Below are 57,671 nucleotides of genomic sequence, written 5' to 3' on the forward strand. Positions count from 1 at the left end.
CGGTCCACCAGTCCGATGCTGTGGGACTACCCGTGCCCGAAAGGTCTGGGAGTCCGGTGATTGGACTCCAAACCTGAAACTCCCACCGCTCGGGATTCCTCCGCGTTCACGCGGAGGAGGATGTCAAATCATAGCAAATATTTTGTGGAAACGGTGGGGAACCCAGCCCTGCAATAGAACGGTGGACTGTCACACTATGCTGTCCGCTCGACCCCCGCCTGTTCGCTCCTCGGTTCCGACAGAGCGTCGGAACACTCGTCACTCACGGGAAGGCGGGGGTATGCGCTCGTATCTCTATCACCGAACCGCTAACACGTATGCGACACCAGTCAGGAGACTCCACACGAGGCCGGCAGCGAGCCCGACACTGACAAGCGTCCCAGGGCCCAGCAGGCCGCTGACGAGCCAGACGAGAACGCCGGTGGCGGCGAGACCCTGGACCTGCAGTCCACCGACCGGCGGCGACCGATTCCGGAACGTATACGCCATCCCGACGCCGCCGAGGAGCAGCGCAGACAGGTACAGCAGCGATCCGAGCAGTCCCCAGAGCGACCCGAGACTGTCGAGGAGCGTCACGTCGGACGGCGTCGGGGACGGCGTCCCGCCGACTGCTGTCGACGTTGCTGTCGGTGTCGTCTCCGACTGCGGTTCGACCGTGACGGCTGTCGCGTTGGCGCTGTCGATGCCGAGAGCGTCTTCGACAGCCAGTTCGATGCGGAGCCGCTCTGTGGGCATCACGAGACTCCAATTCGGTGCCGACTGGGCAGCTCGTTCAGTCCCGTTGACGACGAAGTGATAGCGGTCCACAGCGAGGCGGTCGGTGCCGCTCGTCGATCCCGCACCAGAGACCCGGACCCGCTGGTCGGGGATGGCACCTGCGGGGGCGTCGATCCGGGGCGTCGGCCGCGCATATCGTGTCCCAGTGGGCTCGGTTCGGAACGGCACGAAGTCGGCCCAGCCCCGTTCCGTCACGACGGCGTTTCCCTCGCCTTCGGGGAGAATCGAGGAGTGATACGGCCCGCGGTCGGAACCCCAGTAGTTAGATTCCGCGTGCACGGTTTGGACCGGTTCGGTGACGATGCGTGCCGTCGTGTTCGCGGCGATTAGCGGCGCGATATCGACGGTCAGCCCGCGCCGCTGCCCGTACACGTCGTTTCCGACGACCCGAAACGTTTCGTTCGCCGTCCCCGTCTTCGGGACCGCGATGCCGGTGGGGAGCGAGTCACCGACCCGCCGAATTGTCACCGCGCTCGCTTCCGCAGCGCGCGCTTCGCTCTCGCCGTCGCTCCGCAGGACGACGACAGTGTCGTCCCAGAGCCGAGCGATCGTGAGTTCCTGATTCAACGTCGGGTTCGCGACGAGGTCCGAGAGCGATATCTCCGCGTTCGCCTGGTTCACGACGACGCCGCTGGCGCCTTCGGCGACGTACACTCCCGTCCCCGGGGTGACTCCTCGGAGAGGGACGGCGTCGGTGAACGCATTCGTGTTGAAGACGACATCGTTGTCTCGGATGGTCGTCCGGACCAGTCCCCGGACCACGATGCCGTACGTGTTGGCCCCCACGACGTTGTCCGTGAGCGTGAGAGCGCCCCGGTGGGTGATCGGACTCGATACGAGGAGACCGGCGCCGCCGTTGTTCGCGAGCCGATTTCCGTCGACGTCGACGTCGTGTACGAGAAGGTTACTTTGGACCGCGAGCCCGTGGCCGTCACCGTCGACGAGTGTGTTGTTGCGGACCGTGAGGTCGCGGACGGCGGCCTGGGTTCGAAGCGTGACACCGTCGCCGCCGCTCGATCTGACGTCGTTGCGGGCGATTCGCAGATCTGCGGCGAGCGTGCCATCGAGCGCCAGTCCGTCGTCGCCGTTGGCCGCGATCCGATTGTCTAAGATGTTCCCCCGTCGGACGATCCAATTCGAGAGGTGGATCCCGTCACGACCGTTCGCGCGGACGGTGTTGTTCGCGAGGTGAAGCCGCACTTCGAGCGTTCGCGTCGTGACGTCGATGCCGTGGCGGTCGTTGTCCGTGAGGTGGTTGCGTCGAAGCGTGACGTTCGCCTCCCTGCGGATTCGCGTGCCCGACTGCCGGATTTTGATGCCGGTTTCGCTGCCGCTGATGTGGTTCTCGTAGCCCGTAACCTTCGCTCGCGATAACGTTTCGACGTAGATCCCGTCGGCGGACGCCGCAATGTCGTTGTACCAGAAGGCGCTCTCGCTGTCTTTCGCCCGGACGGCGATCCCGTCGCCGTCTACCTGTGCGACGTCGTTGTCGACGGCCCGCAGTCTCGTGACGCGATCGGCGGCGACGAACAGACCCGTGCCCGCGATATCGCGGAACTGCGACTGTCGGACGGTGAGGCGACGAACGTGCGTCGTCGCCGATCCCGAAGACCGGACGGGCGACGTCACCCCGCCAACGACGTATGCGGCCTGCACGCCGTCCGAGAGCTGAGAGACGCCATCGTGAAAGAGCCGGACGTCGACGGGATAGATACCACGCGTCTGCGGATTCATGGCGCCGCCGTATTCGACCGTGAGACGTCCATCACTCGGGACTCGGAACGTGCGGTTGAGCGCGATCCGAACGTCGCCGCCGGTCGTCGAGACGTTCTGCACGTAGTCGATGTACGATCGATCGATCGTCCCGTTGCGGTTACGGTCGAGGCCGATTCGGTCGAGCGTCTCTCGCTCGACTCCCGCAACGGTGTCGGCGGACGAATACTCGAGTCGGATGGTATCGAACGCGACGCCGACTCCCGGGTGGAGCGACAGCGTGTGATCCGACTGTTCCGTCCGCTCGTCCGGGACGGCAGTGAGCGAGGCGCGGTCGGTCGCGCCGAACGACGGACTGGCACTGATCGCGTGGCCCTCTACGTCCGCGAAGGTCGAACGGTGGATCGTGACCTCCGGTGTTGCCCCTATCTCACCGACCGAAACGGCCGCCGTCTCGAAGTCCCGCATCGTCGAATCCACGATTTTGATCGATCCCGCACTGCTCGCGACGGTGACGCCCTGCACTCCGCCAGTGAGCGTCACGTTGCGGACCACGAATCGGGAGTCGTCGCTGCCGTTGTACCGGATGCTCCCCCACCGGCGGTCGGGAGACGCCCCTTCACTTCTGGAGATGGTCACGGGACGCGCTTCCGTTCCGGTCGCGTCGAGCGACCCGCTCACGGTGAGTGTAATCTGTTCAGCGAGCTGTACCCTCGTCCCCGGTTCCAGCGTCAACGTCGCGCCGGGTTCGACGCGAATATCCTGGATGATTCGGTAGGGGCCCCCCTCGGGAGTCCACGTCGTGTCCGTCGTGATCGCCGATTCGACGAACGTCACGTCTTCCTCGGGTGTTATAGCACCTACGGGTCCGACTATAAGAGAAGCGACCAGTGCCGCAGCGAGGAGAGCAGTCAGCGTCTTGTGGAGTCCGGAAGCCTTCGAGGAGTTCATTTCACAAATAAGAGATACCTAACCTCAGTAGCCTCTGGATAAAAAACGTATGGTGGTCGACCGACGCGAGCTTGTTGTTGTGCTGTGACGACGTCCGATCGAAAAGTCGGCAGACCGCGCCGACGTGAAACTCCATCGAATAATCACTAAAAATCAATTACGGTCTTTTCGAAATTTATATCTCAATCTTAGACTCGTGTGTAGGTATGGGAATCTCAGACTTACTCGATCCGTCCGGCATCGCGGTCATCGGCGCGTCTGCGACGCCAGGCAAACTGGGTAACGACGCGATGGCGAACGCGAAGGAGTTCGACGGCCCGGTCTACCCCGTCAATCCGAAAGGTGAGGGTGAGGTCTACGGGTACGAGTTCGTCGACTCGGTCGCAGATACTGATGCAGATCTGGCGCTCTGCTGTGTCCCCGCGCCCGCCACACCCGGCGTCATCGAGGACTGTGGAAAGGCGGGCGTCGGTGCCGCGGTCGTCTTCGCCGGTGGGTTCGCCGAAGCCGACGAGGACGGCAAGCAGCGACAAGAGGAGATCCGCCAGATCGCCGAGGAGTACGACATCGCGGTTCTCGGCCCCAACACGGCCGGCCACATCATTCCGCACAAGAACATCTTCAGTTCGTTCGTCCCCGGCTTCGACGAGATCGAAACGGGCGAGGTCGCCATCGTCGCCCAGAGTGGCGGCGTGGGCGTGACCTCGACGTTCCAGCTCGAGCGGGAGGGCTACGGCATCTCCGGGATGTACGGTCTCGGGAACCGCGTGAACACCGACTTCGACGACATCATCCCGATGCTCGACGAAGATCCCCAGACGAAGGCGATCGGCCTCCACATCGAGGGGACCTCCGAGATCGATCAGTTCGAGACCGTCGTGGAAGACGCCGATACGCCGATCGTCGCGCTCAAGTCGGGCAACCGGATGCACGAGTTCGTCCAGTCGCACACGGCGGCCCCGAACCAGGACTACGAGCGTTACGAGGAGATCCTCACCAACAACGGCGGCGTGATGGCCGACTCCGTGACCGAACTCCTCGACGCGAGCCGCGTCCTCGGAAAGTCGCCCGTTCCGGACGGCCCGAACGTCGGGATCGTCACGGCGCAGGCCGGCCCCGGGATTATGATGGCCGACTACCTCGCCGACCAGGGCGTCAACTTCCCCGAACTGACCGACGAGACCCACGAGAAACTCGACGATCTGCTCCTCGGATTCACCTACGATCAGAACCCCGTCGACACGGGGCGTCCGATGCCGCAGTTCGGCGAGGTCATCGACGCGGTCGCCCGCGACGACAACGTCGACATCGTCCTCGTATACGAGATCTTCGAGCACTCGCTCGGCTATCCGGTCGAAGAACTCGAACAGCTCAGAGAAGACCTCGACAAGCCGATCGTCTTCACGGTCGCTGGACCGTACGACGCGCTCGAACCTGACCGCAAGCGGATGGAAGACCTCGGCATCCCGACGTTCGACGCCCCCGAACGCGGTGCGTACGCCACGTCGGTCCTCGTCGACTCGATCCGCTAGGCTCTTGGGCCCCGCGGCCACGGCCTTCTCGACGTGGTCGGTCCCCTCACCGGGGTCGGTCGACAGGGACGCACTCGTCACGTCGGTGGCGTCGGCTCACCGACTGCGGGGCGATCGACCCACGTGTCGACGTCCCGCTGAGGGACTACCTTCGCGACTGTAACGACGCTTTCCGTGTCTCCGCTTTCTCTGTTGCCGAGGCGGCTCTCCTCGTACGGCTGTCAGCCGATCTATTTATACTTCAAGCGAGTGCTTCAGAATCATATAATTAACCAGACCATTCTAGACTAGCATCAGTAGATCGTAAGTTCGATGGACTCAAATCCGTCGCGCCGCGTTCGTTCCCTATGGTCCCTACCCGACGGACGCTCCTCCAGACCGCCGGTGCAGTTTCAGTGGGCGCCCTCGCAGGCTGTTCGACGGCAGACTCGATCGGCGCCGACGACCCGGCACGAACGTACACGCTCGATGTCGACCGTGTCGAAGCCACCCCTACGGAATATGCGCTCTACGAGCCCGACGACGGGGCGTTGTTCGGCGATCCGGCACGGGCCGCACTAGATCGTATCCTCCCGGACGGCCGCTATACGACCTACGGGTACGAACCGCTCCCGGACGACGCCTACGTGGAGTACGACGGATCGTACTATCAGACGGAACAGGTCGTGACCGGGCGCAAAGAACTGTCCCGCCCGCTCGTGCGCGTCGAGTCCGTACCGTCCGAAGACGTCCCCGAAAGCGCAATCCTGATCGACTCACTCGAACAGCCCAGCGCGCGGGTGCTCAAGATCCTCCACAGTTACACACAGACCGGCGGCGAGACCAGCGCGGCGGAGTTACTGCGCGACGACGCCTACGTGCTTCGCCGACCAGCCGAACTGGAGAGCCGGCTCGCGACGGGAGCGTTGGACGGCCAGGTCGTCACGATGACCGAGAGCGGGACGTGGGCCTACCGCGTGCACGTGAGCCGTGAGCGCATTATGGAGACCGCATACACGGCGCTGGCAATCGACGTAGCCGATTCACGGGCGGCGTTTCGTGACGTCGTGTTCGGCTCCCGAATCGACGCCGAGTTGACGGAAGACGCGCTCGCTGAAGGCGTCCGAGACCTGCTCGATCAGGCAATTGAACGGGGGAGACACGAAGAGACAACTCCGCTCTCGGCGGACTTCGAGACGCTGTTGGATGCCCTCGGACTCGGGGCCGTAGACCGCGCCGCGAACGGACAGTTGTTGTGGTACGACGAGGCGCTGTTCCGATACGGACTCTACGTCAACGAGGCAGACGAGTAGACTTAGATAATACATTTGTTATATAATAGAATGCAATAGTATCTGTCCAAATGGGCGAAACAGCACATAAATCAGCGTCGAGACGGAGCGGCGTTTGTAACTGATAACGCTCCTCGCACGACGGTGTTGAGATGGGGGCGTGAAGTCGTGCAGACGCTACTGTATGACTCCCAGGTGGGACGTATTTCGAGAGCCTCCGACAGTTGCCGGATACGTCCGGTTCGCCAAGCGTCCGATTGATCGAAGAGGATGTCGGAGTGGCGTAACGGACGACTACCGAGAGAACTGGAATTATAACAAGACGAGGGGTGTGCGAAGGTTCACCTATCAGTATGGTCGTCTGTACGAGAGTGCGGGTCCCGCCCGACGAGTTCCTCCTCGCCGACGCACTGAGCGAACGGCCCGGCGTCCGAATCGAACTCGAACGGGTGGTGCCGTTTCGCGAACGGACGACGCCCACGCTTTGGATCGCTAGCCAGGACGCGCCGTGGGTAACGCAGGCCGTTGGCGGCGACGAAACCGTTGACGAAGTCGAAGTCCTCGATACAGTCGACGAGGGGTTAGTACTTCAAGTGGACTGGGCCGCGACTTCGACGCCGTTTCTCGATGTGATCGCCGAGGCGGACGCGACGTGCCTCAAGGGGATCGGCACCGCAGACGGCTGGTCGCTGACGCTCCGTTACCCGACTCACGAGGCGTTCACCGCCTCGTATCACCGCTGTAGCGACGAGGACATCGAGTTCTCCGTCGAGAGCGTCCGGAGTTCCGCCGGCATCGCCGACTACGGCGTCGAATCGATGCTCACCGAACCACAGCGCGAGGCCCTGAACGAGGCGCTCGCCTGCGGGTACTTCGACGTCCCGCGGGGCGCGACGCTTCAGACGCTCGCGGACCGACTGGGCATCTCAGATACGGCCGCCTCCCAGCGCCTGCGGCGAGGGATACAAAAAGTGCTCTCGGAACAGCTCAGGTGAGTCGCCGTCTCATCTCCGCGGTCGGAGCTTCGGGCGGCGCGCTCACCGCGTGGTCGCCAACGCGACGTAGGACCCTTCCTCGGCCGTGATCCAGGCCGTGGTCTGGCCACCTTCCGGGGGGTCGACCGGGTGGATTGTGCACTCGCTCGGCTTGTGTTCGTATTCGACCACCGTCGCACGGAGAGGAGTGAGCCCCTCGTCGAGGTCCCCTTTCGATGACATCTCGTCGGTTCATCCGTGATGACAGGACCTTGTAATATGTCGCATACCATCATACGGGAACGGTTACCCGTCGGACGTGGTGCCAGCGTGCTCAGTTTTAGTTTCCTTTACAGTAGTATACTTGTAATACTGTCCGCCTATCGAAGGAGGGACTACATCAGGTCCGTTCTCAGCTGCCTACAATCCGAATATTCTGGGTTTTCAACGCCTGATGATATCGTTTCCGGATCGCATTGGACCCGGACGCGCCTGCGGTTGGTAAGGTCATATTACTGAATTTACGTCGTTTCGTTCGTCGGCTCTTCAGCAGTTAAGCTCGTATTACTGCAGGGGACGCTTCGGTTCAGAGACACGCGCACGCCGCTCCCGGAGGCGTCGATCGCGACGGCGTCGCCGCAGGAGACGTTCGCGAACGTGTGTGAGCTGGTTTCGCCCGGGGCGAGCGAGCCGTCGCTGGCGAGGTCAACCGCGGTGCCATCGACGGTGGTCTCGACTTCCGTGAGATCAGTCCCCGCAGCGAACTGATTCGAGACTGTCACTTCGAGATCGGCGGTGCCGTTGCTCGCGTTCGTGGTCGTGCGCTGGAGGCCGAGGTAGGCGTCCTCGTCGCCGACGACCTGGACCTGAACACCCCGGTCTGCGTGTACCGAGCTGTACGCCGCGGTGTTGGAAACGAGCGCGAGCGAGGCGAGCAGCGCGGCCACGAGCACTACCTGGCGACGGTCGATCATTCCTCGTCCACCTCCGGCGGCTTCTCGCGCGCGCCCAGTCGCATCCGGTAGTAGTTGTCGTAGAAGTGGCCGACCGACGAGATAGTCAGCGCGGTCAGGACGAACACGCTCCAGGTGAACGGTTCGACTAGCGTGAACGGGAACAGTCCGGCCCAGTAGCCGAGCAGACAGAGCCCACAGAAAGCCGAGAGGCCCAGATAGTAGATCCCCCAGGGGATGTCGCCGCCGGTGAGCGAGTCGACGTAGAAATTCGCGTCGGCGGCCTCGTCTGTGAGCGTGACCGTCCCGCGTCGCGCATCGTACTCGATGAACCCGTAGTCGTCCATCTTCGGCAGGTGGAACTGCCGCAGCGCGTTGCGGACGCGCTTTCGTTCCTGATGTGTGAGCGCCTCGATCTCCGTGTCGTTCTCCCAGCTCGCGACCCAGTCGGTGAGTTCGGAAACTGAGACGTGTTCTCCCTCCCGTTGTTTGAGATAGTGAATCGTGAATCGACGGCGTTGATTACTGAGCATTTCGAGCAGTTCGTCGTTCGAGAATTCCGGTCCTCCAACCGACGACAACTGCCCGTTGCTTCGTTGTGCTTTACTCATCCTTCCGTCCCGAGCCGCAACACGTATCCTCCCATTGCCGATCCACCCTTCGGGTCAACTGACTTTCACTTTAGTATAGACTCTACATACCAGAGCAAAGGCTCTATGCAGTGTCTACTAAACTAATCATACATTCGATAGTTAATAGCGGGACAAATCCCGGAGTCGTGGCTGCGTCCCCCGTACGTCCACCATAATCGGGGGAGTTATAATAGATACTAAATTGACATAATTAGGTGATTACACGCTCAATAGCGTTCAGCGTCGAAATCACGGCTGAACAGCCCACAAAGAGACCCCCAGAAAGTGTCAAACACTCTCCTCGAAATCCGCGGGGTCTCTTTCCCGGATCTACTGGTCGTATATTCCAAAGTGGGTAGCACCTGATGGATTGGATACGCGCCGCGGCGGACGACTGTGTGACGGGCGGTGCCGACGTCGTCGACGGAGTCGCTCGCGCCGGGTGAACGAATGCGCGTGCCGTTCGAGTTGGATATGAACGCGACCGCGAACCGGACCGAACAGATCACCGAACGACTCGGGAACCCGCCCGGCGAGACTCAAGTGCTCGTTCGCGCAGTCGTCGACCTCCAGGGATCGGTGAACGGCCAGCAGGTCGAGGACGTTCGGAATCACACGCTCGCAGTCGGACTCCAGGGCGGCACCTACAGACCCACCGAGATGGGGAGTATGACCAACCGGTACGAGTCGACGCAGACAGTGACGGTCGACCGAACCTACGGGCCACTGCGGAGCTTCGGCGGCCCCGCCCTTCTCCTCGGGTCACTGGTCGCGCTGGGCGGGCTAGCGTACGTGCGAAGCCAGGATCGGATCGAACTCACCCCGGCGGAGCGAGAGCGTCTCGCCTTCGAGGACGACCGAAACGACTTCGACGAGTGGATCTCCGAGATCCAACTCCCCGCGGACGCGTTCGACCTGCCGCGAGCGGAGGCACAATCGCTGAGCGCGCTCGTGGACTTCGCCATCGACACCGACAACGGCGTCGTCGAAGATCCCGACGAGGAGGCCTACTACGTGGTCCACGACGGCTACCTCTACACGTATCGGCCGCCGGCCGAACCCGACGGAGACCAGTCGGGCGACGGATCCGATGCAACCGAGGAACCCGAAGAGTAACCAACGGCCAGCGGAGGAGCAGGGACCTCTCCGATCACCCCGAGAGTCGGCAGTCGAGGACCGAGACGCGACGCCCAAATTCTAATCGAAGCGGGTCAGGTCAAGGCGATCTCGGCCAATAGCACAGTCACGTTTTCGCGGAGGAGACAGTCGAAACCCCCGGGGGGCCTGAGAGGAAAGCACTCGAAACTGGAAACTGGGTGTGGCTCTGTTCCTCGTAGCTCTCCGGAGGCATTCGACATCCTCACGAGCGGCTATTACGAGCGGCGCTGTGGGTGCGACGGCAGAGGCTCCTGATGGAGACCGATCAAAAAATGGCGTCCGAAGACCGACCGGATGGTCGGTGTCTCGGCGTTACGAGTCGCTGCTCTGCGTCGAGTCGCTACCGCTGGACTCACTGGAATCGTCGCCGTCCGAGCTTTCGGAGCTGCTGTCACCGGACTCACTGGAATCGTCGCCGTCCGAGCTTTCGGAGCTGCTGTCACCGGACTCACTGGAATCGTCGCCGTCCGAGCTTTCGGAGCTGCTGTCGCTGGACGTGTTGGTATCGCTGTCGTCGTCGTCCCCGGAGCTACTGTCGCTGGACGTACTGGCATCGTCGCCATCCGAGTCTTCGGAGTTGCTGTCACTGGAACTGTCGGCACCGTCGCCGTCAGATCCGGTGTTCTGCTGCTGGCTTCCGGAGGTGCTTTGCGATTGACTCTGCTCGTTGTCGTCGCCGACCTGCGTCTGACCCTGGTTCTGGACGGTGGATTGCTCTTGCTGCTGGGCGTCACCGCCGTCCGAAGAGTCACCGCTACTCTGACTCTGGTCTTGGTCTGCGCTTTGACTCTGGCTCTGCTCGTTGTTGTCGCCGACCTGGACCTGAACCTGATTCTGGATGACGACCTGGCTCTGGGACTGCCCGCCGTCGGTCATCACCTCACCGGTCTGTTGGGTCTGCGTCTGACTGGACACTTGTGTCTGGTCCTGGAACGACTGCCCGTTCACGGTCGTCTCGACCGTCACCTGCACACCGGTGGTGATCTGACCGTCCGAGGAGGTCGTCGTGCCCTGGGATTGACCCTGTCCTTGACCGGAGCCTTCAGACACCGACTGCTCTTGGTTCTGCGACTGATCGACGGACTGCTGCTGTTCGCCGTCGCCGTCGCTCTGATCCTGTGTCTGATCCTGGTCTGCGCTCTGGCTCTGGTCTTGGTCGTTGTCGTCACCCGACTGCGCCTGTGCCTGGTCCTGATCGACCGTCTGCTGTTGACCCTGATCAGCGCCGTCACCGGACTGCGATTGAGCCTGTGACTGATCGCTGTTCTGCGTCTGGTCCTGCTCGTTGTCTTCGCCAGTCTGCTCTTGATCCTGCGACTGATCGGTGTCTTGAGACTGGCCCTGCTGGCCGTCCGCACTCGACTGGCTCTGACTCTGGCTCTGCTCTGCGTTCTGATCCTGCGTCTCCTCGTTGTCTTCACCGGACTGCGTCTGACCCTGGGACTGACCGACGTCTTGACTCTGGTCCTGATCAGCGCCGTCACCAGACTGCGTCTGGTCTTGCGTCTGCTCGCTCGTTGCGTTCTGCGCTTGAGCGTTGTCGACTCCCGACTGCGTCTGACTCTGCGACTGTGCGTCGGACTGCCGCTGTTCCTGATCGCTGTCCGCGGCGGACTGCGTCTGGTCCTGCGACTGCCCGTCCGCTTGCGACTGCGCCTGGGTGTTGTCGGTCCCAGTTTGGGCCTGCTGCTGGTCCTGGTCCGAGTTCTGACCCTGGTTCTGCTGGCTATCCGTACCGGACTGGGCCTGTTCTGCAGCCTGCTCTGAGGTCTGGTTCTGTGCCTGGGCGTTCTCCGCACCGCCTTGGACCTGTCCCTGCCGATCGGAACTGCTCTGTTCTTCGTTCTGGCGGTTGTCTTCGCCGGCCTGATCCTGCTGCTGAGAGGCCGTCGATTCCTGGCCCTGCGCTTGGGTGTTGTTCTCGCCAGCCTGGTTCTGCGCCTGTCTCTGGCCAGCGTCTTGGCTCTGGTCTTGGTCGTTGTCCTGACCGGTCTGCTCTTGGGTCTGTCCGCGGGCGATGGCCTGATCCTGACCCTGATCACTGTCCGTGGCGGACTGCGATTGGTCCTGTGATTGGTCGGCGGATTGACTACTCGATTGGGTGTTGTCCTCGCTCACCGGGTCGTCACCGGCGTCGACGTTCCCATCGGCACCGTCCGCGTCGTCGACATCGTTGTCGGCGGAGTGGTGGTCGCTGGACGTGTCGTCGCCGTCGCTTTCACCGTCGTCGTCGCCGCTCTGGTTGGCGTCACTCTCGTCGTTAGCGCCGTCTTCACCATCGTTGCTGTCGCTATCGCTGTCGTCGCCGTCCGAGCTATCGTCGTTGTCGTCTGAGCTGTCGTCTGAGCTATCGTCGCCGTCCGAACTCTCCTCTTCGTCTTCGTCGTCGCCCGAGACGATCAGCGAACTGTTCTGCGTCTGCGTGCTTCCGTTCTCGCTTGCCGCGTCGGAAGCACCGTCGGACGAGTCACTGGAATCCTCGGTCGTCGACGGGCCCGACTCGCCATTTGAATTTGGCCCGGTATCACCGTCGTTCTCACCGACTGCTGCGGAGGAGCCTCCGCCGGCGTCGGCGCCCGATCCAACTATTTCTATGCTCGACTGTTGAGTGCTGCCATCCAGGAGGGCACTCCCTGAGCCCTGCAGCGAGACCGCCATTCCCGACGTTCCGAGAACGACAGCAATCGCTATGGCAACAATTACCAGCGAGCTACGGTTGAGCTGTGTATTCATTTGGAAGAAAAAACTGCCGCCGTCAGGCGGCAAGCGCTTCGTTCAGTTACTGGTCCTGCGATTGGGTCTGACTGATCGTTTGGCTCTGGCTCTGGTCGTTGTCTTCACCTGATTGTGACTGCGACTGATCCTGGTCGCTTTCTTGCGACTGCGTCTGGTCGTTGTCCTCGCCGGACTGCGACTGGGACTGACCCTGACCGGAGGCCTGAGTCTGGGACTGGGTGTTGTCCTCACCAGACTGCGTCGCGCTCTGGTCCTGATCGCTGTCCTGCGACTGGTCCTGAGTGTTGTCTTCGCCAGTCTGCGACTGCGATTCGGACTGCGTCGAACTCTGGTCCTGGGACTGACTGCTGTCGTCTGCAGACTGCGTCGCGTCCTGGGACTGGCTGCTGTCCTGGCTGCTGTCCTGGTCGCTGTCCTCAGCGTCTTGGGTCTGTGCCTGTTCCTGGCCGGAGGTCTGCGTGCCGGACTGGTCGCTGTCGTCGCCAGTCTGCGTCTGGCTGCTGTCCTGGCTGCTCTCTTGGTCTTGGTCCTGATCGTTGTCCTCGCCAGCCTGGTCTTCACCCTGACCCTGCGTCGAGGTCTGGTCCTGCGACTGCGTGCTTTCCTCGCCGGACTGCTGTGCGTTCGTACTCTGGTCGCTGTCCTGCGTCTGCTCCTGGGAGTTATCCTCGCCAGCCTGGTTCTGGTTCTCGGTCTGGTCGCTGGATTGGTCCTGGGTCTGGACGTTGTCCTCGCCGGACTGCTCTATGTCTCCACTCTGCTCGTTAGACTGGACCTGGTCCTGCGAGTTGTCCTCGCCGAGTTGAGTCTGTCCCTGGTCTTGCGCGGCGTCCTGCGTGCGAGTCTGTTCGTTGTCCTCGCCGTCCTGCATCTGTTGACCACGCTGGTCGCTGTCCTGCATCTGCGCCTGCTCGTTCATCTCACCGTCCTGCGACTGCGACTGATCTTGGCTGGAAGACCGGTCGCGCGACTGGACGTTGTCTTCGCCGCTCTGACGCTGGTTACCACGGTACTGACGAGCTTCCTGGGACTGCTCTTGGTCGTTTTCGTCACCGACCTGCGACTGCGACTGACCCTGGATGCTGGTCACGTAGTAATCTTGGTCGTTGTCCTCGCCGTACTGACGAACGTACAACCGCTGACGCGTCCACTGGTCTTGATCCTGCTCGCTGTCGTTCGCGAGTTGGGTCTGGGACTGACCTTGGGTCACCTCTTCGCCAAGGTCCTGATCGTTGTCCTCGCCGTACTGGCGCACGTCCGAGTGCTGACGCGCCCACTGTTCTTGGTACTGCTCGCTATCTTCGGCGTCCTGGAACTGATCCTGACCTTGGCTTATCGCTTCTTCGACGGTCTGGCTGTTGTCCTGGCCCTGCTGGTGGACGTCCGCCTGCTGGCTGGCCCACTGGTAGTAGTCCTGGACCACGTTAGTGCCGTACTGGTACTGTTCTTGATCCTGGTCGATCTCCTGGAGGACGTCCTGGGAGCTCTCGTCTGCGTTCTGATTGACGGTATCGTCCTGATCCGCTTCCTGGTCGCCCGTCTGATCGCTGTCGTCAGCCCACTGCTCTTGGTACTGATCCTGATCGAGGCTCTGGGTGACGTCCTGCGTGCTCTCATCTCCGTCCTGGTTGGCGGTCTGCGTCTGCTCGCCAGACTGGGAGATGTTCTGGAAGCCGTTCTCGATGGCCTGTTGCACCTGCACTTGGATCTGCGTCAGGTACTGGTAGACGGACTGTCGGCTGTCGGCTCCGTCTTGGGTCTGCATCTGGGACTGTCCCGCGTCCTGGTCGCCCTCTTGTTCGCTTTCTTCAGCGACCTGGCTGTGGTACTGGTCCTGTGCAACTTCTTGACCCTGGTTCTGTTCGTTGTCTTCACCAGCCTGAGTGGCAGACTCAGACTGTCCCGAATCTTGGTTCTGGGACTGGGCGTTCGCTTGGCCCTCCTGAATCTGCTCTTGGAGCTGTTCTAAGAACTGCTCTTGATCGGCTGTGTTGTCTTCACCACATTGATCGCCACCGGCGACCATCACCGCGACTTGGCTCTGGCTTTGGGAATTATTATCACCGGTCTGCGATTGTGATTGATCGCGCTCGAACGCTTGGTCTTGTGTGCGGTCATTGTTCTCGTTCACAGCACAGGCGTTCGACGACTGTGCTGCGCCGATCCCGCTCAATGTGAGCGAGAGAACGACGACAATGACCATCAACTGTGTTAACCTATGTCGTTTCATTGCGGGTCTGCACCCACTATTTCTTCCCTATTGTCAGTATATTGTTATCCACACCACAGAAATTTCGTAGTAATCTCGTATATCTCACAAAGACACCCGGTGATCTAGGTAAAAACTCTCTGTCGCTGAGTGCGAGATGCGCTCTGAGCCCCGGTTTGAGAGGTCTGAGTAGTAAAGGATGTTTGTGAGATATACAACCACAATAACGGCGCAGGTCCTCAGAGTCAACTGATCGGCGCTCGGTGGACGGTGGCTAGGGCTGTTCGCCACAACAGAGGGTAGCGCGTCGCGTTCGATCTGGTCAGGCCTGAGACGCAAGCGCGGGATTCACTCGGTGATTCAGTATCGATACAGATAGCACCGTCGTCGAAGAGAGAGAACGGAACGGCTTTCTCACCACTGCTCGAACGTTCACTCGATAAGCGCGGACGTACCTACCGCGTCGGTTCCAATCGTGACCATACCGACGGATAGCAAGCGTATACCAAAGGTCACACTGCAGTAATCACCTCGCAATGTCAGAGTGGGACGCCATCGGATTCGTAATCTCCTCCAAGTACCGCATCGCCGTCTTCACAGTCCTCACTGAGGGGCCGGCGACGACGACCGAGATCGCCGAGGCCGAGGAACTCTCTCCGTCGCACGTCTCGCGGGCACTCGGTCGTCTCCGGAGCCGGTCGCTCGTCGAGTTGATCGTGCCCGAAGAACAACGGAAGAATCGGCAGTACGACCTCACCGACAAAGGGGAACAGACCTGGAGCACTATCAACACGGCCGGCCTCACGAGCGATACATAAACGGCACACGCCCCAGCGGGGTCCTCACTGACGCTGGCGGTTCGGTTCCGGGTGCGGCTCGGACTGGTAGGTGAGCCGCGAGTTCTGCTGGATGTCCAGCACGATGGCCAGCAGGAACAGCAGGATCCCGAGCCCGCCGACTGCGGGGACAGTGGCCGGAGAAAAGACCGGAGTCTGCGTGAGTAACGCCGTGAGTCCACCGATCCCACCGAGTACGAGGCCGGTGATGCCGACCGTATAGCAGAGGACGACCGGGTGGAAGTCCCGGACTAGATACCGTTTCTGGATCCGATAGAGGAAGTTCCAGAGCAACAGAAGCGAGACGAAGGGCACGAACGTCGTATACCGGATGTTGCTCTCCTCGTCACCGTAGACGGCGGGGTGCGGGACCTCGGCGATCGTGAATCCGTGGACGTTGAGTTCGGTGAGGATGTCGTTGAGGAACCCGTATCTGTCGTAGAGCTTCTCGATCGGAAGCTCGCGGAGCACCTGCCGCGAGATCGCCGTATAGCCGTTCTGTGAGTCGACGAGACCCCAGTATCCGCTGGAGAGGTTCGTCAGGAAGGACAGCACCACGTTCCCGAACAGGCGCCAGCGAGACATTCCGTTCGTGTCGCCGCGGTTCTTCAGCCGGGTCCCTTTCGCGTAGTCGGCGCGGCCGTCGACGACGGGGTCGAGGATGCGATGGAGTTCGTCGGGATCCATCTGCCCGTCCCCGTCGACAACGGCAACGACGTCGAGACCGTCCGCCAGCGCGCGACGGTAGCCTTCCTTGACACACCTGCCGCGCCCCTGGTTCTCCTCGTGACGTTCGGCGATCACGAACTCCTCGCGGCCGTCGTCGATGTGGCTCGATCGCGACGCGTTCAGGCGAGCACGCGCCCGCTGGATCTCCGCCCACGTGCCGTCGCTCGAACAGTCGTCGAACACGTAGACCCGATCGACGATTGCCGGCATCGTCTCGAGGACGTCGCCGACGAGCCCTTCTTCGTTGTAGGCGGGCACGACGACGCCGACGGAGTGTTGCTTGTACATCGTCAGACGAGCCTCGAGTCAGGACTGGTATCCACAGCGGATTGCGCCCGCCGACCACTCGTGAGAGAGGAATAGTGTCCCATCGCAGACGGAGTCACACACCGTTCGGGTTTTGTTATGTTGAGCGTGTGCCGCTTGGGAACACGCGAGACACCCGCGGTAACGTATAGCTACTTCCTATCGACGCTGGGAACGTGAGTATAGAGCGTCAAACACGTCAAGTTGGTTCAGACTGCTCTCGTATCTGACTGATGGAAACGTCTGCGAGGATAGAATCGCAACGAGTCTTCACACACCCGACCGAAGGCTGTCTCGCGCTCAGAGGATGTCAGTTGCAAATACGACGATAGATCAGTCGGCCTCGTCGGCGACCCGAGCAGGTCGTGTCAGCGACAGCGCGTCGACGATGCGCCCGGCCGCCTGTCCGTCGCCGAAGGGGGGGTCCCAGGAGCCGACTTTCCCGTGCATCAGCGACGCGGCGTCGACGATATCGGCGGGGTCGTGACCCGCGATGACGTTGGCCCCCGCAAACGCCGTCTCGGGCCGCTCGGTGCCGTATCGGAGCGTTACGCACGGCGTCCCGAGGACGCACGTCTCCTCCTGGACACCCCCGGAGTCCGTGAATGCGAGGGCGGCGGTGCTCTCCAGACGGAGGAAATCGATGAAGCCGAGCGGATCGACCGTGCGAACGGCGTCCGGGACCGTGATACCGAACGTCTCGAGTCGGTCCCGGGCCCGTGGGTGAATCGGGTAGACGACGTCTAAGTCGAGTCGATCGGCCGCACGGGCGACACCGTCGAGGACGTTCGCGAAACTCTCGCGGTCGTCGACCGTCTCGGCGCGGTGCGCTGTCAGCAGCGCGAACCCACCCGGTTGGAGATCGAGTTCCGAGAGCACCTCGCTCGTCTCGGCTGCGACGCCGTCGTACGCCGTGATCGCGTCGACGACGGTGTTCCCGGTGACGGTGATGCGACTGTCGGGGAGCCCCTCCTTCCGCAGCAACGCGGCCATCTCCGTCGTTGGGGGGAAGAGGTGATCCGAGACGTGATCGACGACGATCCGATTCGTCTCCTCGGGCATCTCTCGATCGAAACTCCGGAGGCCGGCCTCGATGTGCCCGACCTTGAGATTCAGCTTCGCGGCGGCGAGTGCACCCGCCAGCGTCGAGTTCGTGTCCCCCTGCACCAGGACGACCGCAGGCTCGTGTTCGAGCAGTTCCGCTTCGACGGCTGCAAGCATCTCACCGGTCTGTTCGCCGTGCGTGCCGGAGCCGACAGCCAAATTCACGTCCGGGGGGTCAAGCTCCAATTGTTCGAAGAAGATCTCGTCTAGAGAGTCAGAGTAGTGCTGTCCGGTGTGGACGACGTGCGTCGACAGCCCGCGCCTGTCACACTCTTTCAGAACCGGAGCGAGTTTGATGATCTCAGGTCTGGTCCCGAGAACGAACGCGAGTTCCGTGTCGGTCATCGCGCCACCTCACGCCGCGTCATCGTTTGCGTCGCGCTCGTGGTCGTCCGTGCCATAGCCGACGATACCCGTGAACCGGTTTCGTTATTGAGTCCTTGTGGCCGGAAGGGGCTTGTATACGAACCCGTCGGGTGAGAAACCACCGTCCGGACGCTACGAGGAGTCGCGACTCGCGACCGAACACGTGCTCAGGGACGTTCCCTTGGGGGCGTGACAGGTCGCGTCCATCGTGATGATCTCGGAGCCCATCGTCTGGATCGTACTGTTCTCGAAGAGGATCTCCTCGGTGTTCAAGAGGAGAATGCCGTGCGGGTACGGCGACCAGTCGACGTAGAGCCCCACGAACTTCGATTGGGGGCGGCCCGTCAGTTGGATAGCCGGTTCGGCGTAGGAAGAACCGATCGCGGTGACGTTTCGAAGCGTCGCGCGCCACGGTTTTTCGGGGACTGCGCCGAGTCGGGGGTCCCGCGGATCGTCGATACGGATCGCCTGAACGCCGTCGGCCTGAATGTCGAACTCGCAATCGCGAATCTCGAACGCGCCGGCAGAGCCGTCGACCCACACGGCCGCCTTCGTCTGCTGTGGCGCGCTCCGGCAGGTGAACGAGCACTGTTCGATTCGACCGCCAGCCTGGCCGAGTTCACCGGTCTCCCAGACGATCGAGTGGGGATTGATGAAGTCGCTGCTGTCGGGGTGAGCGTTCTCGGTATCGATGACGAACTGACAGTTGCGAACGAGTGCCCCGCTACCGCCGATACGAAGCGATGTCTGGTTGTTGTTGCGGAATGTGCTGTCGAGTATCTTCACTGGTCCGGGGGTTCGGGAGGCGTAGATGGCGTTCGTGCCAGTGTTTTCGATGTGGGAGTTCCGGATGACGAGCTCGCCCTTATGTCGGTTCCCCAGCCAGATGCAGCTGTCGTTGGAGTTGCCGTCGAGGTGGCCGTGCGAGACGATGTCCGTCGGGCCCGTCCGGACCAGTCCGTCCACGACGGCTTTCCCATCCGGTTTGAGAGCCATCGGTACGAGGCTGATCTTCGATCCGTCGCCGTGTTGAGGGTTGTACCCAACGTATTCGACGTCTTGCACGCGGATCTTGTCGTCCGCACGGAGCACGAGGCCCGTGCTCCCCTTCCGTTCGGCACTGTAGTCGAGGGTGATGTTCTCGACCAGTTGGCCGAGTCCCCCGTCGGTCCGGACGAGATATCGCCCCTCGCCGGGCGTCGTGACGAATCGTACGTCCCCGGGCTCGTCCCCGAGGCCGCGGATGCCCCAGTTCGTCACCGAGTCGACGCGGTGTTCCTCGGCGAAGTAGTAGGTCCCCGGTGGGAATTCGACGAGCGTGTCACCCCGATCGAGCGTCGACGCGAGGGCGTCGTCGATCGGTTCGTTACCTTCGGGGTCCATCCCGAGGTCCGCGACCGCATCGACGACGTTCCCGAACGAGATTCCATAGCGTGACGGCTCCGCCCCGTCTGGGGTCGTGGTAGTCCCGCCAGGAGTCTCTGATCCGTCGTCCGCTGGCTTCCTGTCCGATTGGCCAGCCCCGAAGTTACAGCCGGCGAGCGATCCGATGCCCGCCAGGGCCGCGCTCCGTTTGATGAGGTTACGACGGTTCACCGTACTACTTCCTCCATATTGTGATCTTAACGTTATGAGTGTCCTATCGGTCTGTGATCGGGTCAATCGAGGTAGTACACGGTGACGTCACCGTTCGTCTGGATCCGGTGTGTGGTAGGGGCGGCTCCCACCTGCCGAAACTCCGTGCTGGAGTATCGGAGCCCGCGGTACACCTCCGTCTCGCTCTGTCGGTCGTACGCGCTGTACGCGAGATACCGGTCACCGTCGTAGTAGCCTCCCAACTGCCCGCCGAACACGGTGCCGTTGGGCGAATCACCGAGTGGGACGCCGCCCTCCTCATACTGGAGCGCTTCGACGAACCGGTACGGGCCGACGCGGACGCCAAGAATCGGGACGTCGTCGTCTTGGTGTTCGATCAGCGTCTGATACCCCTCCATCTCCGTTTCGGTGACCTGGCTGTTCGGGAGGAAGATGTACGGCGACGAGAAGACGACTAACAGCGAGAGGACCAGCGCGATGACGGTCGCCGTCCCGAGAACGGGACGAAGGTCGAACGGGACGACAGAGCCGAGGTCGTCGTTCGATAGCAAGAACAGCGCGAGTGCACCGAGGAGCGTGACGACCGCCATCGCGAACCCGACCTGTCGGAAGAGATACGCGTCGATGTCGCCGAGGAAGTGGACCGCGAGGTACGGCGAGAAGACGAGGCCGCTGTACGCGAAGTAGACGACGACGCCGTCGCCACGGCGGACTGGTTCGGTGAGGTTTCCCCAGAACCGGGTCAAGACGAGGCCGACGGTGAGAAGCGAGTACACCAGCGAAACGCCGAACAGTTTCACGAACAGCTCGAAGAGGCTCGCGCCGACTGCCGAAGACGACTGCCCCCGCTGTTGAACGATCTCTGCCGTCTCTCCCGTGCCGGCGATCGCATCTTGGATCCCGGTCACCATACTCTCGAAAACCCGGACAGTGTTCTCGAACTGACTGGCCCAGAAGGCGAACACGAGAGCGAGCACGAGCAGTTGTCCGTACACCCCACGGAACTCACTGATCGAGTGTTCGGGTTTCCACCGTCGGTAGACGAACCGAACGCCGACGATCGTAGCCAAGACCAAGAGCACGTCGAATGCGGCCTGAGGGTGTAACAGGACGAGCGTCGTCGAGACCAGCGGGAGGACGAGCGCCGTCGGAGAGAGTCGATCGGGCAGGACGCTGTCGGTGTGGTGTCCCGTGATGTGAGCGAAGACCAGGTAGTAGAAGAACGGTGTGAAGAACACCGTCATCGAGAACGGATGGAAGTGTTCGTGCACACTGACCTGATTGACTGGAAGGAGCAACAGCGCCGAGATGACGCCGAAGAACACGATCCGTCGGTCACGATAGAGAACGTAGAGACTCAGCGGGACGAACACGACGAACAGGAGCTTGAACACGAGCGTTACGAGCAGCATCGACTGCCGGATCTCGATCCCTGTCGCCGCACTCAACAGGACCGAAATCAGGTGCGACGCGGGGTACAACAGGTCGGTCGGGACTAAAAGCCCGTCGGCGATGTCTTTCGCCCACCCGAGATGGATCAGTGAGTCGCCGTGTCCGAAGAAGTAGTACCCACGGAGCGACGGCAACGCGAAGACGCTCACCATCGTGAGACTCACGAGAAACAGGGCGAATCCGCCGTACCGGTCGCGGTAGGAGACGAGCGAGACGGCGACGCCAACGACAGTTGCGACAGCGACACCGGCCCAGAACAGCGGCGTCGTCGCCGCGTAGATCGACACTTCGTACTGGGTGGCGCGGTCCAAAGAGACACCGACGAGTGCGCCCGTGAGCCCCAGGTAGCCGATCAGTAAGGCGATCTTACGACGTATTGCCGCGTCTGGCCCTCCGCTCGTACCCATATGCTTCCTCCGTTCCAGTTCGACGGGTTTAGTTATAACCAGGGTACTTCCGTCGTCGTCGGGGACAGAACGCTAGTAGAGGAGTGGTTACGCCTCGTCGTCCGCGACTGTCCGACGACCTGCAATCGCGTAAACGACCGCAGCAGCGACCGGACGTGAGCGGCGCGCCAGTTATCCAGTCGGTACTTAATACGGCGTGTCCGCAATCGTGGCGCGATGAAACTCGGCGGCGTAGACGACGGTCGAGTGTACGTCACTGCTGGACTCGACGTCGGCCAGTGGCGTCCACAGAGTGGGTTCGACCGTCGGGGACGTGTCCCCGGAAGTCAATCTCCCGCGGAGGTACTGCTGAATGCGCGGCCGACAAGGCGACTCCTGAGTCACGTCACTGGTCACGTGACACTCGCGAATCTGTGGCCGATCGGCGCTGGTCGGTTGCTCGCCACGAATAGCGACGGCGTCTATCTGTCGACCGACCGTGGACAGTCTTGGAGTCGGGTCCACTCGTTGCCGGCCTCTGCGGGGCCGATGGGAGTGCTACCGACGTCTGTGTGCCGACACGACGGCCGCGTATATCTCGCTGAGTATCCACTCGGTGGGGAGCCTGCTCGCGTGCTGGTCAGCGAAGATGGGGCTAAATGGTCGCCGTTCGTGAGCCGAACCGACGTGCGACACTTCCACGGCGTGTTTCGTGACCCCTATTCCGGCGACCTGTGGGGGACGACCGGCGACACGGACGGCGAAAGCGCGATCGGGAGATTCGAGAGCGGAGAGTTCCGGCCCGTCGGTCGTGGGAGTCAACGGTGGCGCGCCGTCGAGCTCGCGTTCACTCCGGACGCGGTATTCTGGGGGATGGACTGTCCCTACACTGATCGCGTCGAAATCCTGCGCTTGGATCGTGACGCAATACGGGCCACAGAATCGGACGGCACACCGGAGCCAGACGTCGTGGCGACCGTCGACGCGCCGGTGTTCTACGCTGAAACCGTCGAGCGGGGTAAAGAGACCTGGGTCGTGCTCTCGACAGCAGCCACGACTGGGCTCGATAGCACCGCACCGCCGGGCGCGCGACGGCAGAATCCGAAGACCGTCGAAGTACTCGCTGCGTCCGATCGCACGGGGTACGGACGTTGGCACCGGATCGCGCAGTTCGAGCGGTCGACGCCGATCGGTGAATACGTGTCGTCGATCCCGACGACGAACGCCTACGTGTTCATCAGCTGGGACCCCGATCTCGGACTGTTGCTCAATCCGTTCAATACGACACGAGACCACGGAGCGATTCTCAGCATCCCGCCGTCGTGGTTCGAAACGGAGGTGACAGAGTATGCGCTCTGATCCGCTACGAACGACAAGCTGGGCTGCGAACCTCATCAAGCATCAGGTGCTGAAACAACGGAATCAGCGCCGGTCAGTCTCGACGGTGTCAGAGAGCACGTTCGAGGAGATTCTGCGGACTCACGCCAGCGGTGAGAATCAGGTCTTTCTCCACGTCGGATTGAGCGACATCAAGAGTGCGTTCGACACGAATCCGTACGAGTTCCTTCTCTCGAAGGTCGAAGCGAATTTCGAGAGCGTCCTCGCTCCCGGGTTCACCGACTACTTCAAAATGTCCGGGGTCTATCACAAGAAACACTCGCGGCCCAAGCACGGGATGTTCAGCAAGCTATTCTTGAGGGACGCCGAGTACCGAACGGACGACGCCATCAAGTCGATCCTCGTCGACGGACCGTACCGGTTCGAGGAGTGCGTCCACGACGACTCGTATCATCCCGATGGGTGCTTCGCGAAGCTCGTCGACGACGACGTCCTCGTGATGGACGTCGGCGTGCCCTGGATCACGTGCTCGCATCTGCACTACTTCGAGCACGAGTTCGACGTCCCCTATATGACCGACAGAACGTACGAAGGAGTGCAGTGCGGCCCTGAGTCGGCGTGCGAGCCGATCAGCCAGACCTGTGGGCAGTACGTCTCGAAGTACTACTCGTGGAACAAACCGAAGATACAACGGGAACTGGCCGACGCCGGCGTACTGGAAGCCTACGATCTGAACGGGCTCCAGGTGCTGTTCTTCACTCTGGGGGACGTCGAAGACGTGATCGGAGACAAACTGCGGGACGATCCGTACTATCTCGTCACACTCTGATAGTGATTACTCTCACTGTGTACCGCCGAGCGCCACTCCCGGTGGCGATGGTCGGCGGTAAGAGACGAGAGTAATCATTATGAGACGGCCGATCGGGCGGCGGTTACGAGAGATACCCGAGGGCTCGAAGCCGATCTTCGGCTCCCTCGTCGTCTCCGTCAGTTTCAGGCGCATCCTTGGCAGTCCCGCTCGCGTCGCCGGCAACGATGTCTCGGCGCACGTCGGCTTCGACGACTAGCCACGGCACTGTGACGAGCGCGTCGGCGTACACCCCGGGCGGGTGGCCGTACATCCGGAATGGAATCGGGAAGGGTTCGGGGACTTCCCCCACGAGATTGCCGTGATCGGCGGTCACGACCGTCCGTCCCGAGACCGCCGCGAGGAGGCGCTCGACGTGAGGGAAGGTGAGTTCGAGGTTCTCCCGATACGCGTCCCAGATGGCTGTCTCGTCGACGACGCCGCGTTTCAGCAGATCCCAGACGTTGTAGTGGTCGCTCTCGGCGGCCTCGCCCGTCGCCTGCCGCTTCGAGAACTCGATGCCGGCTTGCTCGTCTAAGAGCGACTGACCCAGTTCGCCGACGAACGGATAATGTGGTTGAACGAAGTGGCTGATGATGCGCTTTTTCGGGTACGTCTGGTGGGCCTCGATCGTCGCCTCGACCATCGTCTCCGGTAACACGGTGTTCAGTTCGTCGTCCCACGCGCGTTGCCACACCGAAATCGTCTCGTAGAAGGGGTCGTCGAGGTTGACGTTCACCTGCGGGTTCGCGGTGACGTAGACTGTGTCCTCGAACGAGTGGCCCTCGAAGTTGCGTCGGAGGAATTCAGCCGTGTTCGAGCCTCGGGAACGGCGGGTCTGCAGATCGCCCTCCAGCGGGTTCGTCGCTGCGAACATATCGTACCGACAGGCATCGAGGATGACCAGCGTGTCCCAGTCCTCGGCCATCACGTCGGTTCCCCTGTCGTCGGCGACGTATCTGAAGTATGGCTGAACGAAGGCGGTTCGCACCGCAAAGGGGACAGCAACGTCGCGCCACCAGCCAGCGTCGTTCCAGTGCTTTCGGAGGTTCCGCAGGAGTACTGAGCGATCCATATTACGTCCCCCCTCCGCCGTATCGCTCCTCGAAGTACACAGACAGCGCGTACGCCATCCACGCTTGACACCACCGCATCAGCGTGAAGCGCTTGGTGTAGAAGCGCCGCTGCTGGTAGTAAAACTGCCCCTCACCGGCGTACAGGTTCGCGAGCACCCAGTCGACGATTCGGCGGACGAACTCGAAGTCGCCGGCCTTCGAGAAGACGATGATCCCCTGCGTCGCGGCGTGAATATCCCGCGGATAGGAGCTCCGCTCGTCCCAGTTCGGCGCGCCGTCGGCCTCGAACAGCTGGTCGCTGTAGAAAGACAGTGCGCGGTCGAGCGTCTCCTCGTACCGTTGGTCGCCAGCGACTTCGTGATACCGCTGGTAGGACTCGACGATGAAGCCGTTGTGGTGGTTGTCCATCGAGAGATGCGACGCGGACGGGGGGTCGCGATAGGCCCAGCCGCCGACAGCGGCCTGCTTTGTCGCGATGTAGTCCAGTAACTGGCGCGCCCGATCGAGGTGTCGGTCCGCCCCGAAGTGGTCGTACAGATCCACGAGCAAGCGAGCACCCACCGCCCCCCCGTTGAGCGTGTAGAAGTCGCCGTCGAACAGCGGTTGGTAGACGATCCGCGCCCCGCCGTCGAGTTCCGTGTAGTCCAGTTCGTCTACCACAAAGCGTTCGGCGGTGTGTGCGGTCTCACCGTAGTCGTCGTCGTAGGTCGCCATCCGGAGCAACGACTTCACGCCGTAGGAGGTAGGGACTACGTTCGGCGTGTTCGCCGGACGCAGTTCCCGGAGCTGTTGCATCTGGTGGCGGTGCCCGCCGCAGAACCCGGCGAAGTCCTCGCTTTGCTCGTCGACGAGCCAGTCGGCGAGGTGACGGGCCTGATCGAGATACGTCCGGTCTCCGGTGAGCTGGTAGGCGGTCTCGTTGGCCATCGTAAACAACGCAGACCCCTTGAAATTGCGACGCTGTTCGACGAGGAACAGCGGCCGAACGTTTACTGGGGCGCGTTTGATGCTCTCTTGGACGGCGATGTTGAGCCACTTGTTCTCGACAGGAAGCGCCCGGAGAAGGCGGCTGCTCATCCCGTCGAAGTAGTCGTAGCCGGTGTAGTTGCGCTGGCGGGCATACGAGAGTGCGTCGAGCATCACCTGTTGGAGATACGCGTCCCGGTCAGAGAGGTCCCCTTCGGCCGGCCGAGCCTCGATCCGCGAGTCCGCGTGCAATGGTTCGCTCATCAGGCGTCGACCTCCGAGTTAATGAGCCGAGCCGTCAGTCGGGCGACCTCCTCTTGAACGCGCTCGGCGCGGCTCGTATCGGGCACCGCGTCGGCGGCGTCGAGGCCGGTGACGTACGCGACGATGTCGTCGGGGTGCCGCGAGTGGAAGATCCGGCCCTCTTCGACGAGGTGGCGGTCGACAGAGAGCAGTTCGTTCGGGAAGAACGAGACCGCCGGCGTGCCGAGACTGGCGGCCTCGCGGGCCATCGTGCCGGAGCCGGTCAGCATACACCGAGCGTTCCAGGCCAGATCGAGGCCGTTGAGCGGATTCTCGGGGACGAACACCTCGCTTCGGTCGTAGGGGTCCGCGAATTCCTCGTCGCCGCGGCCGCGCGGGAGATAGACGACCGGGATGTCACGGTCTACGAACCCCTCTAGCAGTTTGGGAACGAGCGACGCTTCGACGTCGACGTACGCGGCCGTGAGAGCCTCGGGCCTGATCACGACGAACGTCTCGAACGGGAATCTGTCAGTGAAATCCGGCTCTGGTTCGAAGTCGGCGACGTAGACGTCCTCTTTGATCCCGTCGTAGGTGTGTACGGCCCCGCTCGCAGGCCACCGTTCGAGTTCGTCGCGTTCGAACGCGGCCGGTACGACGTTGTGGGTCGCCAGCGCCTCCAGGCGGTTGTAGAGCTGTTCGGCCCACAGGCCGTCGACGTAGGCGGTGATGTCGTTGTCGGTGTAGTGGATGCTCGGGATGCCGTTGGCCCTGGCAGCGAGCACGGACATCGCGTTCCGAGCCGAAAGCGCGACGGCGGCGTCAGGGGCTTCGAGGCCGAGTTGTCCCGTTCGAAGCGGAATCCCGACCTTTCGCAGGGTCTCGTGGTCGAAATCTCGACCGACGACCCGGAAGTCGAATCCGACCTCCCGGGCCAGCGGGACCGTCTCGCCCTTCTCACGAACGGTGACGTCGAGAGCGACGCCGTCGAGGCGATCCATCAGCGCGGCGAAGAAGAAGGGGTGCGAAGGGCTCACCAGATCGACCCAGACGGGAACCGTGGCGCGCGTTCGATCCAGGCTCTCGGGGCGACTGATCGTGTTCATTACAGGTGAATCGATACAGCCCAGCGTATCGACTTTGTTATGCCGAGATTACCCGGCAGCGGCCAAATCAGCGGTCGATACCGGCGAATAGTAGCCTCTGTAATCGGGCGCAATCGGGGGTAATTGATAATGAATTAACCGTATAGATCGCGTGCGCCCACACGATGCCGCGCCGGGATATCATCTGGATCACCTTGGAGAGTGTCCGTCAGGATCACACCTCCCTCAGCGGCCACGAGCGCGACACGACGCCGAACGTGCGCCGGCTCGCAGCGCGGAGCGACAGTGCGGCGTTCTCGAACTGCTTCGCTCACGGGATCTGGACGCGAACGTCCAGCGCATCGATGCTCACTGGCAGCGCACCCGCCAGCCACGGCGTGCTGTCGTTCGACTCGAAGCTACCAGCGGACATCGAGACCGTCCCCGAACAGCTTTCCGAACGAGGGTACCGGACGGCAGCCGTGTCGCCGATCGCGCAGGTGAGCGAGGCGACCGGTCTCGACCGCGGGTTCGACGACTTCCACTACCTCACGCGGGGCACGCTACTCGAAGAAGCGGGACTGCGGTCGATGGTCCGGTATCTGCGACAGATTCGTCACCACTCCGCCGGCCTGACGATGGACACCAAAAAGCACAGTATCGGGTATCTCGTCGCCGAGATCGCGACCCGACACATACGACAGCGGGCTGACGAGGATGACCCCCTCTTTCTGTACGTGCACATCGGAGACAGCCACCATCCCTACTATCCGCCGAAAGGGTGGCGGGAAGCGTTCGTCGACGACCTCCAGTTAGATCTCGCTGCGGCCCTGTCGGTCGCGATGGAGATGTCGGACCGGCTGATCGAACAGATGGCGGCCGGACTGCCGTTCTCCGACGCCGAGTGGAATGCGATCGAAGTCCTCTACGACACCGCGATCCGGTACGTAGACTCCCTCGCTGGCACGATCGTCGACACCGCGCGATCGTATCTCGACGATCCCATCGTCGTCGTCACGGCCGACCACGGCGAGTTGCTCGGGGAAGAAGGGTGTCTCGCACATATGCTCGTCGCGAACACTGCCGTGACGAACGTTCCGCTGGTAATTTCCGGCATCGAGGGGCTCGACGGTGGGAACTGCCTCGTACAGCCCGCCGACGTTCTGAAGACGATTTCGAATCGGTGTGAACTCTCGCTTTCCGTGCCGGCAGGACAGGACGTTTCGGCTGGCGAACGGGCCGTCGCCGTCACCCAGCGCGGCGGGAAGCGGGCCCGGAAGAAGATCGACCAGATCCGGGATCACGATCCCGAGAGTGGATCGCACTTCTGTCCGGGCAACCTCACGAGCGTTCGGACGGCCGACTATCGATATCAGCGGTGCAACGGTCAGGAAGACCTGTTCGTCCTCCCTGACGAGACTGTCGATCGTGCAGAGAGCGAACCGGCGATCACCGAGCGCTTCCGTCGGGTGACAGACGAGTGGCTCGCCGAACACGCGCGTGAGGAGAGTACAGACCGCGCAGAGTTCTCAGCGCAGATGCGACGGCAACTGGAAGATCTCGGATACTTCTAGCCGTTCGAGCGGGGGAAGTACCGAAGCGTAGCGGCCCGATAGGTCTCGACATCCAGTCGGAACGTCTGTTTTCTCCCACATCAGTTAGTAATACTACACTACTACTAGCAGGATTGTACTACAATCGTAGCCGACATAGTAGGTAACTATTACCACACCTGCTAAGAGTGGCGCGCAGGCCAGCAAAACGCCTCATTTCTGGCTGAGATCTCTTGGTGTATACTCAAAACGTAACCAAACAAAGTGAGACCTAGGTAAAGAACAATCATACGGTTGCTAAGAGAATCCTACTGGTCGGTACGGTTAATTAGATATCTCCTACTGATCCCGACGAAGCAATGGACGACACTAGTGGTGAGAAGGAAGATCCTACTGTGGCATCTACGAGTGAATTTGCGGAGCAGGAAGAATCGGCCGGCTCAGATGACGAAACGCCGAGTATGGGGTCTGAAACCTCTAGTAAGGGACTCCTTAATCGGCGTAATTGCCTCAAAGCGGGGGCGGCGATGCTCGCCGCGGGGTCGTCGGCGTTCGTTGGCGGCGCGGCAGCAGCGACGGAACGGTACGGGATCCAATTCAGTACTGTCGTCGATGCAGTCGACGACCTCGGCCTGGATCCGAACGGCAACGATCCGATCGACTCGACGTTGGAAGACGCGCTGGCGAGCGGCGACACGCTCGTGGAGTTCCCGGCTGGGACCTACTACTTCGACGGCCAGCTGGACTTCGGCTCGCCGGACAACTGGGGCATCCGTGGTCTGGGAAGCAGTCCCTCGGACGTGCGGTTCGTGACGACGCCTGGTGAAGGACGGTATCTGACAAAGACCAACGGCGGCTCCGGACAGCTCGTCGAGAACGTCACCTTCGACTACAGCGCTGAAGACGACGGCGGGCTCGGAATCGTCCTCCGTGGCGAGGACAAGATCCGCGTCCAGGACGTAGAGTTCGTCGGGTTCAACCCCGTTCACGCGGATGGCTCGAAGATCAACGTCGTGCCGATGGCGCTGGATCCGAACGGCCGCGCGGTCATCGATGGTCTGGTGCGAACGGGCCCGACGGACATCGTCTCGCACGGCCACCTCGACGGCAACTCCAACGATAGCTGTATCTGGCTCGGCGACCGTCACGAAGGCGAGCTCGTCATCCGGAACTCCCACATCGAAAACACCGGCACGAACGCCGTATACGCCTCCCGGACTTCCGGGACGGTCCACTACGAGAACTGTCTGTTCAGGAATAACAATCAGACGTCGATCCGGATCGGCGGCGGCGACGGGAACCAAAACACCATTCAGAACTGTACGTTCGTCGTCGACACCGAGAACGCGGACCCGGACAACGGGGGCGAGTTCATCAACCCCCACGGCGTGGTCTGTGAGACGAACGAGACGACGCCCGGGCCGATTCGCATCGAGGACTGTGAGTTTATGTACAAGTCCGGCCCCGACCGCGGTCGGCTCCTGTTTGCCGACGGCAACGCCGGACCGATCGAAATCGTCAACAGCCGGTTCCGCTCGGAGAATAGCGAAGTCGAGCCCATCTTCGCACGCGGCGAACCCCGCTGGTGGAAGGCCGCACCCGACCAGTCGATCGACATCCGCAAGAGCCAGTTCTCCGGCAGCGGCGAGGTTACGGTCAACGACCGGCCGGCCACGATGCAAAGCGGCTGTATCTCCAGTCCCGTCTCCGGCGTCGACGTCGACGAGAGCGTCTCCCGGGACAGCTGTACGATCCCCGACACCGACGCACCGGCGGAGTCGACCGAAGAAGAGGAAACGGAGAGCGACACGACCACCACGACGCTGACGAACGAGCTGACCGTCACCGGGACCGGCACGAAGACGAACTACGAGTTCGCCGTCGGCGGCCAACTCGAAGCGACGGACGACGTCGAAGCGTGGGATGAAGTCTCCGAGTCCTCCGTCAATGGCTGGATCACCTCCGAAGGAGTAGCAGACACCTACCAGTTCTCCGGGCCGCTCCAGCGCATCGAGTTCCTCGAAGGAGAGGCAAAAGTGTCTGTCAACGGTCAGCAGATCGATCCTGCGACGCTGAGCACGAGCGGCGAGTTCCCCTCGACCCTACAGATTCCGGGCAACGGGAGCACGAAGAACTACCGGGTCAGCGTGACCGGCGAAATCGCCGACCACCCCGCCCTCGGGACGTCGCTGAGCGAGTACGACACCGTCTCCGACGGGACGCTCGAAGGGTGGGCCACAGACGAGATGGACGCCATCCAGTTCTCTGGATCGGTCGAATCGATCGAGCTGCTCGAAGGCGACGGCTCGATGTACCTCAACGGGAAGCAGATCGATCCGGCGACCTACGATCCGGCGACCGAGCAGACCGACGGGGAAACGGACGAGCAGACAGACGAGGAAACGGACGAACAAACCGACGAGTCGACCGACGACGCCACGAAGCTCCCGAACACGATCACGATCGACGGGGACGGCGCCGGGGTGACCACCTACAGTTTCAGCGTCTCGGGCGACGTGGTTCGGAGCGACCAGCTGAGTTCGGGAACGGGTTCGACCACGATCGACTCGCTGACCGACTCGACCTCCGATGGAACGGTCAACGGATACATCTCCCAGGGCGTCGACGGCTATCGGTACTCCGGGGAGATCACTAGCCTATCGATCAACGGCGACGCGTCGGTCTCCATCTCGGACAACGACGGATAGTCCGACGGTCGCGGTGCGCGCCCGCTACTGATACTGTCGGACAGAAGTTCGTGAATCATTCTGGCACCCACGGGGTGCCGATACTTTTCACATCGCTCTGTCCGACAGTATGAACGTATCCGAGACTCTCCAGTCGGTCCCGGACGACCTCTTCGCTAACGTCTGCGTCGGCTGCGGTAGCGCCACCGTCAACGATCGTCTTCCGCTCGCCGTTGTCGGAGACGAGCCAGGGTACGCGCACGAGTTCGTCCGTGTAGATGCCCGGCGGGTGCCCGTACTCGCGGATCGGCAGGGGTGAGGCTCGCTCGCCGATCATCTGTCCGTGGTCCGCGGTCACGACCGTTCGACCGGAGAGATCTTCGAGGAGTCGTCGGACGTGCGGAAGGGCGACGTCTAGGTTTTCTCGAAACGCCTCCCAGAGGACGTCGTCAGAGACACCGAACGTGCCGCGCTTGACGTCACTCCAGGCGAAATTCAGTTTATCGAGGTCGAAGTGTTTGCGTCCTGTCGGCCCGATGAATGGATAGTGCGGCTGGAGAAAATGCGCGACGATTCGTTTGTTCGGGTACGTCTCGGCGGCCTGGACGGTGTAGTCGGCCATCGTCTCCGGGAGCACCGTTCGAAAGTCCTCGTGCCAGCCGACGTCGCGCCAGACGTTCACCACGTCGTGAAATCTCGTCTGGAGCGTGTCCCGCTTGCGGTAATACATCGGGCTCGCGGTCACGTAGACCGTGTCTCGAAGGTCCCGCCCGGCGAAGTTGGCTGCCAGAAACTCGCTCGTGTGAGAGCCCTTCGAGATCCGCGATTCGAGGCGACCCGGGAGTGAACACTGAGCGAAAATGTCGTAGCGGCACGCGTCGAGAATGACGAGACTATCCCAGTCTTCCTCGAAGATATCGACGCCTCCAGGCGGTCCTCGCCGCCGCCCCAAACGAGTGTGATACAGCCGGTTTGCCTCACGGGCGGCGAGCGACGGCTCCCGAACCACCTGGCGGACCTGGTGCAGTCCGTACATACCCGCTTGTGGTGTCTGCTGGATATTGTTATACCCACGGTAGTGGGGACCGCTGTGGGAGGAGACAGAATGTAGCCAGGATATAACAATCCACGTCGGTCGGCTTTAGAGACACAGCTATGGGTATCGTGCCGGACAGTTTGCAGTGTGTACCCGCAGAGGGGGATCGATGACCGGGATCGTCGGGGTCGGTCCGGATGGCCCGTCGCTCTCAGCGCTTCTCGCACCGGTTCACCAGGAGCCGTGGTACGAGACGGACCGAGCGGAAGCCGGAGACTACGGGCTCGCGATCGTCCATCACGGCACGAAGGACCCCGGCGGCTGGCACTGCTGGCAGGACGGTCGACGCGCTGGCGTGATCCACGGTGCGATCACGAACCTGGATGCGTTCGACGGCCGGTACGAACGCCTGTTCGCGCGCGTGTTCGAGGCGCCCGCCGAAACGCTCCGTCGACTCGACGGGCCGTTCCTGCTGGCCGCCGTCGACGACGGAGCAGAGCGATTACTCGTCGCGACCGACAAGCTCGGGGCGCGGCCCTGCTATTACGCAGTCGAAGACGGCTTCGCGTTCGGATCGAACGCCGCATCCCCGCTCGCTGGCGTTGAAGATCCGACGGTAGACGTCCAAGGCGTGAGCGATATGGTGATGCTGGGCCAGGTCTGGGGCGAGAAGACGCTCGTCGAGGAAGTCTCAACACTCCCGCCGGCGACGGTCCTCGAGTCCCAGGAAGGGAGCGTCTCCACCGAAGCGTACTGGCAGTTGGACGTCGACGTCAGCCCGAAGAAGGACCCGTTCACGCCGATCGTGAACGCCTACCGGCGAGCGATGGCAGACACGGCGGCCACGATGGACGGGTCCGTCGGGCTCTGGTTGTCAGGCGGACTCGACAGTCGGACGATGGCGAGCGAACTCTCGCGGAACCTCAGTTCACTGGTCACCTACACCTACGACGCGAACCCCGCCGGCGGCGGCAACATCGAAATCGCGAAACGGATCGCCGAGCGGGTCGGCGCCGAGAACGAGCTCGTCCTGCTCACTCCGGATCGGTTCGTCGACGTGTTCGAGACGGCCGTCTCGCTGACGGGCGGGATGCTCACGTGGCGGACGTTTCTCAACCTGACGGCCGTGTTCAACATCGACGAGCCGACGGATCTGATCCTCGAAGGCTGCGGCCAAGGGACGCTGATGGGTGCCGGGATCGGCCAGACGCTCCTCGGACAGCACGAGATGCCCGAGGAGGTGCTCTACCACGCGAAGCACCAGACGGACCGGGCGACAGTACAGTCGGTGATCGCACCCGACGTCGATCCGATGGCGACCTACCGCACGGTCGTCTCGGACGCGCCGTCGACCGACCCAGCCGAGACAGCGCTCACTGCGTACTACCGTAACTACGTCGCTCGTGGGGAATTCGCGAGCAACCGCATCGCCCGGAGCCAAGTGGGAAGTCGCGTCCCGCTGGTCGACGGTGAGTTCCTGACGGCAGCGACGGACCTCCCGCTGTCGTACCGGGAGCGGGCGATCCCCTTCACCGGCGGGAAGATTCCGGCAGGGGCGGCGAAGGGGAAGTTCGAGTTCACGCGGGCGCTTGACGACGGCCTTTCGGACATCCCCTACGAGCGGACGAAGTTCCCGCCGTCGTATCCACACTGGCTGCACACCGTGGGATTCGTCGCCGACACGGGGTCAAAACGGCTCCTCGGTAAGACGGCCTACGGGGGGCGACGGATGCAGAGCCGCTGGTACGAGAGCAACGATCGGCTACGGGCCCTCGTCGACGGACTCTTAGACGACGCCGCGACACGGCCGGTTTTCGACGCCGACACTCTCCAGACGCTGCGACGAGCCCACGACGCTGGAGAAGCCAACAACCTCGGCCCACTCGCGGCTGTGAGCACTGTGGAGTCCTGGCTACAGCAACACCTCGAATAGCGGCTACGTCCGGGAGTTACGAACGGCTCGCCGAACGTGCCGCGCCGGTTTGTACGTCATCGGCCCACCCAGTGCGACGAGCAGATACAGATACGACGTCGCATCGGTCGGGTCGCGTCCGAGCGCCGCGAGGAAGTGTTTGAGAGCGGATCTGTAGTAGCCGTTTCGGAGCGCAGAGAAGCCCAGGGTACGGGTGAGCGACGCGACGAACCGCCGTTCGGTATCGCGCCCATACTCCGCTGCGAGATCACGGTGTTTCCGGAGGAGGAGTGGTACCGAAACGTCACGCTTGGCTTCGTAGTCGTCGGTGATCTGATCGTGTGACGTGTACCGACGAGTGACGAGCGGCTCGGGGACTGACGCGTAGCGGCACTGCGTCGACAATCGGATGTGCCACTCTTTGTCCTGTAAACTCGGGAGCCGGTCGTCGGGGACCCCGGCCGCATCGACTATCGAGCGCCGGACGACGAACCGCGAGAACGACCCCGCCTGAACCGTCCCCCGGAGGATCGCTTCGGTCACGCGACCGTCGGCGGCCGGCGTGACTGATCCAATTCGCTCACCGTCGTCGTCGACGACGCGGGCCCCGACGAGTACGACACCGACGTCGGAGCCGCCCTCTTCGAACCTGTCTGCGACCCGTTCGAGGTATCTCGGATCCCAGAGGTCGTCGTCGTCGAGGAACGCGACGAACTCGCCCACAGACCGGGAGATTCCGGTACATCGGGCGGCGTTCGCACCCCTGTTTTCCTCGTGGCGAACGACCTCCGCACGCGCGAGCCCGTCGACGTCGACATCGGCCACGGCGGGTTCGATCGGCTCCGGGGAGTGATCGTCGACGACCACCAGTTCGACGCGTTCGTGCGTCTGTTCGGCGACGCATCGAACGGCCTCGGGGAGGTAGTCGGGGCGACCGTACGTCGGAATGACGACGCTCACCAGCGGGGTCGTTTCAGCGGGGACCATCGTCGGCTTCTCGGCCAGAACTGTCTTTGTTATACATCGTATTTCGGGAGTCGAGGGCGGCGAAAACGGCGATAACGACACAAGAGGATCTGACGGCGACGCCGCGTGCGGCGTGGGTAGACCACCGTAGGAGAGCTATAACAATACACGTACGCGGGCAAGAGCCCGCGAGTCGATGGTCGATCTACTTCGATCCGATGGGAGGCATACTGTCGGACGTCGCTCTGTGCCGATATTCGGCACTCACGGGGGCCGAGATCAGGCCCGAACGTACGTCCGACGGTATCAGAACACGAAGGGGGAACGGCGATGAACACGGAGCGACGATCCGGCACCCGACAGCTCGTCGACGTCTACGTAGCGCTCGCGCTGCTCGTCGTCGCGGGCGTGGGTGTCGTCGCGCCCGTCCCTGATCGAATCCGGCTGCTCATCGCGTTGCCGACGCTGTTTCTGCTCCCGGGGTACGCGCTTACGACGCTGCTGTTTCCGACACGTTCCGAACCGCGGTCGGGACCCACAACGCAACTCTCGGCGGACAACGGCACCGGTGAGCACGACGGGACCAGCGGTATCGGTCACTGGGAGCGGGCCGGGTTGTCGTTCGGCGTGAGCATAACGCTCTTGCCCCTCCTCGGGCTGCTGCTGTCGTCACTCGGGGTCGAAATCACTGCCGTGACGGCTCTCGGTGCCGTCGCCGTCCTCACATTGGTTACCCTCGGTGCCGGTGTCGGACGGCGGTGGCAGTACCCACAATCGGTCCGATACCAGCCGCCAATACCCTCGGTGGCGGCGTTCGTCGACGGGGGACGGAACACTGGTACACAGTCGACGAGAAGCGTTGCGCTCTCAGCGGCGTTGGTCATCGTGGTCGCTGCCGCAGTGGGCAGTTTCGCGCTGGCTGTAACGGCGCCGAGTGCTGAGTCCGAATCGACGGAAGCGTCGCTACTCACGCGGGCACCGTCGGGAGAGTTAGTCGCGAGCGGCTATCCGGCGACGATCGAGCCAGGACAGCGAGAACAGTTGGTACTCTCCGTGAGCAACGACGAGGAGGCGACCGTCGAGTACTCCGTCGTCGTGCAGTTACAGCGGCTCACCGCCGGCGACGACCCGTCCGTCCTGGCTCGCGAGCAGCATCTGACCGCACAGGAGCAACTGTCCGACGGCGAGACGTGGGAGTACGAGCACGAGATAGCCCCGCCGCCAGGGTACGCCGGCGAGCGGACGCGAGTCGTCTACCTCATCTACCGCGGCGAACCACCGGCACAGCCGAGAATGGACAACGCGTACCGATATCTGACGCTCTCACTCGGCGGGGAGCGGGCGGGCGCGACCGTGACACCGGTCGCACAGGAGTAGCGTGGTAAGTCGGCGAGGCGTGAGTAGTCGGCGAGGCATAGTTACTCGGCGAGTGGGATACGTTGGAGAACCGTGGTTAGTCGGCGAACGGAGCGGTCGCAACGTGATCGTGCGGTGCGGCTTCCAGCGGCGACGTCACCCGTTCTCGGCCGCCGCAACGAGTTCGTCCACGCGGACCACCTCGATCTCACCGGCCTGCTCTCGCCGGTGAACCTCGTCGACGACGCCCTGGAACTCGTCGAGCCCCGCGTCAGTCGAGAGCCCGTGGAAAAACAGCGAGAGAACGCCACCGTACGCAATCGTCTGATCTAAGAGCTGCCGGGCTTCTGTCGGAGTCGGCTCACCCTCACCGGGGATCAACTGCGGGTTCGACGGGCGCGCGATGGGCTGCCACCCGCCGACCCGTCCGCTGTCGTGGACCGTAGAGACTATTTCGAGCGCCTGTTCGTCGACGCCGCCGTAGGGGTACGCGAAGTGTCGAGCGCCTTCGGTGAACCCCCGTTCGAGGAGCCACTGCTTCGCGCTCCGGACCTGCGCTTCGACCTCTGCCGGATCGGATAGCTCACGGAGGTTCAGGTGGTCCGTCGTGTGCGAACCGACGAGCCACCCCTCTGCCTGTAGTTCTCGTAGCTGTGATTCGGTCAGTTTACCTTCGGTTCCGATCGTGCTGGGATTGACGTACGTGATCGCCGGGTAGTCGTGCTGTGCGAGATACGGAAGCGCTTTCGTGTAGTCGGTTTCGTTGCCGTCGTCGAACATAAACGCGACCTTTGGAGTCTCCGGGGCGGAGACGCGGACCGGACAGTCGAGAAAGAGCTTCTCGGTTCCGGACTCATCGCCCGGTGCCATTCGAAACGAGACACGGGTAATGTGCGCCAGATCGACGGGGGCGTCGTCGACCTGCGGATCCAACAGCCCGAAGTCGAGCCGAACCAACGCGCCGCGACTGCGAGAGACGGCGCGCGTCCGGAGGCGGTTGCCCTCGCGGTCCTGAAGGTCGATGTACGGATACGTCCCCGGAGCGCTGCCGTCGATCGCGACGTAGCACGCGGGGCGAGCGTTGCGAAAGTCCATCGGTTCGTCCAGTGGAACGTGGAGCCAGGACCCGTCCGCTCCAGTGTGGAGTTCGGCACACTGTGTGCCCGTAACGTGCCGCTCGCTGTTGGCGTACAGTTCGCCGTCGGTGACCTCGAGGTCGGACAGCCGCTCGAAAGAGCCGGAGCCGAGTCCCACGCGGGAAGGTTTCGGCGTCAGAGTCGAGTCCGACGCGTCGGCACCGTCGTGGTCCGCGCCGCGCTCTACCTGGGGTGACTCTCTGCGGCCGACACACCCGGCAGCCCCGAGCAGCGAACTCCCGGCGACCGTCGTGAGAAGCGCGCGGCGAGAGATGGTCCCGCGCGACCGCTCCAACTGTGCCCCCGCACGGCGCACCCGCTCTTTCGTCTCGTCTGTCATTTTGTTGTCGTCTTATCAGTAGCATCGGTGATTGTAATACTGCGCCTTCTCACGGCGATGGGGGTATATACTACCGGGAAGTGCAAAGCGAGACAATGTCGAAATCCGGTTTGTCGGTCTCGGGCGGCCGGTCGTGAAAGCGGCGCGACAGTGGCGCGAACAGGCAGCATCAGCAGACGCGTCCGCCGGTACGACCCTGCTAACAATGCGTCCTCAAAAGATAGAAGCGCACGATGAGTGACGCAGTGTCAACTACTCTCCTCGTCGTCGGGGCCTGCAGTCGGGATACCGGCGGCATCGCTCAGTACATCCGGGGGCAGTCCCAGCACATCGCTGACTCGGTCGACGTCACGACGCACAGCACGAGTTCGCCGCCAGGGAAGGCGGCGCTCTCGGAGGGTGGCGTCGCCAAGTACCGCTGGCTGCTCCTCGCGGTGCTTTCGGCCGTCAGGAGGGTACTGGAGTTTCCGTTCTACGAGCGGCCCGATGTCGTCCACGTACACGCGTCGTCGTACCTCTCGTTTTACCGAGAATCGGTGTTCGTCGTCTTCGGCGCGCTGGTCTGGAGGCGACCGATCGTGGTCCACATTCACGGCTCCGACTTCGACGAGTTCCTCCGCACGTCTGGTCTGCTCCGCTCGTGGTACGTCGGGTGGGTGCTGAATCTGTCCGCGGAAGTGATCGTCCTCTCCTCGTACTGGGAACAGGTGCTCTGTGCGGAGACCGACTTGGACGAGGCGATGGTGCTGCCAAATCCCATCGACGTGTCGTCGTTCTCCGAGGACGGGCGCGCAGAAGATCCACACATCGTCTACGTCTCCAACCACATCGAGCGGAAGGGCGTCGCCGAGTTCGCCGACGCGATCCGACGCTTAAGCGCACGCGACGGACCCGAGTTTCGAGTGAGTGTCGCTGGGGACGGCCCGAAATCCGAGCAGATACGGGCACTCGCGGCCGAGTACGAATTCGTGGAGTACTACGGGTACGTCTCGGAGAGTCGGAAGTACGAGCTGTTGACCGACGGGTCGATCTACGTGCTGCCCACGTACGCTGAAGGGTTACCGATCTCGCTCTTGGAAGGGATGGCCGGCGGCAACGCCGTCGTGTCGACGGAGGTCGGGGCGATCCCGGAGGTTGTCGGCTCCGAGAACGGCATCCTGGTCCCGCCGGTCGACGTCGATGCGCTCGTCGACGCGCTGGATACGCTTCGCACTGACGGCCAGTTGCGGCGGGAGATGGGCGAGACGAACCGTGAGCTCGTACGCGAGCAGTACACGTGGTCGCGGATCAGCCGCGAACTCCAGGAGTTGTACGAGCGGCTTCGGCCACGGTCACAACCCGGAGCGGGTCGAACCGGCGGGTCGCCGTCGCCGACTGTCACCAGCCCGAAGTAGACAGTTCTTACGGTCACGCAGTCACGCGCGTAGTACTCACATAACTAAACCAAAGAGAGACATACCGGATCGTGTGTCCGTTTTCGTACACTGGGCGCACTCTCGATAGCGCACGATGGACCTAGATAGACTCAAACGAGCGGTTCAGCGGATGACCCCGACAGGCGGAACGACAGAGCGCATCGTCAAGAGCGTCATCTGGGTGACCGGCCAGAACGTGATCGGCCGCCTCATCCAGCTCGCAATGTTACTCGTGTTGGCTCGGCTGATCGGGCCCCGCGAGATCGGGTTGGTTGGAATCGCACTGTTGGCGTTGAGCGCGTCACGGAAGTTCACGAACATCGGTCTGAACGCGGCGATCGTCCAGCGGAAGGAGTCGAACGTCGACGGCTACCTCAACACGAACTGGCTGCTCGAGATCGGACGCGGCGCCCTCATCACGGTCGTGCTGTTCGCCAGCGCGCCGCTGATCGCGTCGCTATTCGATACACCGCGGGCAGAGCCCTTACTACAGGCGATCGGGTTCTCGCCACTCATTCTGGGACTGCGGAACCCGGGCGTCGTCTACTTCCAGAAGAACCTGGAGTTTCACAAGCAGTTCGTCTACCGAATCTCCGGCTCGATCGGAGCATTTATCGTCGCCGTCGGGTACGCACTCGTCTGGCCGACCGCGTGGGCCTACGTCGCGGGGTTTCTGACCGCAGACGTCATTCGACTCGTCGTCTCGTATGTGATCCACGACTACCGACCGCGACCGCAGTTCGATCGTGAGGTCGCCGGCGAGCTCATCAACTACGGGAAGTGGATAACTGGTTCGTCGATTCTGTACTTCATCTACAGCGAGGGCGACGACGCGTTCGTCGGCTGGCTGCTCGGCCCCGTCGCGCTCGGGTGGTACCAGTACGCCTACCGATTCTCGAACGCGCCGGCGACAGAGATCTCGCAGGTCGTCTCCTCAGTGATGTTTCCGGCTTTCTCGGAGTATCAGGACAATCCCGAACGCTTGCGGAGCAGTTTCCTCAAGACGGTGCAACTGGTCTCGCTCGTGACGTTCCCGATGGCGATCGGGATCGCGGTCGTCACTCCGACCTTCGTTCGGGGCTTCCTTGGCAGCGACTGGACGGGTATGATAACGGCGATGCAGATACTCACGCTGTTCGGCCTGTTTCGCTCGCTTGGGAAGGTGTTCGGCGCCTTCTGGAAGGCGATCGGGCGCCCCGACTACATCACGAAACTCTCGGTGCTCCGCGTCGCGTTGCTCGCTCTTCTCATTTATCCGGCGACGTCGACGCTGGGGATCACCGGAACGGCGCTTCTCACCACCGGCATCTTCGTCTTCCCGATGATGCCGATCGACCTCTACATCATCACCCGGTCGGTTGGAACGAGCTACTCCGCGCTCCTCTCCGAGTTGGTCTACCCGCTGGCCGCCAGCGCGATAATGGGTGCGATCGTCTGGTACGTGAATCTCGTGCTCGAGATACCGCCGATCGCCGAGTTCGTCGTGCTCGTCAGTCTCGGCGCGATAATCTACGGAGTCGTGACGCTCATCTTCACCCAGCAGTTCGGCTGGGACATCGATAAGAACGTGCGAGAACTGATGTCGACGCTCTGAGTGCGGCGTTGGCGATCGGAACAGGAAAAACGACTACTCGGCCTCGACCCCAACGTCGTACACGCCCGCTTCGACCATCGCTTCGAGCGGATTGTCGTCGATGTCCAGCGGGAGGTCGACGCGTCCCTGTCGACGGGCCGACTCCCACGACGCGAAGGCCAGTTCCGTCGCTCTGAGCGAGACGGCACCTCGGATCGACGGCTCCCTGCCTTCGAGAAGGGACTCGATCACCTCGTCGATCGACCGCTCGTGGAAACTGGGTTTGTCGAGTCGACTCTCGTCGACGACCGGTACCCGCTCGAAGAGTTTCTGCACGCCAGCCCTCGCAAGCCCGGTCTGGGGGCCGTAGATCGTCTCGGAGGTGTCGACGGTTTTCCACGCCGAGTCGCCGGTCCGGTACCGCAAGTCGGGCCCGTCTTCGACGCCGAGTTCGATGACGCCGTCACTCCCAACGAGACGGAGGTAGCACCCGACGACGTCGGCACCGAGCCCGTCGGCTTCGCCCGTGATAGCGAGTCCGGTAACGCCGTCCTCGTACTGCCACTGCGCGAGCCCCTGGTTCTCGTTGTGCGTCCCGAACCACAGGTTCTCCTCGCGGTAATCGACGTTGGCTAGGACCCACTTCACGGGCGTCCCGTCGGTGTAGAAGCCACAGAGGTCGAACAGGTGCACGCCGGCGTCGAGGAGGTTCGCTTCGCCCCACTCCAACCGTTCGAGGTCGCCGATCTCACCGCGGTCGAGCAGTGCCTTCGCTTTCAGGAACGGCCCCCCGAACCGACGCTGGTGGTTGATCGTGAACTGAACGTCGTTTCGGTCACAGGCCTCGACCATCCGCTGGCAGTCGCCCCAGGTCGTTGCCATCGGCTTCTCGCAGTGGACGGCGTCCGGCGTCCCGCTCTCGGCGCAGCCGACGACGATGTCGGCGTGTACTGAGGGGGGCGTACAGACGCTCACGACGTCGATTTCGAGTTCTTCCAGCATCGTCTCGTAGTCCTCGTAGACGTTGCCTTTCGGAACGTCGAACCGATTGGCGAACGCCAGGGCATTCTCTGGGACGATGTCCGCACAGGCCACGAGTTCGACGTCGTCGCGTCGCTCGTATCCAGGCGCGTGTCGATACGCCATCGCGTACCCGGTCCGATCCCGCTGTTCGGGGTCCTCGCCGGTCCCGATGACGGCGGCGTTGAGTACCATACGAGATGGGATTTCGCTGGCCGCGTCAATACTATACTCTCCGTACCGTGCGTTATGAGTCGCCTACGGTCGTTCGAGTACGAGGACCGGACCTGGCCCATCGGTTACCGCGACACCTGATGGTCCATCGTCGACTTGTACAGTAGATTTGCAAGTCATCACGCACCCGATCACACGCTGTCGTACGATCGAGTGTGCACTCAGAGGGATTATCGTAACTGTTCGGAGATTCTCGCCGTACCGTCCGGCGAGACATCTATGCGGACTTACGATAACCCCTATCAGTTGCAAATGCTACTGTAGAGCCGCCGGGTACGCAACGACAGTTCGGACCAATCGAGCCGCGTGCTCGCCTCGTAATTCCCTTCGCCCATCGTTCGGAGATCGGCATCCAGAGCGTCAGCGAGTGCCGCCCGCAACTCATCGGTTTCGTCGGGATCGTAGCGGACGTTCCACCGCGGGTCGAGTCGCTCGCCGACGCAACCGCGGTTCGGTGCGACGACCGGGTTTCCGAACGACATCGCGAGGATGGCCGCCCCGGAGGTGAGCACCTCTTCGTAGGGGAGAACCACGGCGTCCGCCGCGTTCATATACAGTTGGATCTCGTCGTCGGGGACGAATTCCAGAACCGCACGTGCCCGGTCGTCGGCCGCGACGCGGTCGCGGACCGTGGCAGCCAGCTCGTCACTCCAGGGATTGCCGACCACTAACAGCCGGGCGTCCGGGGCGTCGAGTTCGCGGAACGTATCGACGAGTTCCGGGACGTTCTTGTACGGCCGGATGAGCCCGAAGTACAGGAAGACCGTTTCCTCGGGTCCATAGCCGAGATCTGCTCGCGCGGACGCGCGGTCTATCTCGTTCGGGTAACTGTCGAGGTAATTGCCGTGTGGGACCGTCCGGACGTCCGGCCGGTCGTCGGCCGAGAGGTCGAACAATTCCATCACGGTGTCACGGGCGGCGTCACAGTGGACGATGATTCCATCGATGAGCCGCGTGGCAAGTCGTTTCGTGAGTAGTTCGACGCGGGGCGAGCGTCGGGCGTGTTCGCCTAGATTGTGGACTGTCCACACTACCCGGACGCCCGACAGCCGAAGGACGAGGAGTTCGACGAGGAGCCGCAGGCCCAACAGCGCGGTGAGCCAGGACTGCTCCGTCACGAACGACTTGCTCAGCCAGTGAAGATGAACGACGTCGGGGCGACCGTGTTCGTGTACCGCCGGGAGAAGCGAGACATAGCGCCCGTAGCCCGACATCTCGACAGCGACATTGTGGGACTGGAGGCCGTCACGTAACTCCCGTTGGTATGGGTTCGAATCGGTCGAATCGGGATACATCAACACCGACAACTCGGAACGATTCTCGTCTGCGAGCGCATCTGTGTCAGCACTCGAACGGGCCGACGCGATGGGCGACTCTCCAGGGGGTTCACGTTTGGCCATATTAGCCTTTCACAGACTCCTATGACGGACAATGTCCGCCGTCGGGTAAAGTAGTTCTCCGCTTACTGTCGACAGCGATGGGACGGGCACAGCTCAGTCCCCCTCGTCGCCGTTCACAGATAGTATCGCGGATATAACGAAGTACTTTCGAAGGGCGTCTCTGGTATGGGCTTCCACCATCAGACGATCGACGCCGACCCGCCGTGCGGCCGCCTGGGATCGTGTGAAGTAACAGATCTCACAGGAAACGGTCGTCCGGACGTGGTCGTGACCGGAATGGGCGCGGTTCCGACCATATCTATCGCTGACAAAGAGATCAACGTCCGGAAACTGCCGGTGCTCGGTGAATTGTACGCGCGCACAGAGACGTACGCGTTCTGGTACGAGAACCCGGGATGGGAGCGCCACGACATCACCTCGGAGTCGAATCTCCACCTAGACGTGGGGGCGACGCTCTACGATATCGACGGCGACGGTCGGACGGACCTCCTTGCGGGTCAGGGGTACGCACACAACGACGTTTACTGGTTTCAACAGCCCGCCGACCCCCGAGACGAGTGGACGAAACGCCTCGTCACGGATCGTTTCCAGAAGTACCACGACCTCGCTGTCGGCGACCTAGACAACGACGGAGAACCGGAAGTCGTCGGGCTCTCACAGAGATCCGCGTCGGTGTTCTACTACGACATCCCGGACGATCCGACGGTCGAGCCGTGGCCGGACGACCACTGTACGGTCGTCGACGACGACAACGCGGTCGAAGGGATCTACATCGGCGACGTCGACGGTGACGGCGCGAACGAACTCCTCGCTGGAACCTCGCTCTATCGGCTAGAAGACGGACGCTGGACGCGCGAACAGTTCGCCGCCGGCTGGGACGACGTGCGCGTCGCCGTCGGCGACATCGACGGCGACGGACGTCCGGAGGTCGTCCTCAGCGAGGGCGACTCGCCGAAGTACGGGACCCACCCTGGGCGTGTGGGGTGGTTCGACCCGCACACCTGGGAGGAGCACGTCGTCGCCGAGGGGCTCTACTGCCCGCACAGTCTTCAGCTCGCAGACTTTACCGGTGACGGCACCCAGGATATTTTCGTCGGCGAGATGGGCCTCGACGAGAACGACTTGCCGACGCATTACGTGTTCAGCCACGTCGGCGACGGGAGGTTCGAGAGCCAGACTGTTTCCCAGGGGATTCCGACCCACGAGGCGAAGGCCGTCGACCTCGACGGCGACGGACGGGTGGACGTCGTCGGGAAGTCCTACGAACCGAACGCTCGGGTCGACGCGTGGCTGAATCCGGTCGAAGCGGACGTCGAGGAGACAGAGCGAGCAGATTCGACGTCTCGGCAGTCGGCGACGGACTGATACTGTCGGGCGACAGTTCGTGAATGATGTTGGCATCCACGGGGTGCCGATGCGTTGCACATCGTTCTGTCCGACAATACGAGATCGAATCCGCGCGCTAGAGTCCGACGACCTCGAACCCGGCGTCGGCCCACCGATCGGCGTCCAGCAGAGCGAGCGGATCAACGACGAGCCGTTTTTCGAGGAGCTCCCCGACTCGTTGGGGATCGAGGTCGGTGAACTGGTCGTGTGATGCTGCGATCACCGCGGCGTCAGCGCCGTCGAGTGCCTCCGTCTGTGACTGCAGCGCGAGCGTCGGGTCCGTCGCGACCGGGTCGTGGAGGCGTACGTCGAGGTTGTCGCCGCCGTCCGGGAGAGGCCGCTCCGAGCGCGTGTGGCCGGCGAGTCGGCGAGCGATGGCCAGCCCCGGGCTGTTTCGCGTGTCACTGACGTTCCCCTTGTACGTCACCCCCAAGACGGCGATCGTCGCTCCCCGGACGGTGCCGAGTGCGTCTTCCAGACGAGTGATGACGTAGTCGGGCATCCGGTCGTTGACGCGTCGGGCGCAGTCGATGAGCGTCGTCTCCTCTGAGTCCTGCCCGAGGAAGAGCGGATCGACCGGGAGACAGTGCCCGCCGACGCCGGGGCCGGGGTCGAGGATGTCGACGCGGGGGTGGTTGTTCGAGAGGTCGATCGCGGTCCGCACGTCGACGCCGTAGTCCGCGGCGACGAGCGCGAGCATATTGGCGTAGGCGATGTTCACGTCCCGGTGGGCGTTCTGTACGAGTTTGACGAACTCCGCGGTCGTGGCGTCCGGTGCGGTGTGGACCGCACCGTCGATGATGTCCTCGTACAGTGCAGCGATAGTGGCGGTCGAGTCGTCGTCGACGCCGCCGACGATACGGTCGTTCGTCCGAATCTCCGTCACCGTGTTCCCCGGCATCACAGTCTCCGGCGTGTACCCGAGGTCGAAGTCGACCCCGGGAGAGAGATCCGAGTCAGAGAGGATCGGGGCAAGCGTCTTCTGGGTCGTCCCCGGCGGGACGGTCGATTCGAGTACGACGACGTCGTCGGGTTCGAGCACGTCCGCGATCGCCGCGCTGGCCTGCTCGACGTACGTCAGGTTCGCCCGGTCCGCCTCGTAGTCGTAGGGGGTCGGCACACAAATGAAGTGAACGTCCGCAGAGACCGGCCGGTCGCTGGCCGTCAGGCCGGACGAGAGGGCGTCCAGCACATACGTCTCGAACTCGGGGTCCGATATCGACGGCTCGCCGGTTCGAATCGCCTCGATGACGCCGTCGTCGACGTCGTAGCCAGTCACGTCGTGTCCGTTGTTCGCAAAGAGAGAAGCCGTCGCCAAACCGACGTAGCCGAGACCGTGTACACAGAGATGCATACTCCCCACCTGTGCGGATACGGGCTTTGTTATGCAGAACTTGCAGGTCGAACACAGGACAGAGCGCCTGCAGAACGTGGAAGGCAGTCACTGCTCCCGCTCAGGCGGGTGCGCGCTCCCCACCATACGGCGGCTGTGGGACGTGCCGCACGCGACGTCCAGAGCGTCGCCGGGGGCCACCAGAACCGAAACCGGAGCATAACAAAAGGACGTCAGAGCCCCGAATCAGGTATGCAAGCAGTCGTGCTCGCTGCCGGAAGGGGGACCCGCCTCCGTCCACTGACGGAGAACAAACCGAAAGGACTCGTCGAAGTCGACGGGAAACCGATTCTGACCCACTGTTTCGAACAGCTGACCGACCTGGGCGCAAAGGAACTGCTCGTCGTGGTCGGCTATCGCGCCGAGGACATCGTCGACTACTACGGCGAGGAGTTCGCCGACGTGCCGATCCAGTACGCACACCAAGAGCAACAGCTCGGACTCGCGCACGCGCTCAATACGGTCGAAGACCAGATCACGGACGACTTTATGCTGATGCTCGGTGACAACGTCTTTCGAGCCAACCTCGAAGACGTGGTTCGCCGGCAGCGTGAGAGCCGCGTCGACGCCGCCTTCCTCGTCGAAGAAGTGCCCCAAGAGGAGGCATCCCGCTACGGCGTCTGCAACACGAACGACTACGGAAAGATCGTCGAGGTCGTCGAGAAACCGGACGATCCGCCGACGAACCTGGTAATGACAGGTTTCTATACCTTCTCGCCGGCGATCTTCCACGCGACGCGACTCGTCCAGCCCTCCGATCGCGGCGAGTACGAACTCTCGGACGCGATCGACTTGCTCATACAGTCCGGACGGACGATCGACGCGGTCGAACTCGAAGGATGGCGGATCGACGTCGGCTACCCCGAAGATCGGGCTGAAGCCGAACGGCGGCTACAAAACGCGGAGGAGGAAGCTGCGTCACACGTGTGACACGAATCGCGGAATAACGGGAAATATATAAACTAGGTCGCGCAAGCATCGATGACGATTGGATGAAACGAGCACAACCAGACGGTATTTCTGACTCTGCGACGGCGAGTAGCGGTACGACGTTCGATTTCGATCCAGGACGGGGAACCATCGTCGTCGACGTCGTCGAGGCGGTTTCGGCGATTGCAGGTGTAGAGGCACAACAGTTCGAACCGCGATTGTACGAGGCAATCGACCCCGACGCTCTTACACGATTAATCCAATCAGGCGACGACGGGGTAAGCGTGTCGTTCGAGTTAGGTGAGTATCAGGTGACTGTCCGAGGGCGCGGGGAGATCGAAGTCGCAGACCTGTAACCAGCGGTATATTTATTACCACCTTCTTGCAACGTAGTTACGAATGTCAGACTGGTTTACTGAAGAGGAGATGGACCGGATGGCTCGATTCGCACAGTCGTCGGGCTACGCTCGTGATCCGACAATGCTGCTCCCAGAAGAGGCTGAATCGGACGAGGACGGCGAACAACAAGAGCAGTGAGCCATCGGGGTCACGGTCACGACACGAACGCGGCAAGCGAGTAACGAGGGCATTCCTCGGCTCGGCTGAGAATATTTCTCACCACGCGCGTCGAAGCCCCCGGTCCGCACGCGTTGGCTACTCGTCGAGCAGCCCCTGCGCTTCGATCTCGTCCCAGAGTGCCTGGCCGTCGTCGGTAATACCGTACACGCGCCCTTTGCGGCGCTCTTCGGAGACTAAAAGATCGACGAAACCGCGCTCACGAAGACTCGTCAGTGCGTGGGAGACCGAAGCGATACCGATGTCCTCGTCGTCGGCGATCTGTGAAGGCGTCGCTGGCCCCTCGGCGAGCCGGGACAGCACCGCGACGCGGTACTGTGAACTGATCACGAATCCGATGTGGTCCCACGTGTCTGTCATCGTTGCTCATTCATATTCGACCGGGATGCGCGCGCCGTTGGTCATCGCTCGCTCGTTGTACACGTAGTGGACCCCGCTGACGGCCACGAGACCGATCAGGATGGCAATGCCGACGTACTGCGGTGACAAGAAGGGAATGTCGACAGCGATCGAGAGAAGGTATACCAAAAGCCCTACCGAGGCAGCGCCCGCATACACGAGTTGCCACGGGAATGGTTCGCTTCCTTCCTCGAAGTACTGTGCAAGTTCGTCGACGTGCCGTGTGGGCGAGACGATGCCCGTTTCCGAGTCGTACTCTACGACACCGGCCTCCGAGAGTTTCGGGACATGTGTCTGGTACAATGAAACGTAGGTTCGCTTTCGCTGCTGTGCGGACAACTCGTCGGGTCGGACCTCGTTTTCCTCGGCGGCGAGTTCTTCGGCGAGGTCGCTCAGCTCGATTCCCTCGCGATCGCTCTGGAGCCGGCGAAGCACGAACCGCCGGCGGGCGTTGCTCAGCAGGTCGAATGCGGTGTCCTGCGACAGCGTATGGGGTTCGTTGGGTGACATCAGAATCTCGCGACGACGGGGAGGTGGTATTTCTTTCCGGAGGTATCTGCTTTGTTAGGTGTATGTTATGCGACGGTTGGATGATCCTACCCCTCGTAGTCTGGATATTACTTTGCTCGTGTGTGGGCCACCTTCACCGAATGCAACAGGGGTGCCACCAACTGGTCGCTCGTCCGCGCTGGCGGGCGAATCCGTGGCGAGGAGTCGAACCGACTCATCGACGACGAGTCGAATCCTGTTCGGAGGACGACTCTCGGCACTGTGCGAAGAACAACCAGAGCAGCGGGCAGCGGAACCGGGACTGGAAGGTCAGGGACCGACGGGAGCAGACGTAACGATGTGGCCGTGGGAACACGCCGCCGTCGGCTATCTCGTCTACTCGATCGTGGTTCACGTCCTCCGCGGCCGTTCACCGACGGGACGCGAAGCGATGGCCGTCGCGCTCGCGTCGCAGTTTCCCGACGTCGTCGACAAGCCGCTCAGTTGGGAGCTCGGCATCGTGAGCACCGGCTACGGCGCTGCCCACTCGGTTCTCTTCGCGGTTCCGTTGTCGATTGGCGCCGTCTACGTGGCCCACGTCTACGACCGCGGCCATCTCGGGGCGGCGTTCGCGATCGGTTATCTGTGTCACCTGCCGGGGGATCTCCTCCTCGGGTACCTGAACCAGGGACGGGTTCCGATCGAGAACGTTCTCTGGCCGGCTCGGATCGCTGATCCGGTGGGGGAGACTCCGGAAGGCGGATTCATCACGACGTTCCAGGAGTATCTCAGCGGCTACGTCGGCGAGATTCTCGCTGGAACTCCCGAAACGGCGACGCTCATCGGATTCGTCACTCTCACAGGGTGTTTCGTCGTCTGGCTCCTCGACGGGGCACCTGGCGTCCGCGAAGTGTTCGGTGCACTGACGTCACACTGATTTGGACGCCGTCGATCCGCTCGGGGCTGCGTTGAAACCGGTGGCGTCCGCAACCGCGCCTGACTAACTGCCGGTTTCGACAGCGCAGAGAGTTTTTGTCCGGACGTATCTCGATGTGAGAGAGGTAACGCAGCACCGATCCAGGGTCACGGCTACGGTGGGGCCGCGTGGCCGGTAGGCAAGTACGTATCATCGGTGCGCGATCGACGGGATCGTTTGCCGACTCGAACAACGCGGGTCATACCGATCAGTTCCGCAGAATACCCTAATTGCCACACTGAGGGAAGTTTATGAAACCCTATAGCAGTCTTAGGAACGTCATAATACAGGATTATTCGCCAAAAGCGTCGTATGGTTTTAATATCCTCCTTCTAAATTATGAGCCTGTCATACGACAAACAGCAACTGATTGTGACCGGATGAGTCGGGGCCTACCGCCCGCGGCATCCGGTCACAAATAAGACATACCGAGGCTATGCAAGGATTTACCAGGGGAGACAGGGCGCGCTCGTGCGGTGATGAGCTACTAGCGCGAGGAACGCCAGTCGTGACGCAGTGCAGTTCCCGAATCTGGGGTGGCCCGCCAAGGGACGCTGGCCCGAATAAAGACAACCCGTATCGCAGCGAGGCAGTTACGCCGAGCTTGAACGAGACAACATCCGAAGATACCAGATCTGACAGCGCCACAGAGTGCGATGCGCTCTCTGGGCATCCGTCGCGACTACCGAACAAACCATGAGCGTGTCCAAACAAGACCACAAAGAGCAATCGAGTTCCGATACAGAATCGCCTCAGACCACCGACGCAGAGGAGTCCCAGCCGCCCGAACCATCGCTCGACGTCGTCTTCGACGTGCTCCGGAATCGTCGCCGACGGCTCGTGATGAAAGCACTCGAGGAACGCGACGGCTCGACGACTCTCAGCGATCTCGCTGAACACATCGGGGGCATCGAGAACGACAAGCCGCCGCAGGCACTCAACGCCCAGGAACGAAAACGCGTCTACGTCGGCCTGTATCAGTGCCACCTCCCCAAGATGGACGACGCCGACGCGATCGAGTTCGACAAGAACCGCGGAACGGTCGAACGTGGCGAGATGGCGGACAGATATCACGAGTACCTGCAACGGGACGTCGACGCCAAGTCCGGCTGGCCGATTTACTACGGTGGCGTCTCCGCGGTGGCAGCCGTTTCCTACGCCGCTGTCGTCATCCTTGCCGGCCCGCAACCGATCGTCGCGATGGGGGCGCTGGTGCTCATCGGTGCACTCGCAGCGTACCACTGGTCGGGTTCCTCCGAGTGACACTCGATCGCAGCGCGTTAGGCGCCTTCTGCCGCCGGAGCCCGGGACGTACGGAAGAATATCGAATCCTGCGCTGCCAGCCGTTAGTCAGCTTCTGCAACGGTTGTGTCATCATAACAAAGCACATAAGAGTGTGAGATAGGGCAGGTCGTTCCGGCCCCGCTCGGGACGGCTCCGATCACTTATGACCCGACGAAATAGATCCGAGGAGCCGCGATCGTACCGCGTCGATATACCCGATCGAGCGAGGCAGTAGCGATGTGTGGGATCATCGCCCGCGCCGGCTTCGGTGACGCCATCGACGAGCTCGTTTCCGGCCTCCAGAATCTGGAATACCGGGGGTACGACTCCGCGGGTGTCGCCGTCCGAGACGAGAGCGGCAGGATCTCCGTGTGCAAGCGCGAAGGCGAGACTGACGCCCTGGAAGCCGCCCTCGAGGATCGTCGACTTGGCGGCGCTATCGGCATCGGTCACACGCGCTGGAGTACCCACGGTGCGCCGTCCGATGCCAACGCGCACCCGCACACCGACGACACGAGTCGCGTCGCAGTCGTCCACAACGGCATCATTCGGAACCACGATGCCCTCCGAAGCGAACTCCGCGATGCCGGACACAAGTTCACGAGCGAGACCGATACAGAGGTCATTCCCCACCTCGTCGCAGCGGCGCTCGAAGACGGTGCCGATCCGGAAGCGGCGTTCCACGAGACGACGGAGCGGCTGGCGGGAAGCTACGCGATCGCAATGGTCGTCGACGGCGAGAACACTATCTATGCGACCCGCAACGGGTCCCCGCTCGTTCTCGGCATCGGCGAGAACGCGAACTACCTCGCCAGCGACGTCCCCGCGTTCCTCGAATACACCGACCGCGTGGTCTACTTGGAAGACGACGACGTGGTCTCGCTCGACGCCGACGGCTATCGGATCACCGACCAGGACGGAACGCCCATCGATCGAACGGTCGAGACTGTCGAGTGGAGCGCCGGCGACGCTCGTAAAGGCGTGTACAGTCACTTTATGCGAAAGGAGATCGACGAGCAGCCGGTCTCGCTCCGACAGACTGTCGACGGGCGGATCGAAGACGGCCGGAGCGTACTCGAAGAGTTCCCGCCGGAGTACCTCGACGACGTATCCGACGTCGTCTTCGTTGCCTGCGGAACCTCCTATCACGCCGCGATGTACGGGAGCACGCTGCTTCGCCGGCGCGGAATCCAGGCGACCGCGCTGCGCGCCAACGAGTTCGCCCACGATCCGATGCCAGTGACAGATCGGACGCTCGTGGTCGCCGTGACCCAGAGCGGTGAGACGGCGGACACGCTGGCGTCGTTGCGTACGGCGGAGGAGTCGCCGGCGCGGACGCTCGCGGTCACGAACGTCGTCGGATCGAGCGCTGCACGCGAGGCCGACGACGCGCTGTTCATCCGGGCCGGTCCGGAGATCGGCGTTGCCGCGACCAAGACGTTCTCCTCGCAGGTCGCTGCACTCGCACTCCTCGCCGATCACCTCCAGGTTGGTCGAGCGTCCCAGTCAGAGGACCGCGAGATGTGGCCGGATACGACCGAAGCGACGGCTGACGGCGGCGTGGAGGGAACTCAAATCGACGAACTCGGGACGCTCCCGGATGCAGTCGAGACCGTCGTCAGCGACGGAAGTGCAGCCCGGTTGGCTACCCAGTACGCGGAGGCGGAGTCGTACTTCTTCATCGGTCGCGGTGTCGGCTACCCCGTCGCGCTCGAAGGCGCACTCAAGTTCAAAGAGATCACCTACGAGCACGCCGAGGGGTTCGCGGCGGGCGAACTGAAACACGGCCCGCTCGCGCTCGTGACGCCGGCGACCGTCATCGTGGCCGTGTTCACCGGCCGGAACGACGAGCGAACGCTACACAACATCCGGGAGGCCCAGAGCCGCGGCGCGCCGGTCATCGGAGTCGGCCCCGCGTCGGCGACCGAGGTGCGACAGTCCGTCGACGACTACCTCGAGTTCCCCGACGTGAAACCGAACCTCGCCGGCGTCCTGGCGAACGTGCACCTCCAATTGCTCGCCTATCACGCCGCCGAGATCCGTGATCGGGCGATCGACAAACCACGGAACCTGGCCAAGAGCGTCACCGTAGAGTAACAGACCGAATCTGTCGGTCGGGTGGGATCCATTCAACGCGTGCTGTTTCTATACGAGAGTAGGGTCGCAACTGAATACAGAGCTGATCGCACAGCGGTGTGCGATCACGTGTGTGAAAACTCACGAGCGGTGCGTAGTTGCTGTCGCTGGACGTGGATCAGTGAGCGGAAAAAGGGAGGACAAGCGTCGGTGCCTGCGGGCGTGTTGCGCTGGAGGGCCGAATAGCGGACGTGTGTGCAGCGGGAAGTTAGGGCGACCCGCCCGCAGGCCACTTGACCCGAGTGGCGCCGGTCCCGTCGCTCCCCTCGCGCAGCGCCGCCTCGCCGACGGCCAACTGCGTCCGCGTGAGGCAGTTCAGACACCCGTGAACGGTGTTATCGAGACCGAACACGCGCACGAACTGTTTGCTGACAGCCGCACCGCAGCGTTCACAGCGTCGATTCGAGTTCGTCGAACTGGTCCGTTCTGACATACAGGCTGGGATTGCCTAACATCATCTTGGTTATATGGGGAATAATCACTCGGGACCGGACAGTATGTCAGGCCAATATGCACGTCGATGTCGTCGTGGGGTGTAGTCAACGACAAACCCGCGCTAACAGGATCATAACGAAGGGGTTGGCGGGTCCTCCTCTAAGTGCCCGGACACCCGACGGTTGCCCCCACCCCCTTCACTGGCCCCCACACAGACGTCGGGTCTCGGGCGATTTTTACACGCTTGAGCGGCCAGTACACTCATAGGGATTATCGTACGTCCGCATAGATGTCTCGCCGGACAGTACGGCGAGAATCTCCGAACAGTGACGATAATCCCTATCAGTTAGCCGGTTACACCGAGTCGCGGGTCAGTCGATCGACGGTTACGGTGCCGTCGCTGCTGACAGTCACTGGATGTCCGGCGTAGGTGAACGAGATGCGGATCGGCTGGCCAGAGCCCGGTCCCGAAAAGAGTCGGTCGAGAGCGTCGGCGTCGACCGCCTCCCCTAGTGCGGGGAGATCTGTCGGTTCGCAGCGGATGGCATCGCTGAGAGATTCCACGACGGCGATAGACGGCGAAACGTGGCTCCACTCGTGCTGGTAGACGGCCCGCTCCTGATCGTCGGTCATCGGGACCACCTCTCTGAGGGGCGGTAGTGAGTCGTGCGGTGGCCGGAGGAGTTGGCGAGGTAGAGCATCATCTCGGCCGTTCGTCGTTCTCGTTGTTTGCAGTTGCGGTTTTGAGCCGAATAAATGGTCACAAAACCAAAATATGAGACAGCCGCAGCGTGGAATCCGCGGTGTCGTATCGGAAAGCCACAGTAGCCGTCTCCGCCAACTGCAGCAACGCCGTGAAAACATACGATCCGGTCATAAAAGTACCTACGCGGTGTTAATCTCCCATATGAGTCGGCTTGGAGAGAGTTTGTTGCGCGTAGATTGCGCCTACTAATGACGTTCAATCGAAAAGAACGTAGCGAGGATATGTACCCGACAACGTGTTCCCAAGATCGAATCGACGGCACCCGACAGCTCGAATTGAAAGGCACAGTGCCCGGGGGCAACTTCGGGTCCGGCCACGGTGGGACCGAGAATGAACCCTGACGGTGACGGGGGCGAGTTAACGGCCACCGAAGCCCTCAAACTGCTGGCAGGCGACGAACAACGACACATCCTCAAGGAACTCCTAGAACGTGGTCCCGGCGAGAGAGTGGACCTCCTGGAAGCGGAGACGCTTCGTGAGATTGCCGAGCAGACGAGCAGAGAGACAGCAGACACCGGCGCGAACGCCAACGTCGATATCGAGCGACTGGAAGTCGAGTTACGACACAATCACCTTCCTCGATTAGCGGAGCAAAACATCATCGAGTGGGACGAAAAGTCCGGGTCGATCACACGGGGATCAAACTTCGAGAGAGTCAGACCATTCATCGAGCGACTCGGCGAATACAGCGACGAGCTCCCCGACGACTGGTGATCTCGAAGAACGGGAGTCCACGCGAAAGCCTCGGGGTCGTTCGGAAGACCGAAGGTCTTCCGTGATGACGAGACGGCTCCGCCGTCTCGAACCACTTGACCCCGAGGCGATTTACGCACTCAATCGAACGACGCCGTGCGATCGCCGCGCGATCAGTTGCATACGCTACGATAGTCGTCTCACACTCGGCGAGTGGTAACTATCTGTACGAGTTATTCGATACCTTATGTTATAAAAGAAATTACTATAAAAATATATAATTAATATAATAATAGATTTATTTTGTTATAAAAGATTCTGAAGAAGGATATTGTATATAACTTGATCAAATAATGTTTTGTGCACTTTGGGGTCGCAATCGACTTCTCTCACAATATTTTAGCAGTATATACAAATATATTATGCCGGTAGTGACAGCAATTTTATTAATTTTATAATTGTTGTATTTTTGTATTTTACGCCAATAAGTATTTTAGTTGATGCAATTTGCGAGACGGGGGAGAAACCGCCCGAGCGGTCTGGCCAAAGCAGAATAACGACCGTACGACTGTTATACAGACCGCATATTCATTAAAAAAGAATCGAATAAGCGAACTCCGGTCGCGAAGTTGCCGTAGGACTGCGGTTTGCACGCCGTCACCTCGGAGAAGTCGAGTGAGCAAATATACAAGATATTTTCAAAAATCGGTGAAATTAGCACACATACTCAAATAATATTCCATTATAGGCCAATAGCGGCGGTTGGCGCGACAGACGGCGATTTCGGTCGGATCTGGAACGCGACTGGCGAACACAGAACGTTCGATTGTGCCAAACTATTAAGAAGTCGTCGTGAGAAATGTAACCAATGTCACAGCGCGACCACCCAACAGTGCAGACGACGCAGACGTCGTTAGACATCCTCTCGACGATCCAGGAGTTGGACGGGGCGCGAACGACCGACATCGTCGCTGAACACGACGTTGCCAAGAGTACGGCACACAAACACCTGACCACATTAGAGCGCGCCGGCTATCTCCGCAAGGACGGCGAGATCTATCACATCGGATTCAAGTTCCTGAACCTCGGCGAGTACGCCCGCGAGCGGTGGTCGTGGTTCGCGCCGGTCAAAGCAGCCGTCGAGGAGTTGGCAGATCGGACCGAAGAGGAGTGTGACTTCGTCGTCGACGATCACGGGCGCGTCATCACGATCTCGGAGTCCTACCACAAGTGGGCGAAATACGGGGCCGGGGACGGATCGAAACGCTACCGGGCGAACATCGGCACGTACTATCCGATGCACGCGACCGGATCAGGGCTCGCGATCCTCGCCTCCTACCCGCGGGAGCGAGTTGAGGCGATCATCGACGAGTGGGGTTTGTCGGCACCCACAGAGCATACGATCACCTCCCGACACGAACTGTTCGCCGAACTCGACCGGATCCAAGAGCGCGGCTACTCGATCGGGGATCGGTACTACGCCGAGGGGCTCAGAAGCGTCGGGAAGGCAGTCACCGGTGCAGACGGCACCGTGTTGGGCGCACTCAGCGTGTCGGGCCCGACGTATCGGATCGATGGCTCGGTACTCGATACGGAGATTCCCCGCGCACTCGCGACCGTCGTGGACTCTCTCGAATCGGAACTGGCGGAAACGGTCCCCTAACATACCGCGCACGGAAATCATCGGGGAGAGGCGGACCGGAACGAGTCGGCCGAAAGCTTTTGGTATGCGATCACACACGTTCGATCGTATGTATGTAGCTGTACGTGCACAATCCGGAGATCGATGCAGCATCGAGAGCATCGAGCGGCCGAAAGCCGATTTGACTCACACGGTCACGTGTCGGCAAAAGGGACCGAAATCGACGGAGACGCCGCAACGATCGAGGGTACCTATGTTGCGGGCGGACTGTCAGCGGCCCGCGCTCCGACGCCGAGTGTCCCTCGCCCGTGCGCTCTCGTGAGTATGTCTGAAAGTGAAGAACGGCGCGCCATCCGACAGCGACACCGGGCGGCGCACACCGAAGCGCTCCTCACGGTCGAAATCGGGCCGTGGGTCGACGGGGAGACGAGAGAACGCGACGAGCGCGTGGCGACGCGCGATCCGGTGATCGACGAGGCGATCGTCGACGTGCCGGCCTGTGATGCGGAGACCGTCGACCACGCGGTCGCCGCGGCGTGGCAGGCCTACGAACGCGAGTGGAGTGAGAGCACACCTTCGGAGCGCTCTCGGCGACTCTCCGAGTGGGCCGGCGTGCTAGACGACCGACTCGACGAACTGACGCGGCTCGAATCGCTCGATACGGGAAAGCCGCTGGCCGACGCGAGAAGCGAAGTCGAGGGC

At 62.1% G+C, this 57,671-nt stretch carries 46 protein-coding genes (1 of these 46 running past the window's edge); 23 read left to right on the forward strand and 23 right to left on the reverse strand.

From position 1 onward, the window contains the following. Positions 1–297 precede the first annotated feature (297 nt). The gene (locus NO347_RS15040) at positions 298–3,441 is read right to left on the reverse strand and encodes a right-handed parallel beta-helix repeat-containing protein (RefSeq protein WP_256290482.1); all 3,144 of its coding nucleotides are present in this window, start codon (positions 3,439–3,441) and stop codon (positions 298–300) included. A 206-nt stretch (positions 3,442–3,647) separates the two neighbouring features. Between NO347_RS15040 and NO347_RS15045 the strand changes: the two genes are divergently transcribed. The 3 genes from NO347_RS15045 to NO347_RS15055 all read left to right on the forward strand — a co-directional run bounded on the left by NO347_RS15045 (position 3,648) and on the right by NO347_RS15055 (position 7,239). After that, a complete protein-coding gene (locus tag NO347_RS15045) occupies positions 3,648–4,973 on the forward strand; it encodes a CoA-binding protein (protein WP_256290484.1) in 1,326 nt (441 codons plus the stop codon). Positions 4,974–5,320: 347 nt separating this feature from the next. After that, positions 5,321–6,265: a hypothetical protein gene (locus tag NO347_RS15050; protein ID WP_256290485.1), complete on the forward strand. Its 945-nt coding sequence runs from the start codon at positions 5,321–5,323 to the stop codon at positions 6,263–6,265. 350 nt (positions 6,266–6,615) lie between these two features. Further along, positions 6,616–7,239 carry a helix-turn-helix domain-containing protein gene (locus NO347_RS15055; RefSeq protein ID WP_256290486.1) on the forward strand — a complete coding sequence of 208 codons (624 nt, stop codon included), beginning with the start codon at positions 6,616–6,618 and terminating at the stop codon, positions 7,237–7,239. Positions 7,240–7,281: 42 nt separating this feature from the next. Here the strand turns inward: NO347_RS15055 and NO347_RS15060 are convergent, their stop codons facing one another. From NO347_RS15060 to NO347_RS15070, 3 genes are all read right to left on the reverse strand, one after another. Next, a complete protein-coding gene (locus NO347_RS15060) occupies positions 7,282–7,461 on the reverse strand; it encodes a DUF7511 domain-containing protein (RefSeq protein WP_121569611.1) in 180 nt (59 codons plus the stop codon). A gap of 278 nt (positions 7,462–7,739) precedes the next feature. Next, positions 7,740–8,192, reverse strand: a complete 453-nt coding sequence (locus NO347_RS15065; protein ID WP_256290487.1) for a hypothetical protein — start codon at positions 8,190–8,192, stop codon at positions 7,740–7,742. Then, positions 8,189–8,782 (reverse strand): DUF7344 domain-containing protein, encoded by a 594-nt coding sequence (locus NO347_RS15070; RefSeq protein WP_256290488.1) that lies wholly within the window; start codon positions 8,780–8,782, stop codon positions 8,189–8,191. The genes NO347_RS15065 and NO347_RS15070 overlap by 4 nt, the downstream gene beginning before the upstream one ends. A gap of 429 nt (positions 8,783–9,211) precedes the next feature. Between NO347_RS15070 and NO347_RS15075 the strand changes: the two genes are divergently transcribed. Continuing rightward, positions 9,212–9,919 (forward strand): DUF5305 domain-containing protein, encoded by a 708-nt coding sequence (locus tag NO347_RS15075; RefSeq protein ID WP_256290489.1) that lies wholly within the window; start codon positions 9,212–9,214, stop codon positions 9,917–9,919. Between the two features lie 354 nt (positions 9,920–10,273). Here NO347_RS15075 and NO347_RS15080 read toward each other — a convergent pair whose 3' ends face one another. Together NO347_RS15080 and NO347_RS15085 are read right to left on the reverse strand one after the other, a co-directional pair. After that, positions 10,274–12,694 carry a hypothetical protein gene (locus NO347_RS15080; RefSeq protein ID WP_256290490.1) on the reverse strand — a complete coding sequence of 807 codons (2,421 nt, stop codon included), beginning with the start codon at positions 12,692–12,694 and terminating at the stop codon, positions 10,274–10,276. 46 nt (positions 12,695–12,740) lie between these two features. After that, a complete protein-coding gene (locus NO347_RS15085) occupies positions 12,741–14,723 on the reverse strand; it encodes a midas domain-containing protein (protein WP_256290491.1) in 1,983 nt (660 codons plus the stop codon). A gap of 719 nt (positions 14,724–15,442) precedes the next feature. Here NO347_RS15085 and NO347_RS15090 point away from each other — a divergent pair. Then, a complete protein-coding gene (locus NO347_RS15090) occupies positions 15,443–15,724 on the forward strand; it encodes a winged helix-turn-helix domain-containing protein (RefSeq protein WP_256290492.1) in 282 nt (93 codons plus the stop codon). A gap of 24 nt (positions 15,725–15,748) precedes the next feature. Here NO347_RS15090 and NO347_RS15095 read toward each other — a convergent pair whose 3' ends face one another. From NO347_RS15095 to NO347_RS15110, 4 genes are all read right to left on the reverse strand, one after another. Further along, positions 15,749–16,759 carry a glycosyltransferase family 2 protein gene (locus tag NO347_RS15095; RefSeq protein ID WP_256290493.1) on the reverse strand — a complete coding sequence of 337 codons (1,011 nt, stop codon included), beginning with the start codon at positions 16,757–16,759 and terminating at the stop codon, positions 15,749–15,751. Between the two features lie 351 nt (positions 16,760–17,110). Further along, the gene (gene wecB, locus NO347_RS15100; protein ID WP_256290494.1) at positions 17,111–18,226 is read right to left on the reverse strand and encodes a non-hydrolyzing UDP-N-acetylglucosamine 2-epimerase; all 1,116 of its coding nucleotides are present in this window, start codon (positions 18,224–18,226) and stop codon (positions 17,111–17,113) included. A 153-nt stretch (positions 18,227–18,379) separates the two neighbouring features. Beyond that, complete coding sequence (locus NO347_RS15105) at positions 18,380–19,843, reverse strand: right-handed parallel beta-helix repeat-containing protein (protein WP_256290496.1); 1,464 nt, start codon at positions 19,841–19,843, stop codon at positions 18,380–18,382. Between the two features lie 62 nt (positions 19,844–19,905). Next, entirely contained in the window at positions 19,906–21,702 is a 1,797-nt protein-coding gene (locus NO347_RS15110; RefSeq protein WP_256290497.1) for a hypothetical protein, read from the reverse strand. Between the two features lie 651 nt (positions 21,703–22,353). On the opposite strand from NO347_RS15110, the gene NO347_RS15115 reads away from it, so the two are divergent. After that, positions 22,354–23,040 carry a hypothetical protein gene (locus tag NO347_RS15115; RefSeq protein ID WP_256290498.1) on the forward strand — a complete coding sequence of 229 codons (687 nt, stop codon included), beginning with the start codon at positions 22,354–22,356 and terminating at the stop codon, positions 23,038–23,040. Beyond that, positions 23,030–23,848: an AAC(3) family N-acetyltransferase gene (locus tag NO347_RS15120; protein ID WP_256290499.1), complete on the forward strand. Its 819-nt coding sequence runs from the start codon at positions 23,030–23,032 to the stop codon at positions 23,846–23,848. The genes NO347_RS15115 and NO347_RS15120 overlap by 11 nt, the downstream gene beginning before the upstream one ends. Positions 23,849–23,951: 103 nt before the next feature. On the opposite strand, the gene NO347_RS15125 is transcribed toward NO347_RS15120, so the two are convergent. The 3 genes from NO347_RS15125 to NO347_RS15135 are packed head-to-tail and all read right to left on the reverse strand — an operon-like array spanning position 23,952 to position 27,257. Next, positions 23,952–24,941 carry a hypothetical protein gene (locus tag NO347_RS15125; protein WP_256290500.1) on the reverse strand — a complete coding sequence of 330 codons (990 nt, stop codon included), beginning with the start codon at positions 24,939–24,941 and terminating at the stop codon, positions 23,952–23,954. A gap of 1 nt (position 24,942) precedes the next feature. Further along, a complete protein-coding gene (locus NO347_RS15130; RefSeq protein WP_256290501.1) occupies positions 24,943–26,172 on the reverse strand; it encodes a glycoside hydrolase family protein in 1,230 nt (409 codons plus the stop codon). Continuing rightward, complete coding sequence (locus NO347_RS15135) at positions 26,172–27,257, reverse strand: DUF354 domain-containing protein (RefSeq protein ID WP_256290502.1); 1,086 nt, start codon at positions 27,255–27,257, stop codon at positions 26,172–26,174. Before NO347_RS15135 ends, NO347_RS15130 begins: the two co-directional genes overlap by 1 nt. 164 nt (positions 27,258–27,421) lie before the next feature. On the opposite strand from NO347_RS15135, the gene NO347_RS15140 reads away from it, so the two are divergent. Both NO347_RS15140 and NO347_RS15145 read left to right on the forward strand, forming a co-directional pair. Further along, positions 27,422–28,810, forward strand: a complete 1,389-nt coding sequence (locus tag NO347_RS15140) for a sulfatase (RefSeq protein ID WP_256290503.1) — start codon at positions 27,422–27,424, stop codon at positions 28,808–28,810. Between the two features lie 506 nt (positions 28,811–29,316). Next, positions 29,317–31,497 carry a right-handed parallel beta-helix repeat-containing protein gene (locus NO347_RS15145; RefSeq protein WP_256290504.1) on the forward strand — a complete coding sequence of 727 codons (2,181 nt, stop codon included), beginning with the start codon at positions 29,317–29,319 and terminating at the stop codon, positions 31,495–31,497. A gap of 55 nt (positions 31,498–31,552) precedes the next feature. Here NO347_RS15145 and NO347_RS15150 read toward each other — a convergent pair whose 3' ends face one another. Next, complete coding sequence (locus NO347_RS15150) at positions 31,553–32,512, reverse strand: alkaline phosphatase family protein (protein ID WP_256290505.1); 960 nt, start codon at positions 32,510–32,512, stop codon at positions 31,553–31,555. A 169-nt stretch (positions 32,513–32,681) separates the two neighbouring features. Between NO347_RS15150 and NO347_RS15155 the strand changes: the two genes are divergently transcribed. After that, entirely contained in the window at positions 32,682–34,445 is a 1,764-nt protein-coding gene (locus NO347_RS15155; RefSeq protein WP_256290507.1) for an asparagine synthase-related protein, read from the forward strand. Positions 34,446–34,448: 3 nt separating this feature from the next. On the opposite strand, the gene NO347_RS15160 is transcribed toward NO347_RS15155, so the two are convergent. Further along, on the reverse strand, positions 34,449–35,411 hold the full coding sequence (locus tag NO347_RS15160) for a glycosyltransferase family 2 protein (protein WP_256290508.1): 963 nt from the start codon (positions 35,409–35,411) through the stop codon (positions 34,449–34,451). A 309-nt stretch (positions 35,412–35,720) separates the two neighbouring features. On the opposite strand from NO347_RS15160, the gene NO347_RS15165 reads away from it, so the two are divergent. Continuing rightward, entirely contained in the window at positions 35,721–36,767 is a 1,047-nt protein-coding gene (locus tag NO347_RS15165; RefSeq protein ID WP_256290509.1) for a DUF1616 domain-containing protein, read from the forward strand. Positions 36,768–36,902: 135 nt separating this feature from the next. On the opposite strand, the gene NO347_RS15170 is transcribed toward NO347_RS15165, so the two are convergent. Then, entirely contained in the window at positions 36,903–38,222 is a 1,320-nt protein-coding gene (locus NO347_RS15170) for a polysaccharide deacetylase family protein (RefSeq protein WP_256290510.1), read from the reverse strand. A gap of 233 nt (positions 38,223–38,455) precedes the next feature. Between NO347_RS15170 and NO347_RS15175 the strand changes: the two genes are divergently transcribed. Beyond that, a complete protein-coding gene (locus tag NO347_RS15175) occupies positions 38,456–39,616 on the forward strand; it encodes a glycosyltransferase family 4 protein (protein ID WP_256290511.1) in 1,161 nt (386 codons plus the stop codon). A 151-nt stretch (positions 39,617–39,767) separates the two neighbouring features. Beyond that, complete coding sequence (locus tag NO347_RS15180) at positions 39,768–41,231, forward strand: lipopolysaccharide biosynthesis protein (RefSeq protein ID WP_256290512.1); 1,464 nt, start codon at positions 39,768–39,770, stop codon at positions 41,229–41,231. Positions 41,232–41,264: 33 nt separating this feature from the next. Here the strand turns inward: NO347_RS15180 and NO347_RS15185 are convergent, their stop codons facing one another. Next, complete coding sequence (locus tag NO347_RS15185; protein ID WP_256290513.1) at positions 41,265–42,425, reverse strand: Gfo/Idh/MocA family protein; 1,161 nt, start codon at positions 42,423–42,425, stop codon at positions 41,265–41,267. Positions 42,426–42,706: 281 nt separating this feature from the next. Beyond that, positions 42,707–43,864 carry a glycosyltransferase gene (locus NO347_RS15190; protein WP_256290514.1) on the reverse strand — a complete coding sequence of 386 codons (1,158 nt, stop codon included), beginning with the start codon at positions 43,862–43,864 and terminating at the stop codon, positions 42,707–42,709. A 165-nt stretch (positions 43,865–44,029) separates the two neighbouring features. Between NO347_RS15190 and NO347_RS15195 the strand changes: the two genes are divergently transcribed. Then, the gene (locus tag NO347_RS15195; protein WP_256290515.1) at positions 44,030–45,229 is read left to right on the forward strand and encodes an FG-GAP repeat domain-containing protein; all 1,200 of its coding nucleotides are present in this window, start codon (positions 44,030–44,032) and stop codon (positions 45,227–45,229) included. Between the two features lie 97 nt (positions 45,230–45,326). On the opposite strand, the gene NO347_RS15200 is transcribed toward NO347_RS15195, so the two are convergent. Further along, complete coding sequence (locus NO347_RS15200) at positions 45,327–46,604, reverse strand: nucleotide sugar dehydrogenase (protein ID WP_256290517.1); 1,278 nt, start codon at positions 46,602–46,604, stop codon at positions 45,327–45,329. A gap of 231 nt (positions 46,605–46,835) precedes the next feature. Between NO347_RS15200 and aglF the strand changes: the two genes are divergently transcribed. The 3 genes from aglF to NO347_RS15215 all read left to right on the forward strand — a co-directional run bounded on the left by aglF (position 46,836) and on the right by NO347_RS15215 (position 48,110). Beyond that, the gene (gene aglF / locus NO347_RS15205; RefSeq protein ID WP_256290518.1) at positions 46,836–47,573 is read left to right on the forward strand and encodes a UTP--glucose-1-phosphate uridylyltransferase AglF; all 738 of its coding nucleotides are present in this window, start codon (positions 46,836–46,838) and stop codon (positions 47,571–47,573) included. 62 nt (positions 47,574–47,635) lie between these two features. After that, positions 47,636–47,929: a HalOD1 output domain-containing protein gene (locus NO347_RS15210; protein WP_256290519.1), complete on the forward strand. Its 294-nt coding sequence runs from the start codon at positions 47,636–47,638 to the stop codon at positions 47,927–47,929. Between the two features lie 43 nt (positions 47,930–47,972). Continuing rightward, positions 47,973–48,110 carry a hypothetical protein gene (locus tag NO347_RS15215; protein WP_256290521.1) on the forward strand — a complete coding sequence of 46 codons (138 nt, stop codon included), beginning with the start codon at positions 47,973–47,975 and terminating at the stop codon, positions 48,108–48,110. Between the two features lie 117 nt (positions 48,111–48,227). Here NO347_RS15215 and NO347_RS15220 read toward each other — a convergent pair whose 3' ends face one another. Further along, the gene (locus NO347_RS15220) at positions 48,228–48,509 is read right to left on the reverse strand and encodes a winged helix-turn-helix domain-containing protein (RefSeq protein WP_256290522.1); all 282 of its coding nucleotides are present in this window, start codon (positions 48,507–48,509) and stop codon (positions 48,228–48,230) included. Between the two features lie 6 nt (positions 48,510–48,515). Next, positions 48,516–49,058, reverse strand: coding sequence for a DUF7344 domain-containing protein (locus tag NO347_RS15225; RefSeq protein WP_256290523.1), 543 nt, complete (start codon positions 49,056–49,058; stop codon positions 48,516–48,518). A 337-nt stretch (positions 49,059–49,395) separates the two neighbouring features. On the opposite strand from NO347_RS15225, the gene NO347_RS15230 reads away from it, so the two are divergent. The 3 genes from NO347_RS15230 (at position 49,396) to glmS (ending at position 53,394) form a co-directional block, all read left to right on the forward strand. Continuing rightward, positions 49,396–49,974, forward strand: coding sequence for a metal-dependent hydrolase (locus NO347_RS15230; protein WP_256290524.1), 579 nt, complete (start codon positions 49,396–49,398; stop codon positions 49,972–49,974). Between the two features lie 735 nt (positions 49,975–50,709). Beyond that, a complete protein-coding gene (locus NO347_RS15235; protein WP_256290525.1) occupies positions 50,710–51,276 on the forward strand; it encodes a DUF7344 domain-containing protein in 567 nt (188 codons plus the stop codon). Positions 51,277–51,534: 258 nt separating this feature from the next. Continuing rightward, positions 51,535–53,394 (forward strand): glutamine--fructose-6-phosphate transaminase (isomerizing), encoded by a 1,860-nt coding sequence (gene glmS / locus NO347_RS15240; protein WP_256290526.1) that lies wholly within the window; start codon positions 51,535–51,537, stop codon positions 53,392–53,394. Between the two features lie 247 nt (positions 53,395–53,641). Here glmS and NO347_RS15245 read toward each other — a convergent pair whose 3' ends face one another. Next, positions 53,642–53,866 (reverse strand): DUF7563 family protein, encoded by a 225-nt coding sequence (locus NO347_RS15245; RefSeq protein ID WP_256290527.1) that lies wholly within the window; start codon positions 53,864–53,866, stop codon positions 53,642–53,644. 356 nt (positions 53,867–54,222) lie between these two features. Then, a complete protein-coding gene (locus NO347_RS15250; protein ID WP_256290528.1) occupies positions 54,223–54,501 on the reverse strand; it encodes a HalOD1 output domain-containing protein in 279 nt (92 codons plus the stop codon). Between the two features lie 463 nt (positions 54,502–54,964). On the opposite strand from NO347_RS15250, the gene NO347_RS15255 reads away from it, so the two are divergent. The 3 genes from NO347_RS15255 to NO347_RS15265 all read left to right on the forward strand — a co-directional run. Further along, positions 54,965–55,348, forward strand: a complete 384-nt coding sequence (locus tag NO347_RS15255) for a DUF7344 domain-containing protein (protein ID WP_256290529.1) — start codon at positions 54,965–54,967, stop codon at positions 55,346–55,348. Positions 55,349–56,195: 847 nt separating this feature from the next. Then, positions 56,196–56,990: an IclR family transcriptional regulator gene (locus NO347_RS15260; RefSeq protein WP_256290530.1), complete on the forward strand. Its 795-nt coding sequence runs from the start codon at positions 56,196–56,198 to the stop codon at positions 56,988–56,990. Between the two features lie 303 nt (positions 56,991–57,293). Next, on the forward strand, positions 57,294–57,671 hold the beginning of the coding sequence (locus tag NO347_RS15265) for an aldehyde dehydrogenase family protein (protein ID WP_256290531.1). The gene runs 1,137 nt beyond the window's last position; the window shows 378 of its 1,515 coding nt (coding positions 1–378); the start codon lies at positions 57,294–57,296; its stop codon lies beyond the right edge, outside the window.

It is taken from the genome of Halobellus inordinatus, from assembly GCF_024464655.1.
GTDB lineage: Archaea > Halobacteriota > Halobacteria > Halobacteriales > Haloferacaceae > Haloquadratum > Haloquadratum inordinatus.

Excerpts from the sequence above, each read along its gene's own strand:
- NO347_RS15150 (WP_256290505.1), bottom strand. The coding sequence starts at position 32,512 with ATGTACGGACTGCACCAGGTCCGCCAGGTGGTTCGGGAGCCGTCGCTC.
- NO347_RS15215 (WP_256290521.1), top strand. The coding sequence starts at position 47,973 with ATGTCAGACTGGTTTACTGAAGAGGAGATGGACCGGATGGCTCGATTC.
- NO347_RS15050 (WP_256290485.1), top strand. The coding sequence starts at position 5,321 with ATGGTCCCTACCCGACGGACGCTCCTCCAGACCGCCGGTGCAGTTTCA.
- NO347_RS15125 (WP_256290500.1), bottom strand. The coding sequence starts at position 24,941 with ATGGATCGCTCAGTACTCCTGCGGAACCTCCGAAAGCACTGGAACGAC.
- NO347_RS15110 (WP_256290497.1), bottom strand. The coding sequence starts at position 21,702 with ATGGGTACGAGCGGAGGGCCAGACGCGGCAATACGTCGTAAGATCGCC.
- NO347_RS15185 (WP_256290513.1), bottom strand. The coding sequence starts at position 42,425 with ATGGTACTCAACGCCGCCGTCATCGGGACCGGCGAGGACCCCGAACAG.
- glmS (WP_256290526.1), top strand. The coding sequence starts at position 51,535 with ATGTGTGGGATCATCGCCCGCGCCGGCTTCGGTGACGCCATCGACGAG.
- NO347_RS15090 (WP_256290492.1), top strand. The coding sequence starts at position 15,443 with ATGTCAGAGTGGGACGCCATCGGATTCGTAATCTCCTCCAAGTACCGC.
- NO347_RS15070 (WP_256290488.1), bottom strand. The coding sequence starts at position 8,782 with ATGAGTAAAGCACAACGAAGCAACGGGCAGTTGTCGTCGGTTGGAGGA.
- NO347_RS15040 (WP_256290482.1), bottom strand. The coding sequence starts at position 3,441 with ATGAACTCCTCGAAGGCTTCCGGACTCCACAAGACGCTGACTGCTCTC.
- NO347_RS15250 (WP_256290528.1), bottom strand. The coding sequence starts at position 54,501 with ATGACCGACGATCAGGAGCGGGCCGTCTACCAGCACGAGTGGAGCCAC.
- NO347_RS15095 (WP_256290493.1), bottom strand. The coding sequence starts at position 16,759 with ATGTACAAGCAACACTCCGTCGGCGTCGTCGTGCCCGCCTACAACGAA.
- NO347_RS15195 (WP_256290515.1), top strand. The coding sequence starts at position 44,030 with ATGGGCTTCCACCATCAGACGATCGACGCCGACCCGCCGTGCGGCCGC.
- NO347_RS15120 (WP_256290499.1), top strand. The coding sequence starts at position 23,030 with ATGCGCTCTGATCCGCTACGAACGACAAGCTGGGCTGCGAACCTCATC.
- NO347_RS15225 (WP_256290523.1), bottom strand. The coding sequence starts at position 49,058 with ATGTCACCCAACGAACCCCATACGCTGTCGCAGGACACCGCATTCGAC.
- NO347_RS15175 (WP_256290511.1), top strand. The coding sequence starts at position 38,456 with ATGAGTGACGCAGTGTCAACTACTCTCCTCGTCGTCGGGGCCTGCAGT.
- NO347_RS15200 (WP_256290517.1), bottom strand. The coding sequence starts at position 46,604 with ATGCATCTCTGTGTACACGGTCTCGGCTACGTCGGTTTGGCGACGGCT.
- NO347_RS15180 (WP_256290512.1), top strand. The coding sequence starts at position 39,768 with ATGACCCCGACAGGCGGAACGACAGAGCGCATCGTCAAGAGCGTCATC.
- NO347_RS15230 (WP_256290524.1), top strand. The coding sequence starts at position 49,396 with ATGTGGCCGTGGGAACACGCCGCCGTCGGCTATCTCGTCTACTCGATC.
- NO347_RS15170 (WP_256290510.1), bottom strand. The coding sequence starts at position 38,222 with ATGACAGACGAGACGAAAGAGCGGGTGCGCCGTGCGGGGGCACAGTTG.
- NO347_RS15245 (WP_256290527.1), bottom strand. The coding sequence starts at position 53,866 with ATGTCAGAACGGACCAGTTCGACGAACTCGAATCGACGCTGTGAACGC.
- NO347_RS15145 (WP_256290504.1), top strand. The coding sequence starts at position 29,317 with ATGCTCGCCGCGGGGTCGTCGGCGTTCGTTGGCGGCGCGGCAGCAGCG.
- NO347_RS15260 (WP_256290530.1), top strand. The coding sequence starts at position 56,196 with ATGTCACAGCGCGACCACCCAACAGTGCAGACGACGCAGACGTCGTTA.
- NO347_RS15235 (WP_256290525.1), top strand. The coding sequence starts at position 50,710 with ATGAGCGTGTCCAAACAAGACCACAAAGAGCAATCGAGTTCCGATACA.
- NO347_RS15190 (WP_256290514.1), bottom strand. The coding sequence starts at position 43,864 with ATGGCCAAACGTGAACCCCCTGGAGAGTCGCCCATCGCGTCGGCCCGT.
- NO347_RS15130 (WP_256290501.1), bottom strand. The coding sequence starts at position 26,172 with ATGAGCGAACCATTGCACGCGGACTCGCGGATCGAGGCTCGGCCGGCC.
- wecB (WP_256290494.1), bottom strand. The coding sequence starts at position 18,226 with ATGACCGACACGGAACTCGCGTTCGTTCTCGGGACCAGACCTGAGATC.
- NO347_RS15155 (WP_256290507.1), top strand. The coding sequence starts at position 32,682 with ATGACCGGGATCGTCGGGGTCGGTCCGGATGGCCCGTCGCTCTCAGCG.
- NO347_RS15255 (WP_256290529.1), top strand. The coding sequence starts at position 54,965 with ATGAACCCTGACGGTGACGGGGGCGAGTTAACGGCCACCGAAGCCCTC.
- NO347_RS15220 (WP_256290522.1), bottom strand. The coding sequence starts at position 48,509 with ATGACAGACACGTGGGACCACATCGGATTCGTGATCAGTTCACAGTAC.
- NO347_RS15085 (WP_256290491.1), bottom strand. The coding sequence starts at position 14,723 with ATGGTCGCCGGTGGCGATCAATGTGGTGAAGACAACACAGCCGATCAA.
- aglF (WP_256290518.1), top strand. The coding sequence starts at position 46,836 with ATGCAAGCAGTCGTGCTCGCTGCCGGAAGGGGGACCCGCCTCCGTCCA.
- NO347_RS15080 (WP_256290490.1), bottom strand. The coding sequence starts at position 12,694 with ATGAATACACAGCTCAACCGTAGCTCGCTGGTAATTGTTGCCATAGCG.
- NO347_RS15140 (WP_256290503.1), top strand. The coding sequence starts at position 27,422 with ATGCCGCGCCGGGATATCATCTGGATCACCTTGGAGAGTGTCCGTCAG.
- NO347_RS15045 (WP_256290484.1), top strand. The coding sequence starts at position 3,648 with ATGGGAATCTCAGACTTACTCGATCCGTCCGGCATCGCGGTCATCGGC.
- NO347_RS15165 (WP_256290509.1), top strand. The coding sequence starts at position 35,721 with ATGAACACGGAGCGACGATCCGGCACCCGACAGCTCGTCGACGTCTAC.
- NO347_RS15135 (WP_256290502.1), bottom strand. The coding sequence starts at position 27,257 with ATGAACACGATCAGTCGCCCCGAGAGCCTGGATCGAACGCGCGCCACG.
- NO347_RS15210 (WP_256290519.1), top strand. The coding sequence starts at position 47,636 with ATGAAACGAGCACAACCAGACGGTATTTCTGACTCTGCGACGGCGAGT.
- NO347_RS15160 (WP_256290508.1), bottom strand. The coding sequence starts at position 35,411 with ATGGTCCCCGCTGAAACGACCCCGCTGGTGAGCGTCGTCATTCCGACG.
- NO347_RS15065 (WP_256290487.1), bottom strand. The coding sequence starts at position 8,192 with ATGATCGACCGTCGCCAGGTAGTGCTCGTGGCCGCGCTGCTCGCCTCG.
- NO347_RS15060 (WP_121569611.1), bottom strand. The coding sequence starts at position 7,461 with ATGTCATCGAAAGGGGACCTCGACGAGGGGCTCACTCCTCTCCGTGCG.